Annotated in this window: 57 protein-coding genes and 1 pseudogene (1 of these 58 running past the window's edge); 36 read left to right on the plus strand and 22 right to left on the minus strand. The window is 71.9% G+C overall.

What is annotated here, in order from left to right; all coding sequences use genetic code 11:
- From ABZ808_RS28275 to dapF, 3 genes and pseudogenes are all read left to right on the plus strand, one after another.
- Nucleotides 1-476, plus strand: a pseudogene (locus ABZ808_RS28275) (hypothetical protein); the annotation flags it as partial.
- Complete coding sequence (miaA, locus tag ABZ808_RS28280; protein ID WP_357012255.1) at nt 473-1,396, plus strand: tRNA (adenosine(37)-N6)-dimethylallyltransferase MiaA; 924 nt, start codon at nt 473-475, stop codon at nt 1,394-1,396. The pseudogene ABZ808_RS28275 and the gene miaA, both read left to right, overlap by 4 nt.
- 8 nt (nt 1,397-1,404) lie before the next feature.
- Nucleotides 1,405-2,256 (plus strand): diaminopimelate epimerase, encoded by an 852-nt coding sequence (gene dapF, locus ABZ808_RS28285; RefSeq protein WP_357012258.1) that lies wholly within the window; start codon nt 1,405-1,407, stop codon nt 2,254-2,256.
- A 211-nt stretch (nt 2,257-2,467) separates the two neighbouring features.
- On the opposite strand, the gene ABZ808_RS28290 is transcribed toward dapF, so the two are convergent.
- A complete protein-coding gene (locus ABZ808_RS28290; RefSeq protein ID WP_357012260.1) occupies nt 2,468-3,934 on the minus strand; it encodes an NAD-dependent malic enzyme in 1,467 nt (488 codons plus the stop codon).
- 184 nt (nt 3,935-4,118) lie between these two features.
- On the opposite strand from ABZ808_RS28290, the gene hflX reads away from it, so the two are divergent.
- Both hflX and ABZ808_RS28300 read left to right on the plus strand, forming a co-directional pair.
- Nucleotides 4,119-5,573, plus strand: a complete 1,455-nt coding sequence (gene hflX / locus ABZ808_RS28295; protein WP_357012264.1) for a GTPase HflX — start codon at nt 4,119-4,121, stop codon at nt 5,571-5,573.
- Between the two features lie 50 nt (nt 5,574-5,623).
- Nucleotides 5,624-7,384 carry a hypothetical protein gene (locus tag ABZ808_RS28300; RefSeq protein WP_357012266.1) on the plus strand — a complete coding sequence of 587 codons (1,761 nt, stop codon included), beginning with the start codon at nt 5,624-5,626 and terminating at the stop codon, nt 7,382-7,384.
- A 74-nt stretch (nt 7,385-7,458) separates the two neighbouring features.
- On the opposite strand, the gene lexA is transcribed toward ABZ808_RS28300, so the two are convergent.
- Complete coding sequence (lexA, locus tag ABZ808_RS28305; protein ID WP_357012268.1) at nt 7,459-8,244, minus strand: transcriptional repressor LexA; 786 nt, start codon at nt 8,242-8,244, stop codon at nt 7,459-7,461.
- A gap of 584 nt (nt 8,245-8,828) precedes the next feature.
- Here lexA and nrdR point away from each other — a divergent pair.
- The 3 genes from nrdR to ABZ808_RS28320 all read left to right on the plus strand — a co-directional run bounded on the left by nrdR (nt 8,829) and on the right by ABZ808_RS28320 (nt 13,097).
- On the plus strand, nt 8,829-9,332 hold the full coding sequence (nrdR, locus tag ABZ808_RS28310; RefSeq protein WP_357012270.1) for a transcriptional regulator NrdR: 504 nt from the start codon (nt 8,829-8,831) through the stop codon (nt 9,330-9,332).
- A 62-nt stretch (nt 9,333-9,394) separates the two neighbouring features.
- On the plus strand, nt 9,395-12,286 hold the full coding sequence (locus ABZ808_RS28315) for a vitamin B12-dependent ribonucleotide reductase (protein ID WP_357012272.1): 2,892 nt from the start codon (nt 9,395-9,397) through the stop codon (nt 12,284-12,286).
- Nucleotides 12,287-12,506: 220 nt separating this feature from the next.
- Nucleotides 12,507-13,097 carry a hypothetical protein gene (locus ABZ808_RS28320; protein WP_357012275.1) on the plus strand — a complete coding sequence of 197 codons (591 nt, stop codon included), beginning with the start codon at nt 12,507-12,509 and terminating at the stop codon, nt 13,095-13,097.
- 122 nt (nt 13,098-13,219) lie between these two features.
- Here the strand turns inward: ABZ808_RS28320 and ABZ808_RS28325 are convergent, their stop codons facing one another.
- The 3 genes from ABZ808_RS28325 to ABZ808_RS28335 all read right to left on the minus strand — a co-directional run bounded on the left by ABZ808_RS28325 (nt 13,220) and on the right by ABZ808_RS28335 (nt 15,401).
- A complete protein-coding gene (locus ABZ808_RS28325; protein ID WP_357012277.1) occupies nt 13,220-13,900 on the minus strand; it encodes a hypothetical protein in 681 nt (226 codons plus the stop codon).
- Between the two features lie 447 nt (nt 13,901-14,347).
- Nucleotides 14,348-14,530 carry a DUF397 domain-containing protein gene (locus ABZ808_RS28330; RefSeq protein ID WP_357012424.1) on the minus strand — a complete coding sequence of 61 codons (183 nt, stop codon included), beginning with the start codon at nt 14,528-14,530 and terminating at the stop codon, nt 14,348-14,350.
- 10 nt (nt 14,531-14,540) lie between these two features.
- Entirely contained in the window at nt 14,541-15,401 is an 861-nt protein-coding gene (locus tag ABZ808_RS28335; RefSeq protein WP_357012279.1) for a DUF5753 domain-containing protein, read from the minus strand.
- Nucleotides 15,402-15,707: 306 nt separating this feature from the next.
- Between ABZ808_RS28335 and ABZ808_RS28340 the strand changes: the two genes are divergently transcribed.
- From ABZ808_RS28340 to ABZ808_RS28350, 3 genes are read left to right on the plus strand one after another with little or no spacing between them, the layout of a single operon-like run.
- Nucleotides 15,708-15,887, plus strand: a complete 180-nt coding sequence (locus ABZ808_RS28340) for a hypothetical protein (protein ID WP_357012282.1) — start codon at nt 15,708-15,710, stop codon at nt 15,885-15,887.
- Nucleotides 15,884-16,102, plus strand: coding sequence for a hypothetical protein (locus tag ABZ808_RS28345; protein ID WP_357012284.1), 219 nt, complete (start codon nt 15,884-15,886; stop codon nt 16,100-16,102). Before ABZ808_RS28340 ends, ABZ808_RS28345 begins: the two co-directional genes overlap by 4 nt.
- Nucleotides 16,099-16,281 carry a hypothetical protein gene (locus ABZ808_RS28350; RefSeq protein WP_357012286.1) on the plus strand — a complete coding sequence of 61 codons (183 nt, stop codon included), beginning with the start codon at nt 16,099-16,101 and terminating at the stop codon, nt 16,279-16,281. The genes ABZ808_RS28345 and ABZ808_RS28350 overlap by 4 nt, the downstream gene beginning before the upstream one ends.
- A 33-nt stretch (nt 16,282-16,314) precedes the next feature.
- On the opposite strand, the gene ABZ808_RS28355 is transcribed toward ABZ808_RS28350, so the two are convergent.
- Both ABZ808_RS28355 and ABZ808_RS28360 read right to left on the minus strand, forming a co-directional pair.
- The gene (locus tag ABZ808_RS28355) at nt 16,315-17,106 is read right to left on the minus strand and encodes a hypothetical protein (RefSeq protein WP_357012288.1); all 792 of its coding nucleotides are present in this window, start codon (nt 17,104-17,106) and stop codon (nt 16,315-16,317) included.
- Between the two features lie 28 nt (nt 17,107-17,134).
- Nucleotides 17,135-18,247 carry an FAD-dependent monooxygenase gene (locus ABZ808_RS28360; protein WP_357012290.1) on the minus strand — a complete coding sequence of 371 codons (1,113 nt, stop codon included), beginning with the start codon at nt 18,245-18,247 and terminating at the stop codon, nt 17,135-17,137.
- Nucleotides 18,248-18,478: 231 nt separating this feature from the next.
- Here ABZ808_RS28360 and ABZ808_RS28365 point away from each other — a divergent pair, with 231 nt between their 5' ends.
- The 5 genes from ABZ808_RS28365 to ABZ808_RS28385 all read left to right on the plus strand — a co-directional run bounded on the left by ABZ808_RS28365 (nt 18,479) and on the right by ABZ808_RS28385 (nt 21,949).
- Complete coding sequence (locus ABZ808_RS28365) at nt 18,479-19,234, plus strand: GNAT family N-acetyltransferase (protein ID WP_357012292.1); 756 nt, start codon at nt 18,479-18,481, stop codon at nt 19,232-19,234.
- Between the two features lie 29 nt (nt 19,235-19,263).
- Nucleotides 19,264-19,992 (plus strand): tetratricopeptide repeat protein, encoded by a 729-nt coding sequence (locus ABZ808_RS28370; RefSeq protein WP_357012294.1) that lies wholly within the window; start codon nt 19,264-19,266, stop codon nt 19,990-19,992.
- A 41-nt stretch (nt 19,993-20,033) separates the two neighbouring features.
- A complete protein-coding gene (locus tag ABZ808_RS28375) occupies nt 20,034-20,969 on the plus strand; it encodes a DUF2332 domain-containing protein (protein WP_357012296.1) in 936 nt (311 codons plus the stop codon).
- Between the two features lie 77 nt (nt 20,970-21,046).
- Nucleotides 21,047-21,301, plus strand: coding sequence for a DUF5522 domain-containing protein (locus tag ABZ808_RS28380; protein WP_357012299.1), 255 nt, complete (start codon nt 21,047-21,049; stop codon nt 21,299-21,301).
- A gap of 99 nt (nt 21,302-21,400) precedes the next feature.
- Nucleotides 21,401-21,949, plus strand: coding sequence for a hypothetical protein (locus tag ABZ808_RS28385; RefSeq protein ID WP_357012301.1), 549 nt, complete (start codon nt 21,401-21,403; stop codon nt 21,947-21,949).
- Between the two features lie 21 nt (nt 21,950-21,970).
- On the opposite strand, the gene ABZ808_RS28390 is transcribed toward ABZ808_RS28385, so the two are convergent.
- Nucleotides 21,971-22,660, minus strand: coding sequence for a metal-dependent transcriptional regulator (locus ABZ808_RS28390; RefSeq protein ID WP_357012303.1), 690 nt, complete (start codon nt 22,658-22,660; stop codon nt 21,971-21,973).
- Between the two features lie 102 nt (nt 22,661-22,762).
- On the opposite strand from ABZ808_RS28390, the gene ABZ808_RS28395 reads away from it, so the two are divergent.
- The 3 genes from ABZ808_RS28395 to ABZ808_RS28405 are packed head-to-tail and all read left to right on the plus strand — an operon-like array spanning nt 22,763 to nt 27,422.
- Entirely contained in the window at nt 22,763-23,620 is an 858-nt protein-coding gene (locus tag ABZ808_RS28395; protein WP_357012305.1) for a sulfurtransferase, read from the plus strand.
- Between the two features lie 42 nt (nt 23,621-23,662).
- Nucleotides 23,663-24,844: an acetoin utilization protein AcuC gene (locus ABZ808_RS28400; RefSeq protein WP_357012307.1), complete on the plus strand. Its 1,182-nt coding sequence runs from the start codon at nt 23,663-23,665 to the stop codon at nt 24,842-24,844.
- 25 nt (nt 24,845-24,869) lie between these two features.
- Nucleotides 24,870-27,422: a GNAT family N-acetyltransferase gene (locus tag ABZ808_RS28405; RefSeq protein ID WP_357012310.1), complete on the plus strand. Its 2,553-nt coding sequence runs from the start codon at nt 24,870-24,872 to the stop codon at nt 27,420-27,422.
- 60 nt (nt 27,423-27,482) lie between these two features.
- Here ABZ808_RS28405 and sigB read toward each other — a convergent pair whose 3' ends face one another.
- Nucleotides 27,483-28,487, minus strand: coding sequence for an RNA polymerase sigma factor SigB (gene sigB, locus ABZ808_RS28410; protein WP_357012313.1), 1,005 nt, complete (start codon nt 28,485-28,487; stop codon nt 27,483-27,485).
- 242 nt (nt 28,488-28,729) lie between these two features.
- On the opposite strand from sigB, the gene ABZ808_RS28415 reads away from it, so the two are divergent.
- Nucleotides 28,730-29,518: a sporulation protein gene (locus tag ABZ808_RS28415; RefSeq protein WP_357012425.1), complete on the plus strand. Its 789-nt coding sequence runs from the start codon at nt 28,730-28,732 to the stop codon at nt 29,516-29,518.
- A 141-nt stretch (nt 29,519-29,659) separates the two neighbouring features.
- Here ABZ808_RS28415 and dtd read toward each other — a convergent pair whose 3' ends face one another.
- Both dtd and ABZ808_RS28425 read right to left on the minus strand, forming a co-directional pair.
- Nucleotides 29,660-30,082 carry a D-aminoacyl-tRNA deacylase gene (dtd, locus tag ABZ808_RS28420; protein WP_357012316.1) on the minus strand — a complete coding sequence of 141 codons (423 nt, stop codon included), beginning with the start codon at nt 30,080-30,082 and terminating at the stop codon, nt 29,660-29,662.
- A gap of 40 nt (nt 30,083-30,122) precedes the next feature.
- On the minus strand, nt 30,123-31,607 hold the full coding sequence (locus ABZ808_RS28425) for a methyltransferase (protein ID WP_357012319.1): 1,485 nt from the start codon (nt 31,605-31,607) through the stop codon (nt 30,123-30,125).
- A 96-nt stretch (nt 31,608-31,703) separates the two neighbouring features.
- Here ABZ808_RS28425 and ABZ808_RS28430 point away from each other — a divergent pair, with 96 nt between their 5' ends.
- Nucleotides 31,704-32,294: an HhH-GPD-type base excision DNA repair protein gene (locus tag ABZ808_RS28430; RefSeq protein ID WP_357012426.1), complete on the plus strand. Its 591-nt coding sequence runs from the start codon at nt 31,704-31,706 to the stop codon at nt 32,292-32,294.
- A gap of 9 nt (nt 32,295-32,303) precedes the next feature.
- Here ABZ808_RS28430 and ABZ808_RS28435 read toward each other — a convergent pair whose 3' ends face one another.
- Both ABZ808_RS28435 and ABZ808_RS28440 read right to left on the minus strand, forming a co-directional pair.
- The gene (locus ABZ808_RS28435; protein WP_357012427.1) at nt 32,304-32,615 is read right to left on the minus strand and encodes a hypothetical protein; all 312 of its coding nucleotides are present in this window, start codon (nt 32,613-32,615) and stop codon (nt 32,304-32,306) included.
- Between the two features lie 13 nt (nt 32,616-32,628).
- The gene (locus ABZ808_RS28440) at nt 32,629-32,916 is read right to left on the minus strand and encodes a hypothetical protein (RefSeq protein WP_357012322.1); all 288 of its coding nucleotides are present in this window, start codon (nt 32,914-32,916) and stop codon (nt 32,629-32,631) included.
- 106 nt (nt 32,917-33,022) lie between these two features.
- On the opposite strand from ABZ808_RS28440, the gene ABZ808_RS28445 reads away from it, so the two are divergent.
- Nucleotides 33,023-33,379 carry a DUF3099 domain-containing protein gene (locus ABZ808_RS28445; RefSeq protein ID WP_357012324.1) on the plus strand — a complete coding sequence of 119 codons (357 nt, stop codon included), beginning with the start codon at nt 33,023-33,025 and terminating at the stop codon, nt 33,377-33,379.
- Nucleotides 33,380-33,409: 30 nt separating this feature from the next.
- Here ABZ808_RS28445 and ABZ808_RS28450 read toward each other — a convergent pair whose 3' ends face one another.
- Nucleotides 33,410-34,309 carry a PfkB family carbohydrate kinase gene (locus ABZ808_RS28450; RefSeq protein ID WP_357012326.1) on the minus strand — a complete coding sequence of 300 codons (900 nt, stop codon included), beginning with the start codon at nt 34,307-34,309 and terminating at the stop codon, nt 33,410-33,412.
- Complete coding sequence (locus ABZ808_RS28455) at nt 34,306-35,241, minus strand: pseudouridine-5'-phosphate glycosidase (RefSeq protein ID WP_357012328.1); 936 nt, start codon at nt 35,239-35,241, stop codon at nt 34,306-34,308. Before ABZ808_RS28455 ends, ABZ808_RS28450 begins: the two co-directional genes overlap by 4 nt.
- A gap of 90 nt (nt 35,242-35,331) precedes the next feature.
- On the opposite strand from ABZ808_RS28455, the gene ABZ808_RS28460 reads away from it, so the two are divergent.
- From ABZ808_RS28460 to ABZ808_RS28470, 3 genes are all read left to right on the plus strand, one after another.
- Nucleotides 35,332-35,550 carry a DUF3039 domain-containing protein gene (locus ABZ808_RS28460; protein WP_088946800.1) on the plus strand — a complete coding sequence of 73 codons (219 nt, stop codon included), beginning with the start codon at nt 35,332-35,334 and terminating at the stop codon, nt 35,548-35,550.
- A 40-nt stretch (nt 35,551-35,590) separates the two neighbouring features.
- Nucleotides 35,591-36,253: a trimeric intracellular cation channel family protein gene (locus ABZ808_RS28465; protein ID WP_357012330.1), complete on the plus strand. Its 663-nt coding sequence runs from the start codon at nt 35,591-35,593 to the stop codon at nt 36,251-36,253.
- Between the two features lie 179 nt (nt 36,254-36,432).
- The gene (locus tag ABZ808_RS28470) at nt 36,433-38,166 is read left to right on the plus strand and encodes a DEAD/DEAH box helicase (protein ID WP_357012334.1); all 1,734 of its coding nucleotides are present in this window, start codon (nt 36,433-36,435) and stop codon (nt 38,164-38,166) included.
- A gap of 169 nt (nt 38,167-38,335) precedes the next feature.
- On the opposite strand, the gene ABZ808_RS28475 is transcribed toward ABZ808_RS28470, so the two are convergent.
- Complete coding sequence (locus ABZ808_RS28475; RefSeq protein WP_357012428.1) at nt 38,336-38,569, minus strand: hypothetical protein; 234 nt, start codon at nt 38,567-38,569, stop codon at nt 38,336-38,338.
- Nucleotides 38,570-38,814: 245 nt separating this feature from the next.
- A complete protein-coding gene (locus ABZ808_RS28480) occupies nt 38,815-40,434 on the minus strand; it encodes an RNA polymerase sigma factor (RefSeq protein ID WP_357012336.1) in 1,620 nt (539 codons plus the stop codon).
- A gap of 288 nt (nt 40,435-40,722) precedes the next feature.
- On the opposite strand from ABZ808_RS28480, the gene ABZ808_RS28485 reads away from it, so the two are divergent.
- On the plus strand, nt 40,723-41,544 hold the full coding sequence (locus tag ABZ808_RS28485; protein WP_357012338.1) for an inositol monophosphatase family protein: 822 nt from the start codon (nt 40,723-40,725) through the stop codon (nt 41,542-41,544).
- A gap of 90 nt (nt 41,545-41,634) precedes the next feature.
- Here the strand turns inward: ABZ808_RS28485 and ABZ808_RS28490 are convergent, their stop codons facing one another.
- Nucleotides 41,635-42,150 (minus strand): LytR C-terminal domain-containing protein, encoded by a 516-nt coding sequence (locus tag ABZ808_RS28490; RefSeq protein ID WP_357012429.1) that lies wholly within the window; start codon nt 42,148-42,150, stop codon nt 41,635-41,637.
- A gap of 433 nt (nt 42,151-42,583) precedes the next feature.
- Between ABZ808_RS28490 and ABZ808_RS28495 the strand changes: the two genes are divergently transcribed.
- Entirely contained in the window at nt 42,584-42,880 is a 297-nt protein-coding gene (locus ABZ808_RS28495) for a DUF4193 domain-containing protein (protein WP_007075406.1), read from the plus strand.
- Nucleotides 42,881-43,000: 120 nt separating this feature from the next.
- A complete protein-coding gene (locus ABZ808_RS28500; RefSeq protein WP_357012340.1) occupies nt 43,001-43,798 on the plus strand; it encodes a hypothetical protein in 798 nt (265 codons plus the stop codon).
- Nucleotides 43,799-43,885: 87 nt separating this feature from the next.
- Here ABZ808_RS28500 and ABZ808_RS28505 read toward each other — a convergent pair whose 3' ends face one another.
- A complete protein-coding gene (locus ABZ808_RS28505; protein ID WP_357012343.1) occupies nt 43,886-44,413 on the minus strand; it encodes a DUF3093 domain-containing protein in 528 nt (175 codons plus the stop codon).
- A gap of 89 nt (nt 44,414-44,502) precedes the next feature.
- On the opposite strand from ABZ808_RS28505, the gene dut reads away from it, so the two are divergent.
- From dut to ABZ808_RS28525, 4 genes are all read left to right on the plus strand, one after another.
- Nucleotides 44,503-45,042 carry a dUTP diphosphatase gene (dut, locus tag ABZ808_RS28510; protein WP_357012345.1) on the plus strand — a complete coding sequence of 180 codons (540 nt, stop codon included), beginning with the start codon at nt 44,503-44,505 and terminating at the stop codon, nt 45,040-45,042.
- 25 nt (nt 45,043-45,067) lie between these two features.
- Complete coding sequence (locus ABZ808_RS28515) at nt 45,068-45,742, plus strand: DUF3710 domain-containing protein (protein WP_357012347.1); 675 nt, start codon at nt 45,068-45,070, stop codon at nt 45,740-45,742.
- A gap of 127 nt (nt 45,743-45,869) precedes the next feature.
- Complete coding sequence (locus ABZ808_RS28520; protein WP_357012350.1) at nt 45,870-46,250, plus strand: OB-fold nucleic acid binding domain-containing protein; 381 nt, start codon at nt 45,870-45,872, stop codon at nt 46,248-46,250.
- A 25-nt stretch (nt 46,251-46,275) separates the two neighbouring features.
- Nucleotides 46,276-46,959 (plus strand): DUF3159 domain-containing protein, encoded by a 684-nt coding sequence (locus ABZ808_RS28525; protein WP_357012352.1) that lies wholly within the window; start codon nt 46,276-46,278, stop codon nt 46,957-46,959.
- Between the two features lie 28 nt (nt 46,960-46,987).
- On the opposite strand, the gene ABZ808_RS28530 is transcribed toward ABZ808_RS28525, so the two are convergent.
- Nucleotides 46,988-47,677: a TrkA family potassium uptake protein gene (locus ABZ808_RS28530; protein WP_357012354.1), complete on the minus strand. Its 690-nt coding sequence runs from the start codon at nt 47,675-47,677 to the stop codon at nt 46,988-46,990.
- Nucleotides 47,678-47,680: 3 nt separating this feature from the next.
- Complete coding sequence (locus ABZ808_RS28535) at nt 47,681-48,346, minus strand: TrkA family potassium uptake protein (protein ID WP_357012357.1); 666 nt, start codon at nt 48,344-48,346, stop codon at nt 47,681-47,683.
- A 181-nt stretch (nt 48,347-48,527) separates the two neighbouring features.
- On the opposite strand from ABZ808_RS28535, the gene ABZ808_RS28540 reads away from it, so the two are divergent.
- The 4 genes from ABZ808_RS28540 to dxs all read left to right on the plus strand — a co-directional run bounded on the left by ABZ808_RS28540 (nt 48,528) and on the right by dxs (nt 55,193).
- Nucleotides 48,528-50,597, plus strand: coding sequence for an APC family permease (locus ABZ808_RS28540; protein ID WP_357012359.1), 2,070 nt, complete (start codon nt 48,528-48,530; stop codon nt 50,595-50,597).
- Complete coding sequence (locus ABZ808_RS28545; protein ID WP_357012361.1) at nt 50,590-51,873, plus strand: TRAM domain-containing protein; 1,284 nt, start codon at nt 50,590-50,592, stop codon at nt 51,871-51,873. Before ABZ808_RS28540 ends, ABZ808_RS28545 begins: the two co-directional genes overlap by 8 nt.
- Before the next feature lie 85 nt (nt 51,874-51,958).
- Nucleotides 51,959-53,119 carry an anhydro-N-acetylmuramic acid kinase gene (locus ABZ808_RS28550; protein WP_357012363.1) on the plus strand — a complete coding sequence of 387 codons (1,161 nt, stop codon included), beginning with the start codon at nt 51,959-51,961 and terminating at the stop codon, nt 53,117-53,119.
- 127 nt (nt 53,120-53,246) lie between these two features.
- Nucleotides 53,247-55,193: a 1-deoxy-D-xylulose-5-phosphate synthase gene (gene dxs, locus ABZ808_RS28555; RefSeq protein WP_357012366.1), complete on the plus strand. Its 1,947-nt coding sequence runs from the start codon at nt 53,247-53,249 to the stop codon at nt 55,191-55,193.
- Nucleotides 55,194-55,392: 199 nt separating this feature from the next.
- Here the strand turns inward: dxs and ABZ808_RS28560 are convergent, their stop codons facing one another.
- Nucleotides 55,393-55,835: the end of a hypothetical protein gene (locus ABZ808_RS28560; protein ID WP_357012431.1), read on the minus strand. It continues 712 nt past the right edge of the window; only the last 443 of its 1,155 coding nucleotides appear in the window; its start codon lies off the right edge, out of view; it ends in the stop codon at nt 55,393-55,395.

A 55,835-nucleotide genomic window follows, 5' to 3' on the forward strand; every position in this document is an offset into this window, starting at 1 on the left:
CGGGGCCGGGGTCCCCCGCGCGTGCCCCGGTGACGGCGGTGCCGGGGTCCGCCGCGCCGGCGACCGCAGTGCCGGGGACAGCCGTGCCGGTGACCGCGGTGCAGGTGACCGCCGACGCCGGCCCGGCCGAGCTGACCGCGCTCGCCGAGGAGGTCGCCGCCGCCGGTGACCGGGTCGCGCTGCTGGTGCTCGGCGACGGGTCGGCCTGCCGGGGCGAGAAGTCCCCGGGGTACGACGATCCGCGTGCCCTCGCGTACGACATGCGGGTCTCGGCGGCCCTGGCCGGGGCGGACCTGGACGGTCTGCGCGACCTCGACCCGGGGTTGTCGGCGCAGCTGAAGGCCGCCGGCCGGGCACCGTGGCAGGTGCTCGCGGGTGCGGCCCGGGCGACCGGCGGCGGGTGGCGCGGTGAGCTGCTGCACGACTCGGCCCCCTACGGTGTGGCCTACTTCGTGGCCTCCTGGGATCGGGCGTGAACGGCGGCGTGGCCGGCACGGTCGTGGCGGTGGTCGGCCCGACGGCGGCGGGCAAGTCGGCGCTGAGCATCGCTCTGGCGCATGCCCTGAACGGGGAGGTGGTCAACGCCGACTCGATGCAGCTCTACCGGGGCATGGACATCGGCACCGCCAAGCTGACCCCCGCCGAGCGGGACGGTGTGCCGCATCACCTGCTCGACATCTGGGAGGTCACCGAGCCGGCCAGCGTCGCGGAATATCAGCGGCTGGCCCGCGCGGCAGTGGACGACATCCTGTCCAGGGGGCGGGTGCCGCTGCTGGTCGGCGGGTCAGGGCTGTACGTGCGGGCGGTGCTGGAGCGTTTCGAGTTCCCCGGCACCGACGCGGTGCTGCGCGAGCGGCTGGAACGGGAGTTGGCCGAGGCCGGCCCGGCGCCCCTGTACGCGCGGCTGCGCGCCGCCGACCCGGCTGCCGCCGAGAGCATCCTGCCCGGCAACGGGCGCCGGATCGTCCGGGCGCTGGAGGTCATCGAGTTGACCGGTGCGCCGTTCACGGCGTCGCTGCCGGTGCCGACGCCGTACTACCCGTCGGTGCAGCTCGGGGTCGACCTCGACACCGGCCTGCTGGACGAGCGGATCGCGGTGCGGGTGGACCGGATGTGGGCCGACGGCCTGGTGGCCGAGACCCGCGAGCTGGCGGGTCGGGGGCTGGCCGAGGGGCGGACGGCCAGCCGGGCGCTCGGCTACCAGCAGGTGCTGCGGCTGCTCGCCGGTGAGCTGACCGAGGCGCAGGCGCACGACGAGACGGTCCGCGCCACCCGGCGCTTCGTCCGCCGTCAGCGCTCCTGGTTCCGGCGCGACCCGCGGATCCAGTGGCTGGATTCCTCGGCGCCGGACCTGATCGAGGCCGCCCTGCGTGTGGTGCCCGCCGCTGCGCGATGATTGAGGGCGTGGAGTTCACCAAGGGCCACGGCACCGGCAACGACTTCGTCCTCCTTCCCGACCCGGACGGTCAGCTCGACCTGACCCCGGAGTTGGTCGCGGCGCTCTGCGACCGGCGACGGGGCATCGGCGCGGACGGGGTGCTGCGGGTGGTCCGCGCGGCCAAGCATCCGGATGGCGCCGGGCAGGCCGGCGAGGCCGAGTGGTTCATGGACTACTGGAACGCCGACGGCTCGTTCGCCGAGATGTGCGGCAACGGCTCGCGGGTCTTCGTCCGCTACCTGGTCGACAACGGGCTGGTGACTCCGACGGGCGCGGCGCTGCCGGTGGCCACCCGGGCCGGGGTGGTGCGTGCGCTGATCGAGGGGGACACCGTCGCCGTCGAGATGCGGCGCCCCCGGCTGTACGACGACTCCACCGCCACCCTCGGCGGTCGGGCGCTGCCCGGCACGGCCGTGGATGTCGGCAACCCGCACCTGGTCTGCGTCCTGCCGGCCGACCTGGAGTTGGGCGCGCTGGACCTCACGACCGCGCCCGGGTTCGACCCGGCGGTCTTCCCGTCCGGGGTGAACGTGGAGTTCATCGTGGCCGGCGAGCCGGTCGACGGTGTGGACGAGCACACCCTCATGCGGGTGTACGAGCGCGGCAGCGCCGAGACGATGTCCTGCGGCACCGGTGCCTGCGCGGTGGCCGCCGTGGCCCTGCGCGACGCCGGCCGGGGCACCGGAGTGGTCGCCGTCGACGTCCCGGGGGGCCGGGTCACGGTCACCGTCACCGACGACTCCTGCTGGCTCGCCGGCCCGGCTCTGCTGGTGGCCACGGGCGAGGTCGACCTCGACGCCCTCCCGACCACCGCCTGACCCCGCACGCCGCTGGCGGGTCGTGGTCCGCGCGGCCGGCCGGTCCGCGTTCGGGCGCTGATCCGCCTGGGCGCGGTGGGGCACCGTGCCCCCTTTGCTCTGCTTCAACAGACGCAACGGCCGGTGTCCGATAGTCGGACACCGGCCGTTGCGCTGGTTGAAGCAGAGCAAAGGGCTCGCGACGACCACCCGGGGAGGCCGCCGCGTCGGCTCAGGGAGTCGCGCTGGCGTTGGCGGCGATCTCGGGGAGGTCGGCGGGGCCGGGGTCGGCGGCCGGGAGCGGGCTGGGGTTGTTCGCGGCGGCGCGTACGGCCGCGGCGACCGCCGGGGCGACCCGCGAGTCGAAGACGCTCGGCACGATCACCGTCGGGTTGATCTTCTCCTCACCGACCACGTCGGCGATGGCCTGGGCGGCGGCGAGCGCCATCTCCTCGGTGAACTCCTCGGCGTGCGCGTCCAGCATGCCGCGGAACACCCCCGGGAAGGCGAGCACGTTGTTGATCTGGTTCGGCTGGTCGGAGCGGCCGGTGGCGACCACCGCGGCGTGCTTGCGCGCCTCCCGGGGGTCGACCTCCGGGTCCGGGTTGGCCAGCGCGAAGACGATCGCGTCCTTGGCCATCTGGGCGATGTCGTCGCCGGTGAGCAGGTTCGGCGCGCTGACCCCGATGAACACGTCGGCGCCCCGGATCGCGCCGGGCAGGTCGCCTGAGTAGTTCTCCTTGTTGGTGTTCTCCGCCAGCCACTGCCAGGCCGAGTTGAGCCCGGTCAGCCCGCGGTGCAGGGCGCCCTCGCGGTCGTACGCGATGATGTCGCCGACGCCCTGGCGCAGCAGCAGCTTCATGATCGCGGTGCCGGCTGCGCCGGCTCCGGAGACCACCACCCGGACGTCCGCGAGCTGCTTGCCCACCACCCGCAGGGCGTTGGTCAGCGCGGCCAGCACGCAGATCGCGGTGCCGTGCTGGTCGTCGTGGAAGACCGGAATGTCCAGCGCCTCCCGCAGCCGGGCCTCGATCTCGAAGCAGCGCGGCGCGGCGATGTCCTCCAGGTTGATCCCGCCGTACGCGGGTGCGATCGCCTTGACGATCTGCACGATCTCGTCGGTGTCCTGGGTGTCCAGCACCACCGGCCAGGCGTCCACGCCGCCGAAGCGCTTGAAGAGGGCGGCCTTTCCCTCCATCACCGGCAGCGACGCGGCGGGGCCCAGGTTGCCGAGGCCGAGCACGGCCGAGCCGTCGCTGACGACCGCGACGGTGTTGCGCTTGATCGTCAGCCGGCGCGCGTCCGCCGGGTTCTCGGCGATCGCCATGCAGACCCGGGCCACCCCCGGGGTGTACGCCCGGGACAGCTCATCGCGGTTGCGCAGCGCGACCTTGGAGGTAACTTCGATCTTGCCGCCGAGGTGCAGCAGGAACGTCCGGTCCGACACCTTGCGGACGTCCACGCCGTCCAGCGCGGTGAGCGCCTCGACCACCTGGTCGGCGTGGCTGGCGTCGGCGGTGTCGCAGGTCAGGTCGACGATCACGTGGGTCGGGTCCGAGTCCACCACGTCCAGCGCCGTGACGATCGCCCCGGCCTCGCCGACAGAGGTGGTGAGTCGGCCGATCGAGGAGGCGTCTGCGGTCACTGCGATCCGGATGGTGATCGAAAATCCGGCGCTCGGCAGTCGGGTGATGGCCACGGGGTCCCTCCGTCACGGCTGGGCGGCCGTTCGGCCGCCGCCCCGCATTTCTACCGGGTTGACGAGGCCGACTGGCATTCGCCCCCACTTTTGGCGACCCTCGGCACGGGCATATAGCAGGTGCATCGCGTGTTGTCTCATGTCAGGATTACGTTCTACTTATCAAAACGGACAGGAGAACCGCTTGCGAGACCAGGAGAGCTTCGTCGGGGTCGAGGACGAGCTCGACGACGTCACCACCGGCGAGATGGAGCTGTCGGAGCGGCAGTCCCTCCGACGCGTCCCGGGCCTGTCAACCGAGCTCACCGACGTCACCGAGGTGGAATACCGCCAGCTGCGGCTGGAGCGGGTCGTCCTGGTGGGCGTCTGGACCGAGGGCACGGTCACCGATGCGGAGAATTCCCTGACCGAGCTGGCCGCGCTCGCCGAGACGGCGGGCTCGCAGGTGCTCGAAGGGTTGATCCAGCGCCGCTCGCGTCCCGACCCGGCCACTTACATCGGCCGGGGCAAGGTCGAAGATCTTGGCGCGGTGGTGCTCTCCACCGGCGCCGACACGGTCATCTGCGACGGTGAGTTGTCCCCGTCACAGCTGCGCAACCTGGAGCAGCGCACCAAGGTCAAGGTTGTCGACCGGACGGCGCTGATCCTCGACATCTTCGCCCAGCACGCCAAGAGCAAGGAAGGTAAGGCGCAGGTCGAGCTGGCCCAGCTCCAATACCTGCTGCCCCGGCTGCGTGGTTGGGGTGAGACGCTGTCCCGGCAGACCGGCGGTAGTGGTCGCGGCGGCGGCGCTGGCGGCGGTGTGGGTGTGCGTGGTCCCGGTGAGACCAAGCTGGAGACCGACCGGCGACGCATCCGCCACCGCATCTCCCGGCTACGTCGCGAGATCAAGAGCATGCGGACGGTACGCGTGACCAAGCGCTCCCGCCGTTCCCGCAACGCCATCCCCGCGGTGGCCATCGCCGGCTACACCAACGCCGGCAAGTCCAGCCTGCTCAACCGGCTCACGGGTGCGGGCGTGCTGGTGGAGAACGCGCTCTTCGCCACGCTGGACCCGACCACCCGCAAGGCCACCACCTCCGACGGGCGGCTCTACACCCTCTCCGACACCGTCGGCTTCGTACGGCACCTGCCGCACCAGATCGTCGAGGCGTTCCGCTCGACGCTGGAGGAGGTCGCGGAGGCGGATCTGGTGGTGCACGTCGTCGACGGCACCCACCCGGATCCCGAGGAGCAGGTCCGGGCGGTCCACGAGGTGCTCGCCGAGGTGGGCGCGGACCGGCTCCCCGAGCTGCTGGTGGTCAACAAGACCGACGCGGCCGACGAGGACACGCTGCTGCGGCTCAAGCGGCTCTGGCCGGACGCGATCTTCGTCTCGGCGCACTCCGGGCGGGGCATCGACGGTCTGCGCGAGGCCATCGAGGAGCGGCTGCCGCAGCCTGCGGTGGAGGTCCGGGCGGTCCTGCCGTACGACCGGGGTGACCTGGTGTCCCGGGTGCACCGCAGCGGTGAGGTGCTGAGCACCTCGCACCTGGCGGAGGGCACGCTGCTGCATGTCCGGGTCAGTGCGGCGCTCGCCGCAGAGCTGGCGCCGTTCGACGTCGAGCGACAGGGGCAGGCGGCCGTCAAGCTGTCCTGATTGGTCCCGGCGTCATCCACCCGAAACGTGCGGCATGCGACACTGGCCGAATGCGCCGCGTCGTTTCCTCGGTCACGGTTGCCCTCGGCCTGCTTGGGGCAACCGTGGCGCTTGCCGGAGTGGCTGTTGCCGCTCCCGCTCCCGGGCCGTCCGAGCCGCCCGCTATCACCCCCGGCAAGAAGCGGTGCACGGTCACCGACGAGCGGCTGCGGGAGTTGTCGGGTCTGGTGGCGACCAAGACCGGCTACATCGTCATCAACGACAGCACCGAGATCGCGGCGCGCAAACGGGTCTTCTTCCTGGACAGCAAGTGCAAGATCGCGAGGGAGCCGGTCCAGTATTCGGGAGCCGGCCCCTTCGACACCGAAGACCTGGCGCTCTCCCCAAACGGCGCGACCCTCTGGATCGCTGACACCGGTGACAACGTTACCGCCAAGGAACGCCGCAAGCGCGTGGCGCTCTGGTCGATGCCGGTAACCGGCGCCAAGCAGCCCGTGTTGCACCGGCTCTCGTACCCCGAGGGGAAGCCGCACGACGCCGAGGCGCTCCTCATCGGCGACGACGGCAAGCCGTTGATCATCACCAAGGTGACCAGCGGCAAGGCCGAGATCTACACCCCGGCGGCGGCCCTGAAGACCGGTGACACCGACCCGGTGCCGATGCGCAAGGTCGGCGACATCGCACTGCCCGCGACGGAGACCGACAACCCGCTCAACACGTTCGGTCGGGTCGCGATCACCGGTGCGGCCCGCTCCCCGGACGGCGCGCGGGTCGTCCTGCGTACCTATGCGGATGCCTTCGAGTACGACGTGGCCAGCGGTGACATCGTCGGCGCGCTCACGACCGGAAAGCCCCGGGTGACGCCGCTGGCCGACCCGTTCGGCGAGGCGATCAGCTACACCCCGGACGGCAAGAGCTTCGTCACCGTCTCCGACGGCGGCCAGTTCAGCGAGGACGACCCGGTCGACATCCTCAGCTACACGCCGTCCACCTCGACGGCTGTGCCGTTGGCGGCCGATGCCGCCGTCAAGCCGGCCGCCTCGCGGTCCTGGTTCGACGGGCTGAGCTTCGACGAGATCACCTACCTGGTCGGCGCCGTCGGCCTGGTCGGCCTGCTGCTGGTCGGCGCCGGCATCATCGGCATCGTGCGGGCCCGCCGCCGGCCGCCGGGCGAGGGGTCCGAACGGTCGGATCCGGACGGCGATCCCCTCGACCCGGCCCCAGGGCGGGGCGACGATGGTCGCGCAGCCGACGACCGTCGTGGCGGCGTCTACGGCGGTGGCGCACCGGCGGGCGGCGCGGTCTACGGGGCCGGCGCGGGCCGTGGTGGCCCGGCGCCGGCGGCCGGAGCGGTGTACGGCGGTGGCCGTCCGGCGGCGGCCGACGCCGGCGGCGGCTACGGTGCTCCCCTGCCGGGCGGTGCCGCCGGTGCCGGTGGCGGCGGTGTCTACGGTGGCGGTCGTGCGCCGGGCGCTGGCGGCGGTGGCCGACCGGCAGGCGGGGGCGGTCGCCCTCCGGGTGGTGGCGGTGGTCGGCCCGGCGGCGGTGTCTACGGCGGCGGCGGTGGCCAGCCCAGCGGAGGTCGGGGCGGCGGTCAGCCCGGAGGCGGTCGGGCCGGCGGTCAGCCTGGAGGCGGTCGCGCAGGTGGCCAGCCCGGCGGGGGTCGGGCGGAGCCTCCCCGGCGCGGCGGGCAGGACCCGGACTACCGGGGTCAGCGGTCCCCTCGCAGACGTGACGAAGACGCGCCTGTCGACCCGTACGGGCCGTATCCGGGAGGCGGTCGAGGCCCGCACCGGGGCGACCGCTACTGACGCTTCAAGAGCCGGGAGCAACGCGCGATCGGTCGCGCGGGTGAGCGCCGTGGTGGCACTCACCCGCGGGCCGGTCAGATCCGGCGCAGCACCGCCACGACCCGGCCCATGATGGTGGCGTCGTCACCGGGGATCGGGTCGAAGGCCGGGTTCTGCGGCATCAGCCAGACATGGCCGTCGCGTCGCCGGTAGGTCTTGACGGTCGCCTCGCCGTCGAGCATGGCGGCCACGATCTCGCCGGAGTCGGCGGTCGGCTGCTGCCGGACCACCACCCAGTCGCCGTCGCAGATCGCCGCGTCGAGCATCGAGTCACCCTTGACCTGGAGCATGAAGACCTCGCCCTCGCCCACCAACTCGCGGGGGAGAGGGAAGATGTCCTCCACGGCCTGCTCGGCGAGGATCGGCCCACCGGCGGCGATCCGCCCGAGCATCGGCACGTAGGCCGGAGTCGGTCGCTGGGCGCGGGACAGCTCGTCGTCGATGGCCTCGCTGGGGGCGCGGACGTCCACGGCGCGCGGCCGGTTGGGGTCGCGGCGCAGGAAGCCCTTCTTCTCCAGCTCTTTGAGCTGGTAGGCGACGCTGGACGGCGACACCAAGCCGACCGCCTCGCCGATCTCTCGGACGCTCGGCGGGTAGCCGTGGCGCTCCACCCAGTTGCGGATGAATTCCAGGATGCGGCGCTGGCGGGCGGTCAGGTCGACCGTCGCCGGGTCGGGAAAGGTGCTGACCACCGGGGTGACCGGGCGCACGGCGGGCTGGCCCGTCCGGCTGCGCGCGGCACTGCGGCGTCGGGTGGCCGGCGGACCCGCGTCGGTGATCTGTTGCGGGCTCTTCGGCCGGCTGGCCCGGTCCTCGGTCACGTCCGTCCTCCCTGGTCGGCGCTGGGGTGCCTCGTCGGCTCGTGGTGCGTGCGGTGGTGCGCTGACGGTGCTGCGGAGCCGGGTGTGCTGAAGATCCAACGCGCCCGGCTGTTCCTGACCGTATAGGTGAGATCGGTCATTTTCAAACATCTGTACGACCTCTCACCGGCGTGTCGGGGTGAAAAACCACTCCGGTCGTACGGATGTTCTGATAAATGGTACGTCGGATAGCACTGATGTTCGATTGGTGACCCGTTTGCGGGCGACGCCACACTGTTGACCGGTAACCCGGCAGCGGCCTCGGCGTTGGGTCTTCCGGCGGGAGTGGTGGGCGCGGATGACCGGATGGTCCGTGACGCGCCGGACACGCCGGCCAACTTGACCCGGGTTCGTCAGCGACATACGGTCAACCCCTAGATGTAGTAGTGACATGGGCGTAAGTTGCCCACAGGTTGGGTCCGACTACCGACCGCACTCCCGCAGCGCCGACCACGGCGGGCGTCAGCTCAGCTGGCACCGTCGTGTCGAGTCGTGCCCGGAGGTGCCCGGTACGCCCGTGGTTGATCATGATTAGGAGGTTGGCGATGCGGTGTCCGTACTGCCGATACGCCGACTCCCGCGTGGTCGACTCGCGGGAGGCCGACGACGGCCAGTTGATCCGACGGCGACGCTCCTGCCCGGAGTGCGGCAAGCGGTTCACCACCGTCGAGGAGGCGGTCCTCGCGGTCGTCAAGCGCAGCGGGGTGACCGAGCCGTTCAGCCGGACGAAGATCATCGGCGGGGTGCGCAAGGCGTGCCAGGGCCGGCCGGTCGACGAGGACTCGATCGCGCTGCTGGCCCAGAAGGTCGAGGAGACCGTGCGGGCCAAGGGCGCGGCCGAGATCCCCAGCCACGACGTGGGGCTGGCGATCCTGGGCCCGTTGCGGGACCTGGACGAGGTGGCGTACCTGCGGTTCGCCAGCGTCTACCGGTCCTTCGACTCGCTGGCCGACTTCGAGCAGGAAATCGAGACATTGCGTGCCGCCGCCCGTGCGCGTGCGGGCGCGGCGGAGGCCGGGGCGACGGGGGCCACCGGCCGTACCAACTGAGGTTTGTGTTTTTGCAGGTAGACGTGCGGCGGGATGACCGCGCGGACGAGGGGGCGGATGAGATGTCGGGGGATGGTGTGACGACAAGCAGGTCACGAAGCAAGGCCGGCGCGAGCGCGGGGCTGAAGATCGAGCGGGTGTGGACGACCGAGGGGGTCCACCCGTACGACGAGGTCGCCTGGGAGCGCCGCGACGTCGTGATGACCAACTGGCGGGACGGCTCGATCAACTTCGAGCAGCGTGGCGTGGAGTTCCCGGAGTCGTGGAGCGTCAACGCGGCGAACATCGTGACCACCAAGTACTTCCGGGGCGCGGTGGGGACCCCGGAGCGCGAGTGGTCGCTCAAGCAGTTGATCGACCGGGTGGTCACCACCTACCGCACCGCTGGTGAGGAGTACGGCTACTTCGCCAACCCGGCGGACGCCGAGATCTTCGCGCACGAGCTGACCTGGATGCTGCTGAACCAGGTGTTCAGCTTCAACTCGCCGGTCTGGTTCAACGTCGGCACGCCGTCGCCGCAGCAGGTCAGCGCCTGCTTCATCCTCGCCGTGGACGACTCGATGGACTCGATCCTCGACTGGTACAAGGAGGAGGGGCTGATCTTCAAGGGCGGCTCCGGCTCCGGCGTCAACCTGTCGCGGATCCGCTCGTCGCGTGAGCTGCTCTCCTCCGGTGGCACCGCCTCCGGCCCGGTCAGCTTCATGCGCGGCGCTGACGCGTCCGCCGGCACCATCAAGTCCGGCGGCGCGACCCGGCGGGCGGCCAAGATGGTCATCCTCGACGTGGACCACCCGGACATCGAGGAGTTCGTGGTCACGAAGGCGCGCGAGGAGGACAAGATCCGCGCGCTGCGGGACGCCGGCTTCGACATGGACCTTGGCGGCTCCGACATCGTCAGCGTGCAGTACCAGAACGCCAACAACTCGGTGCGGGTCTCCGACGAGTTCATGACGGCGGTGCAGAACGGCGGCGGCTTCGACCTGCGCGGCCGACTGGACGGCTCGGTGATCGACACCATCGACGCCAAGAAGCTGTTCCGCACCATCTCTCAGGCCGCGTGGGAGTGCGCCGACCCGGGCCTGCAGTACGACGACACGATCAACGACTGGCACACCTGCCCGGAGACCGGCCGGATCACCGCGTCGAACCCGTGCTCGGAGTACCTGCACCTGGACAACTCCTCGTGCAACCTGGCCTCGCTCAACCTGATGAAGTTCCTCCGCGCCGACGGTGGCTTCGACGTGGAGAAGTTCGTCAAGTCCGTCGAGTTCGTCATCACCGCGATGGACATCTCGATCTGCTTCGCCGACTTCCCGACCGAGAAGATCGGTGAGACGTCCCGCGCCTACCGGCAGCTCGGCATCGGCTACGCCAACCTGGGCGCCCTGCTGATGGCCTCCGGCCTGCCGTACGACTCGGAGCAGGGCCGCTCGGTCGCCGCGTCGATCACGTCGCTGATGACCGGCACCGCCTACCGCCGCTCGGCCGAGCTGGCCGGCGTCGTCGGCGCGTACGACGGCTATGCCCGCAACGCGGAGCCGCACAAGCGGGTCATGCGTAAGCACGCCGCGGCCAACGACGAGATCAAGCCGACCAGCCCGGTGGCCACCGCGATCGTCCGCGAGGCGACCAAGCAGTGGACCCAGGGCAACAAGATCGGTGACAAGTTCGGCTGGCGTAACGCGCAGGCGAGCGTCCTCGCGCCGACCGGCACGATCGGCTTCATGATGGACTGCGACACGACCGGCGTGGAGCCGGACCTGGCGCTGGTCAAGTTCAAGAAGCTGGTCGGCGGCGGCTCGATGCAGATCGTCAACCAGACGGTTCCGCGCGCCCTGCGCAGCCTCGGCTACCCCGAGGAGCAGGTCGAGGCGATCGTCGAGCACATCGCCGACAACGGCCACGTGGTGGACGCCCCCGGCCTCAAGCCGGAGCACTACGCGGTCTTCGACTGCGCCATGGGCGAGCGGACGATCGCCCCGATGGGCCACGTGCGGATGATGGCGGCCATCCAGCCGTTCGTCTCCGGCGCCATCTCCAAGACGGTCAACATGCCGGAGGCGGCCACCGTCGAGGACGTCGAGAAGATCTACTTCGAGGGCTGGAAGCTCGGCCTCAAGGCGCTGGCGATCTACCGGGACAACTGCAAGGTCGGCCAGCCGCTCTCGGTGGCGAAGTCCAACAAGGCCACCGAGCTGGCCGCCGTCGAGACCGCCACGGCCGCGCCGGTGGTCGAGAAGGTCGTCGAGTACCGGCCGGTGCGTAAGCGCCTGCCGAAGAAGCGCCCGTCCGAGACGGTCAGCTTCTCCGTCGGTGGCGCCGAGGGCTACCTCACCGCGTCGTCCTACCCGGACGACGGCCTCGGTGAGGTCTTCCTCAAGATGTCCAAGCAGGGCTCGACCCTGGCCGGCGTGATGGACGCCTTCTCGGTGGCCATCAGCATCGGCCTTCAGTACGGCGTGCCACTGGAGACGTTCGTCAGCAAGTTCACCAACATGCGCTTCGAGCCGGCCGGCATGACCGACGACCCGGACGTGCGGATGGCAGCCTCGGTGATGGACTACATCTTCCGTCGCCTGGCGCTGGACTTCCTGCCCTACGAGCGCCGCGCCGAGCTGGGCATCTTCACCGCCAGCGAGCGGGCCGCCCAGCTGCGGGCCGAGGCCGACGCGGAAGCCGCCGGGGTCACCGGCGCCGAGCTCACCGCGATGGCGTCGTCCGCGCCGGTGGCGGCTCCGGCCAAGCCGGAGGCCGTCGCTCAGCCGGCCCAGGAGATGGCCGAGGTTGCCGCCGCCAAGCCGGCTCCGAGCGTGGGTTCCAGCACCGAACTGCTGGAGGCCGTCATCGGCAAGGCCGCCGACGCACCGCTCTGCTTCACCTGCGGTACGAAGATGCGCCCCGCCGGTAGCTGCTACGTCTGCGAGGGCTGCGGCTCCACCAGCGGCTGCAGCTGACGTACGCGATAAGCGCTGCCCCGGCCTCCTTCATCGTCGGTCGGGGCAGCGCCGTTTATAAGCTCCCTGGCTCGCGAGGAACGGCAGAGGCGGATGTCGCCCAGCAGATCCTCGGTCCCCGGTGGGTCACAGGTGTGGGTGTGGACCTCGCCATGGCAATATCAGGGTGATGACACGAACGTCGAGCCGGTGGCATTGGCCATGGGTGGCAGGTCTTGGAGTGGCTGCCGGGGTCGCGACGGCGGTGTTCCTCCGGCACCGCTTTCCGAAGCTCATCACCAGCGAAGATATCGCCATCACCGCAGCCGGCATCACGCTCATGACCGCGCTGCTGGCGTTTGCGTCAGCTAAGGCATCACAAAAGGCCGCGTCAGAGTCGCGCAGAGCGCTGCAGCTCCACTACCAGCCTGGAAGGATTCGTGTCGAGTTCACAACGCGCGATCCAAAAAACCCGGCGGTTCCTGCCTCCTCCCCGGCACCTTTGCGCGTCTCACTGGTCTTCTGGCCCGGGATCCAGTCAGCATACGAACTGATATGGGTGGACGACGACGGTCAGGCGCACGCCCCTACCCACGTGACGCCTCCAGTCCAAGGTGAGGTTAACTGGGACGCGGGCTGGTTCCTCCTCGCCGGTGTATCCGCCGAGGAGGGATCGGGACAGAACAACCCGCGCCTCCCTCTCGGCCTGCAGAGGCTTCAGATCGAGTGCCGTGACGACCGGCTGGGCACAAAGTGGCGCGCAGTCAAGAGTTGGCCTGCGGGTTCGGAACCCGGCACGTGTGTGCTCAGCTTCGAGCCTGTGGACGACTGAGGTTTTCCGGGGCTGGCCCGCAGCGACCCGACAGGGCCGAGCGGGCGCTGTCAGAGGCAGAAGAGCATGCCGGTGTGCTTTTCTACCGCAACGTCGCCGGCTGAACAGGCGAGGCGCTCTGCCTACCGGCTGGCCAGACGGATTGTCGAGGAGAACACCTTCGCTTGCTCCCCGACTACGCCGGTAGTCCACACCGACCGATAGAAGTCCCACCAGCGCGTTAACGAGCCCACAATCACATGGTTGATGCCGGCCCGCGCCTGCCGGAACTCCTCCTCCGTGTTGATCTTTTCGACCAGGCCCGGCTCTGCGGTCATGATCTCGCTGACCATATCCAGCCACAGAAAATGCGGTGCACGCTCGATCTGCGGCTGTTCGCCCAAAGAGTCGAGGAAGTAGAATCGGCCGGCGTCACCAAAGCGCTCAAGTGTAGCTAGCGCGACTGCAAGAATCTTGTCGCCGTCAACCCGAGCAGCTTTCTCTTGTACATCGCCTGGCGCAGTTCCGCTGTTCAGGTCGAGCAGGTCGCGAGCCGTTTTGTCGGCGGTCGCCACGCGGTGGCCGATGTCTCGCCTCATGTATCCCTGCCTTGGCCACGGATTTCCGCGATCGAGATGGGCGAGCCCGACCGTTAGCTTTAGCAGCTTCTCGGCGCCCAAGGCGAGCAGCGACATAGCGGCGACGGCGGCGGTGTAGTCACGGGTGATGTTCTCGGTGATCGCTAGGCCATGGGAAAAGAGCACGGCCGCATCGTTGGCCTCGTTGTCGAGGTTGATATTCCACCTGCTGTCCCCTGAGTTCACGATCCGAGGGTAGAGGTACGGTCCAGTGACTTTGGCCCCGCACGCAGTCTCGCTACGCGTTGCCGTCATGCTGGTGATTCCGCTGGCAGCCAAAAAGGAGCCTCGGACCCGCCGGCGGCGGCCTTGCCTCCTACGCTACGTCGATCTAGCTCGGTATTGACGCTCGATTCTGCGTGCGAACTGATTCGATCATCGCTCAAAGGCAGGCGCGGCCGGAGTAGCCACCTGGAGCGCGCACCGGATCCTACGGGCCCTTTCCTCTGGAGAGGTCCGGTGCGAAGCTGCTCTTCCGAGATGGCTATTGCCGCCGCAGCCGGTCGAGGAGGTTCGTGACGATGGTGAACGGACACGGACCGGAGCAGGCAAACGATCGGCGCGGGGAATTGGTCGTGCGGGCTCTTGCGTCACCGCCAGACCACGGCAAACCTCTGAGCTTCGGGTCTTGGGCTACCGGATGCTACGTACGAACCCCGTCCATGCGCCTCTCGTGAAGCGAAGGGTCGACCCGTTGGGGTCCTTGCTGTCGCGCACCGCGATGCTCGTATCTAGTTCGGCAACCTCGACACAAGCGCCGCCGTTGTTGTCGCTGTAGCTCGACTTACGCCAGACCAGGCGATTCGAGGTCTCCATGATCACTCTCTCAGGTCTGTTGCCGCTCCACGTCGTCCGCCATCCTCAGGATGAGCTTGCGCGACTCTACCGGCCCGAGAGCGGCTGCCCGGAGTCGGTCCCACAGTCGAGTGTAGGCCCGTACGGCGTCGGGCCGGTCAAGGTAATCAGCGTCGGTGAAGGTCTCGACGTAGATCACGTCCGATGCGGCGTCGTCACCGAAACGCAGGATGATGAAGCTGAACGAGGCCGTCTCGTAGGTCTGCGCGTCGAACGGGAAGACCTGGAGCGTGACGTTGGGCTGTTTGCCGACCTCAGCCAGGTGTAGAAGTTGGCTGCGCATCGTTGCCCCGTCGCCGATGCTTCGCCGCAGCGCCGACTCGCTGAGAATGAAGCTCAGGTCAGGTCCGTCGTCCTGCCGCAGGATCGACTGTCGTTCCATGCGGATGGCAACCTGCCGGTCGACCTCATCGGCGGGCGGCCGTGGATAGGCGATCGCATTCATGGCACGGATGTACGGCTCGATCTGAAGGACGCCCGGGATGACCTCCGGCTGGTACCAACGAATCTCCGACGCGTCACCTTCGAGGTCCAGGTACTGGCGGAACCAGTCCGGCACAGCGTTGCGGTAGGTGCTCCAGCGACCGCGCTGCCGCCCTGCGCGTGCGAGGTCGCGTAGCGGCTCGGCTTCATCACCCCGGATCCCGTAGAGATTGAGCAGCAGGTTCAGGTCGGTGAGCTTGATCCCGGACTGTCCAAGCTCGACCCTGCTGATTTTGCTTGCTGCCGCGTCGATGACAGCAGCCGCCTCGTCCTGCGTCTTGCCTGCACCTTCACGAGCCCGTTTGAGAGCAAGGCCGAGGCGCCGTCGCTGGATCGTCGGGTTCACCACCGGCTGATTATGGCCCGGTCGTAGCCGGACATCGCGACACGCCGCGAAGAGGTTCCCAAATTAGGAGTCCAACTTCTAGCCTGGTTGTACTTCCAAAATAGGAGTCCAACTTTGGAGCCTTATGGGATCGCGTGTGCCGTACGACGACTACCTGCTGGCGGTGGCGATGACTCTGGCTCGGCGGCATCGGCCGGTCTGGTCGTGGCGGCGGTGGCGTTGGATCTGTCGCTGCGGCGCGGACCTGCCCTGTCGTGCCCGGCACCGCATCCCGATCCGTCGAGGCCACTGGCCAGGGGAGGAGCAGGAGTGACCGAGGACCAGGTCGGGCAGATCTTGTCCCTTCACCTGCCCGGCGTCGACGGGCTCTGTGCCGGTTGTCGCTGGTGGTGGGCGCGGCTGTCCCCGTACCCCTGTTATCAGGCGGAATGGGCGACCCGCTGGCACGCCCGGGTCGCCACCCGGCGTTTCCTGGACGGCCTGCGGTGACCACCCACGGCCCGGTTCTTCCGGTGTGGACGTGCGGGGGCTGCGCAGCGCCCTGGCCGTGCCGGACCCGGCGCACCGAGTTGCGCGCCGAGTTCGACGGCGCTCCGGTGTCGCTGGGCCTCTACATGGGGTCCTACCTGGTCTGGGCGGCCGAGGACCTGACGTGGGTGCCCGCCGGGCTGCTGCATCGCCGCTTCCTGGGTTGGGTCCGGTGAGCCTGATCCGGCGGGGTGACGAGCGGTTCCACTACAGCGACAACTCGCACCGGTGGATTCCGCCGGACCCCGACTATGACCAGGAGGCCTGGGACGAGATGGTCCGGCAGCACCAGCGTCAGCACCTGGAGGAGATATCCCGGCGACGAAAGTCAACAAGATCAATTGATGAGAAGTAGGTGTCCGGGCCGCCGTTGACCTACTTTCGCAAGCTAAACGGTGCGCGACGACCCCAGGCAGACGATCGTCGCGTCGTCGGTGGCGACGCCGTCGCGGACCTCGGCCTCCCTGACCCGGCGGATGACCTCGCCGGGTCCGTCGGTGTCCAGCAGGTGCAGCAGCCCCGCCCAGTCGGTGAGCCCGAAGGTGTCCACCAGTCGGCTCGCGCCGTTGCTGAGCAGCGCCGCCACGGTCACCTCGTCCGCCGGGCAACTGCCGGTGATCGCCTCGTCCACCACCCGCGGGTCGTCCTTGGCCACCCAGAAGCCGCCCGGGCTGTTCCGGTGCGCCCGCAACTCCAGCAGCAGCCGCCGGTACTCGTCGCTGCCCTCGGGAATGCCCTTGAGCCGGGCCTCGAAGGACCGGGCGATCACCACCTCGCGCGGATCGTGGGCGACGAACGGCTCGCCCCCAGCCCGGCCGAGGACCACCACCGCGTCACCGAGGACCAGGTGCTCGACGAGCCCGCCGGAAAATCGGAGCATCGCCACGGCGGCGTACGGGCTGATCGAGTGGGCGACGTCGCACGTGTCGCGATGCTCGTCGGTGATCCGCTCGATGCTCTCGGCCAACACGTCGCGCAGGCTCCGATCCACCGACAGCGCGCCCAGGAGGGCACCGCCGAGGCGGGTGGCGTACCAGGCCACACCGTGATGGCAGACTTTCTCGGCGCTGGCGATGCCACCCGCGCCGTCGACCAGGACCATGCCGCACGGGACGGCGCCGGCGAAATCCTCATTGGTACGCCCAGGGTGTCCCGCATCGGTCGCCATCGCTACCCGCATCACCTGATCATCACACGGCACGGCCGGCTCAGGGTTGGGCGAACAGGGGGCCGTAGTTCGACCGGAACATCTGCTCGCCGAGGCGGCGCATCACCAGGTCGCGCAGCGCGGGCGGGAGCCCGGTGGCCTTGTCCCGGCGGTGGGTCTGGGACAGCACCCATCCGGTACGCGGGCGGCGCCGCACCTCGTATCCGCGCACCGCCTCGGCGACGGAATCGGCGGTGGCCAACGACGAAGCGAGCACGACGGCGTCCTCCAGGGCCATCGCCGCGCCCTGGGCCATGTTCGGTGAGGTGGCGTGGGCGGCGTCACCGATCAGCAGCACCGGCCCTCGGGACCACGAATCGAGCACGACCTCCTGGTTCGGCCCGGCGTGCAGGGTGCTGTCGTCGTGGTCGAGTGCCTTGAGCATGGTGGCGGCCGGCTCGGGGAACGACTCGGCCACCTCGTCGCGCCAGCCGGGGCGGTCGGCCACCGGGCCGTCGTTGTAGTAGCAGTACGTCTGCTCGGCGCTGATCGGGATCGTGAGGAACTGCCTGCCGCGCCCCAACTGCACCGACCAGACCGGCTCGTCGTCGATCCGGGGCGCGACCCACCGGTACGCGTACTGGCCGAGGTTGCGGGCCGTCTGGCCGTCGAAGGCGAGCCGCCGGACGGTCGAGTTCACGCCGTCGGCGCCGATCACCAGGTCGTACCGTTCGGTGCTGTTGTCGTCGAACTCGACGGCGACCCGCTCGCCCTCCTCGACGAGCGTGACCGGCTGGCGGCCCCAGCGGATCGGGGTGTCGCCGACGCCGTCGAGCAGCACCCGGTGCAACTGCGCCCGGGGCAGCGACACGCAGGGTCCGACGCCCTGCCACAGGGCGGCCACGTCGATGTCGAAGAGGCCGCGCCCGCGCTGGTTGGCGCTGCGCTGCCGGGTGATCTCCACGGCGATGTCGGCGACCGGCTCCCGCAGACCGAGTACGCCGAGCATGCGGGTCGCGTTGCCGGTGAGATAGATGCCGGTGCCGGAGTCGGTCGGCCCAGCGGCCCGCTCCACCACGTCGACCGTCGCGCCCCACTCGCGCAACGCCGCGACGGTCGCCAGCCCCGCGATTCCACCGCCGACGATCAGTACCCGTAAACCGTGACCCCGCACGACACATTCCTCCCCGTTGCCCCTGCCGCTCACCGTCCGGAGCGCCGCAGCACTCTACGAGGCGGGCACGGCGGCGCACGGGCACGGGGGCCGAAGTGTGAGGAACGGGGTTCATTGTCGGATCGCTGGTCGCCGCCCATCGTGTCGTAGCCGCTCTCGCTCTGCTTCCTTGACCGTCCGTGGGGGTAGTCTCGGTCGCTGCTGATCACGAGAAACATGAGAGATGCAGACGTGAACACGATTGCTGACCGGGTGGCTGCGGCGCAGTTCGAGGTCCTCGAAGTCCTCTGCAAGGCCACCCCGAAGGGCTGGTACGCCGAGCGGGGGACAGCTCGCGCCGCCCTGGCATACGCCGACATCGCGACGCTGAACACGATCTACGACACGACGTTGGAGCCGGACCTCGCGGCGTTCGACGAGCTGGCGGCGGAGGTCAGCGGGCGGGTCCCGCGCTGGTCGATCGTGGTGCGTGGCGAGGCGGGGGACGATGTCGTCGAGCTGGCGGCCCGGCACGGCCTGGTGCAACGCAGTGAGCTGCCGATGCTGACGTGCGCCGCGGGCGACATCGTGTTCCGGGCCGACGAGGCGCAGCGAAAGCTGGTACGCCGGGTCGGTGCGGCCGAGAGCGACCTCTACACGGCGACTCTCGCCGAGGGGTTCGAAGCTCCCGCAAGCGCCTTCGGCTCACTGATGGGCGGTGGGGTGCTCGACGTCGACGCCATCGCCGGTTACCTGGCGGACGAGTCGGGTCACCCCGCTGGCACCGGTCTCGGGGTGCGGACCGCCGGGGTGGTTGGCGTGTTCAACGTTGCCGTCGCTCCGGCCGCCCGGGGCCGTGGCCTTGGTCGGGCCATCACCGAGGCCGTGTTGCGCGACGCGATCGCCGCCGGCGCGGACGCCGCGTACCTGCAACCCAGCGAGATGGGTCGGTCCCTGTACGAGTCGATGGGCTTCCGCCTCGTCGAGACCTGGACCGTGTTCGAGTAACGGTGACCGAACACGCGGGGGGAGAACCGGTGGATTTCAGTACGAACGTGCGCTCGGCCTTCCGGCGCGGTGAGACCGACGCCGTGGTGCGGATGAGCGAGGCCGAGATCGCGCGGGCGCAGGCGGCCGGCGACCTGGCGGGCGAGGTGGAGGCGCGGTACAGCCTGGCCCGGGTCGCCATCCGTGGCGGCGACCTGCCGGGCGGGGAGGCTCGTGCCCGCGAGGCTCTTGAGGTCGCGCTGCGCTCGGGCGACCGGAGCCTTGAGGAACGGCCGAGGCACGTCCTGGCCGGCGTGGCGCGCATGTCCGGTGACCTGGCCCGGGCCCGGGACCTGTACCGGGAGAGCATCGCCCTCAACGAGGCGCTCGACCAGCCCATGACGGTCAACTCCGAGTATCACAACCTGGCGTTCTGCGAGCTGGGCCTGGGCAACATCGACGTGGCGCGGCACCTGTTCGCCGAGAGCCGCGAGCGGGTGTTCCGAAACGGCTGGGCCGACTTCGTGCCGTACGTCTGCGTGGCGGAGACCGCGCTCGCCACCGCCGAAGGTGATCACGCTCGTGCCGCGCGGATGATCGGTGTCGCGGATGCCGCGTTCGCGTCGCTCGGCCAGGTGCCGGATCCGGACGACGCGGCCGACCTCGCCAAGGCGCGCGCCGCCGCCATCGAGGCGCTCGGCACCGCCACCTTCGACGAGGAGTACGCACGAGGTCAGGCCCTCGACCCCCGTGCGGCCTTCGCCGACGAGCGACGCTGACAGGGGCACCGATTGCCGGCGGAGGCTGCGACGATCAGGGCATGACGACCGCTGAGGCGTACGCCCGGTTCGCCAACCGGGAGGTACGCGGAGTTTCGCCCGCGTACGAGCGGCTGTCCCAGGCGGTGTCCCGCGACCGCGAGGTGCTTGCGCTGCTCGACCGGCTGCCTCCGGCCAAGCGGCAGCCGAACCTGCTGTTCGGTGTCGTCCGGTGGCTCGGCGGCCCGGTCGAGGACCCGGCGGCGTTCCACGACTACACGGTGGCGAACTGGCCGGTCATCGAGGCGCAGATGCGCGTCCGGGCCACCCAGACGAACGAGGCCGGCCGCTGCGCGGTGCTGCTGCCGGTGCTCGCCGCGCTGCCGCAGCCCCTTGCCCTGCTGGAGGTCGGCGCGTCCGCCGGGCTCTGCCTCTACCCCGACCGGTACGCGTACCGCTACGGCGACCATCAGGTCGGCTCCGGCGAGCCGGTCCTGGAGTGCGCGGCCAGCGGGTTGGCGCTGCCGACACGCGTACCCCAGGTGGTGTGGCGGGCCGGCCTGGACCTCAACCCGCTCGACGTGACCAACCCGGCGGACATGTCCTGGTTGGACGCCCTGATCTGGCCAGAGCACGAGCACCGACGGGCGCGGCTACGGGCCGCCGCAGCGGTCGCCGCGGCCGACCCGCCGCTGCTGGTCCGTGGTGACCTGGTGGACGACCTGCCGGCGCTGGCCGCGCGGGCGCCGGCCGACGCGACGCTGGTGGTCTTCCACACCTCCGTGCTCTACCAGGTGCCCGTGCCGCGCCGGGAGGCGTTCGTCCGGCTGGTCCGCGAGCTGTCCGGGCACTGGGTCTCCATCGAGGCGCCGGAGGTGCTGCCGTACGACGGACTGCCGACGCCGCCGGGGGAGGGGCTGCACAACGTCCTCGCGCTGGACGGCACGCCGCTGGCCTGGACGAGAGGTCACGGCCAGGCGATGACCTGGTTCGGCTGACGCCGCAGGTAGACCCGTCGAGGCGCGCCGCAGCCCGCACCAGCATCGCGCTCCTCGACGCTCCCTAGACTGCTGCGGTGACCGGAGAGCGACGACCCCTGGCCGATCGGCCGCTCACCGAGCCGCACCCGTCCCGGCTGCCGCCCGAGCACCCCGACCGGGCCCGGATCCTCGCCGCGCACGCCGCCGCGCTGGCCGCCGGGGAGGCCGGCTACCTGGACCCGGCGACCGGGTTGTTCGTGCTCAGCGCCGCCTTCCTGGCCCGGCGCGGCACCTGCTGTGGACGCGGCTGCCGGCACTGCCCGTACGTGGATGATCCACCCTGCGGATAACGGCGAAACGAGGACTTCCGCCGCGCCCGCGCACCCCGTACGGTTTCCGACGGACATCCGGCGGGCGCCTACCGCCGTCGGTCGGCGAGAGGGTGGAGCGTGCGCGGGCGGATCGTGGTCGCGGGGCTGACCGGGCTGCTGGTGAGCGGCTGTGCCGCCGACGCCGAGCCGGTGGCGGTGCCGCCGCCGGTGCCGATCGCGGTGGACGTGCCGGCGGCCTCCTCGGGCGGCGCCTGCCGACTGCTGGATTTCGCGCTCATCGAGCAACTGGTCAAGGCGCGCTTCGACGTGGCGGCGGCCAGCGAACGAGGCGACACCCACACCTGTGTGGTCCGGGCCGGGGACGCGGCGCTGCCGGAGCTGACGCTGAGCGTGTCCGAGACGTCGATCGACAAGACCACCTTCGGCGCGGACGTGGTGCCCGCCAAGGCCACGAAGGTCACCGGCCTGGGCCAGCAGGCGTACCGGCGTACCGCCGCTGCCGCGAGCGGCCACGGGCCGGTCGCCGAGGTCGGTTGGCTGGCCACCGACGGCCGGTTGGCGACGCTGACCTGGACCGGCGCCCGAGGCACCGAGCGCTCTGCGGCCGAGAAGTTGACCGCAGAGCTGATCTCGCTGGCCAAGAAGGTGGACACCCGGGCGCTGTGACGCCCGGCGGCGGGCGGCTGGTCAGTTGGCGGCGACGAAGACCCGCGAGGCGACCTCGCGCGGCAGCCGGACGCGGTCGCCGGAGCGGTCGATCGACACCCCGTCGCGCTCCTGCGCCACGGTCACCGTGGCACCCGGGTCGACACCGGCGGCGTGCAACTGGCGCAGCACGTCGGAGTCGGTCTGCACGCTCTCACAGATCCGGCGAACCACCACCGGCCCGGTGAGCCCGGGGAAGGCCAGGTTGCGCTCACTGTCGCCGGCCTCGGTGGCCTGCGTCTCGGGCGAGCCCAACGCCTCCAGACCCGGGATCGGGTTGCCGTACGGGGAGCGGGTCGGCCGGTTGAGCAGGTCGTACACCCGCTTCTCCACCGCGTCGCTCATCACGTGCTCCCAGCGGCAGGCCTCCTCGTGGGCCTCCTCGTAGGGCATCCCGATCACATTGACGAGCAGCAACTCGGCGAGGCGGTGCTTGCGCATCACGGAGACAGCCATGCCGCGGCCCAGCGCGGTGAGGGTCAGTTGCCGATCGCCCTCGACGGTGAGCATGCCGTCGCGCTCCATCCGGGCGACGGTCTGGCTCACGGTGGGGCCGCTCTGCCGTAGCCGCTCGGCGATCCGAGCGCGCAGCGGCGGCACGCCCTCCTCCTCCAACTCGAGGATGGTGCGCAGGTACATTTCGGTCGTGTCGACCAGGTCGTGAGACTTCATAAGGTCAGCGGCCCTCCGATGCACGATGCTACCTTGCGGTTTGGCGCGCGACCGCCGCCGAACCGCCTGGGGTGTCGAGCCGGATGGTGTTGGATGGTCGCCATGTCCGGAATTGAGGAGCCTCTGGTCGAGATCGGTCGTCTCGCCGCCGAGCTCGACGACGCCGATCCGCCCACCCTGCTCGACGTCCGCTGGCGGCTCACCGGCCCGCCCGGCCACGACGACTACCTGACCGGCCACCTGCCCGGCGCGGTCTTCGTCGACCTGGACACCGCGCTCTGCGGCCCGCCCGGCGTCGGCGGCCGGCATCCACTGCCCGATCCGGCCGCGTTGCAGGCGGCGCTGCGGGCCGCCGGCGTCCGCGCCGGTCACCCCGTGGTGGTGTACGACGGTGGCGACGGCATGGCCGCGGCACGGGCCTGGTGGACCCTGCGCTGGGCCGGGCACCGCCCGGTGCGCGTGTTGCACGGCGGCTACCCGGCCTGGGTCGCCGCCGGTCGGCCCGTCTCCACCGAGGTGCCCGCACCGGCCCCCGGTGACGTCGAGGTGCGCCCCGGCGATCTTCCGGTGCTCGACGCGGGGCAGGCCGCCGCGCTGGCCGCCGCCGACGACGCCGTGCTGCTCGACGTACGGGCGGCGCCCCGCTACCGGGGCGAGGTGGAGCCGATCGACCCGGTGGCCGGCCACGTGCCGGGCGCGGCGAACCTGCCGGCCGGCGAGTACGTCGGCGCGGACGGACGCTTCCTGGCCGCCGACGTGCTGCGGGAGCGGTTCGCCGCCGTTGGGGTGGCCGGGGAGCGGGCCGTCGGCGCGTACTGCGGCTCCGGGGTGACCGCCGCGCAGGCCGTGCTGGCGCTGCACCTGGCGGGCCGGCCGGACGCGGCGCTCTACGTCGGATCGTGGAGCAACTGGGTCGCCGATCCGGCCCGGCCGGTCGCCACCGGGCCCGACACCCGGTAGCTGACCAGCGCGTGCGGACGGTCCCCGTGCGACGATGGGCTCATGTCCGACGACACGGTGGTGGTGTGGGACGAGTCGCTGCTCGCCTACGACATGGGTGACCATCCGCTCGATCCGGTGCGGGTGGAGCTGACCTTCGCGCTCGCCCGGGAGTTGGGCATCCTGGACCGTCCGGGCGTACGCATGGTGAAACCGGAGCCGGCCGACGACGCTCTGCTCACCCGCGTGCACGACCCTGCCTACCTGGCGGCGGTGCGGGCCGCGCCGAGTGACCCGCTGTTCGCCGGGTACGGGATGGGCACCTCCGACAACCCGGTCTTCGACGGGATGCACGAGTCCAGCGCGCTGATCGCCGGAGCCACTGTGGCCGCCGCCGAGGCGGTCTGGCGCGGCGACGCGCGGCGGGCGGTGAACGTGGCCGGTGGCCTGCACCACGCGATGCCCGCCCGTGCCTCCGGCTTCTGCGTCTACAACGACCCTGCCGTGGCCATCGCCCGCCTGCTCGACCTGGGTGCCGAGCGCATCGCGTACGTGGATGTGGACGTGCACCACGGCGACGGCGTGCAGCAGATCTTCTGGGACGACCCCCGGGTGCTCACGGTCAGCCTGCACGAGACCCCGCTCGCGCTCTTTCCGGGCACCGGTTTCCCCGACGAGACCGGCGGGCCCGGTGCGCAGGGCACCGCGGTGAACATGCCGCTGCCGCCCGGCGTCGACGACACCGGCTGGCAGCGGGCGTTCCACGCGATCGTGCCGTCGGTGCTGCGCGCGTTCCGGCCACAGGTGCTGGTCAGCCAGTGCGGTGCCGACGGGCACCGGCTGGACCCGCTGGCCGACCTGAGCCTGACCGTGGACGGGCAGCGCGCCACCTACCTGGCGTTGCGAGCCCTCGCCGACGAGTTGTGCGACGGCCGCTGGGTGGCCACCGGCGGCGGTGGGTACGCGCTGGTCGAGGTGGTGCCCCGGGCCTGGAGCCACCTGCTGGCCGTGGCCACCGGCGACCCGATCGACCCGGCGACGCTCACCCCGCCGGCCTGGCGGGAGCTTGCCGCCGCCCGCCGTCCGGGCCGGGAGATTCCGCTGCGGATGACCGACGATGCCGACCCGTCGTACGAGCCGTGGCAGCCGACCGGCGAGCCGAACGCGGTGGACCGGGCGATCGCGGCGACCCGCAAGACCGTCTTCCCGCTCCTGGGGCTCGACCCGCACGATCCGCGAGACTGAGCCGGGCCGGGGGAGGACGGCGCCGGTGACAACCGTGGCCCAGCCGGTGGACGTGCTGCTCAGTGACGGCACCACCGTCCAGTTGCGACCAATCAGCCCGGACGACGCGCCGGCCATCGTGGCGATGCACAGCCGGTTCTCCGAGCGCACCCGCTACCTGCGGTACTTCTCGCCGTACCCGCGCATTCCCGAACGGGATCTGATCCGATTCGTCACGGTCGACCACCACGACCGGGAGGCGTTCGTGGTGCTCGCCGGCGACCAGATCGTCGCGGTCGGCCGGTACGAGCGGCTCGGCCCGCAGGCGCCGGAGGCGGAGGTGGCCTTCGTGGTGGAGGACGCCTACCAGGGCCGGGGCATCGGCTCGGTGCTGATGGAGCACCTCGCCGACGCCGCCCGGCGCAACGGCATCCTGAGCTTCGTCGCCGAGGTGCTGCCAGCCAACGGGACGATGCTGCGGGTCTTCTCCGACTTCGGCTACCAGGTCCAGCGCGAGTACGCCGACGGCGTGGTGCACCTGAGCTTCCCGATCGCGCCCACCGAGGCCACGCTGGAGGTGCAGTTCGGCCGGGAACACCGCACCGAGGCCCGCTCGATCGCCCGGCTGCTCGCGCCGCGCGGCATCGCCGTGTACGGCGCCAGCGCCACCGGCCAGGGCGTCGGCGCGGCCGTGCTGGGGCATCTGCGCGACGGCGGCTTCACCGGTGCGGTGGTGCCGGTGCATCCGAGCGCGTCGACCGTGGCGGGGCTGCCCGCGTACCCGTCGGCCGTCGACGCCGGGGTCCCGGTGGACCTGGCGGTGGTGGCGGTCCCGCCGTCTGCGGCGACCGCGGTGGTCGCGGACGCGGCCGCCGCGGGAGTGCACGGCCTGGTGGTCATCTCGGCCGGCTTCGCCGAGGCCGGCGCGCAGGGCGCGGCCGCGCAGCGGGCGCTGGTCCGCGCGGCGCACGCCGCCGGCATGCGCGTGGTCGGCCCGAACTGCCTCGGCGTGGCCAACACCGACCCGGCGGTACGCCTCAACGCCACCCTCGCCCCGGCGCTGCCGCCGGCCGGCCGGGTCGGCATCTTCAGCCAGTCCGGCGCGTTCGGGGTGGCGCTGCTCGCCGAGGCCGACCGGCGCGGCCTCGGGTTGTCCAGCTTCGTCTCGGCCGGCAACCGGGCCGACGTCTCCGGCAACGACCTGTTGCAGTACTGGCAGGACGACCCCGGCACCGACGTGATCATGTTGTACCTGGAGACGTTCGGTAACCCGCGCAAGTTCGCCCGGCTGGCCCGGCGGATCGGCAGGGCCAAGCCGGTCGTCGCGCTCGCCTCGCGGGCCCGCCCGGCCGGGGTGGGCGACACCGCCGGGCCGGACGAGGTGGCGGTGGCCGCGCTGTTCGCCCAGTCCGGGGTGATCCGGGTGGACACCGTTCCGGAGCTGCTCGACGTGGGGGTGCTGCTGGCCAACCAGCCGCTGCCCGCCGGCGGTCGGGTCGGCGTGGTCGGCAACTCCTCGGCGCTGACCGGCCTGGCAGCGACCGCGTGCGTCGGGCAGGGCCTCACCGTGGTCGACGGCTATCCCCGCGACGTCGGGCCGAGCGCGGGCGCCGCCGAGTTCGCCGCCGCCCTCGCTGAGACGGCCGGCGACGACCGGGTGGACGCCCTGGTGGTGGTCTTCGCCCCGCCGCTGCCCGGCCAACGCACCGATGTGGACGCCGACGTCACCGCCGCGCTGCCGGCCGCGCTCGCGCTGGGCAAGCCGGCCGTGGCGACGTTCCTGGTGGGTCGGCTGCCGGCCGGGGTGCCCGCGTACGGCGGTGTGGAGGAGGCGGTCCGGGCCCTGGCCCGGGTGCACCGGTACGCCGAGTGGCTGCGCCGTCCGCCCGGAGTGGCACCCGAGCTGCCCCGGGTCGATCGGGCCGCCGCCCAGGCCGCGCTCCGCGATCCGCCCGATCCGAACGCGCTGCTGGCCGCGTACGGCATCGAAACGGTGGCGTCGGTGACCGCTGACTCGGCCGACGCGGCGGTCGACGCGGCGGGGCGGCTGGGCTTTCCGGTGGCACTCAAGGCCGCCGCCGCCGGGCTGCGGCACCGGCTCGACCTCGGCGCGGTCCGGCTCGACCTGCCCGACGAGGCGACCGTCCGCCGGGCGTACGCCGAGCTGGCCGCCAGCTTCGGCGCGGAGGTGCTGGTGCAGCCGATGGTCGCGCCGGGGGTGGCCTGCGTGGTGGAGCTGATGGAAGATCCGGCGTTCGGGCCGGTGGTCGGTTTCGGTCTCGGAGGGGTCGCCACCGAGTTGCTCGGCGACCGGGCCTGGCGGGCGGTGCCGCTGACCGACCGCGACGCCGCCGAACTCGTCGACGAACCCCGGGCCGCGCCGCTGCTGCGGGGGCACCGAGGGGCCGCACCGGTCGACCGGGCTGCCCTGGCCGACCTGCTGCTGCGGGTGGGTCAGCTCGCCGACGAGCAGCCCCGGGTGCGTTCGCTGACCCTCAACCCGGTGCTCGCCCGGCCGGACGGCATCTCGGTCCTGCACGCCCAGGTGCGGGTGGGTGGCGCGGCGGCCCGCCCGGACACCGGGCCCCGCCGCCTCTGACTCCCGTGGACGGCCGGAAGGCCCCGGCGAACCGCCGAGGCCTTCCGTGGAGGTGGTGCGTCAGCAGGCGTACGCCTCCAGGCGCTGCGCCCGCTCCGGGGCGCGGAGCTTCAGCAGCGTCACCTTCTCGATCTGCCGGATCCGCTCCCGGGACAGGCCGAACTCGCGGCCGACCTCGTCCAGGGTGCGCTGCCGGCCGTCGTCCAGGCCGAACCGGAGCCGGATGACCGCCTGCTCCCGCTGGGACAGCGTGGACAACACGATGCTCACCTCGTTGCGCAGCTCGCCCTGTGCGGCGGTGTCACCGGGCTCGTTGCGCGGGTCCACCGAGGCCACGAAGTCGCCGAGCGCGCTCTCGCCGTCGTCGCCGACGGCCTGGTCCAGGCTGACCGGCTCGCGGTCGTACGAGATCAGCTCGATGACCTGGATCTCGGGGATCTCCAGTGCGTGGGCGACCTCGGCGACCGTCGGTTCGCGGCCCAGCGTCACCGCCAACTCGCGGCGGGCCCGCACCATCCGGTTGACCTGCTCGACCATGTGCACCGGGATGCGGATGGTGCGGGCCTGGTCGGCCATCGCGCGGGTGATCGCCTGCCGGATCCACCAGGTGGCGTACGTGGAGAACTTGTAGCCCTTGGCGTAGTCGAACTTCTCCACCGCCCGGATGAGGCCGAGGTTGCCCTCCTGGATCAGGTCGAGGAAGGCCATGCCGCGTCCCGTGTAGCGCTTGGCGATGCTGACCACCAGCCGCAGGTTCGCCTCCAGCAGATGGTCCTTGGCCGCCCGGCCCTCGGCGACGATCAGCTCCAGGTCGGCCCGCAGCTCCGGCGAGACCGGGGTGCAGGTTGCCAGCTTCTCGTCGGCGAACAGACCGGCCTCGACGCGCCGCGCCAGGTCGACCTCCTGCGCCGCGGTCAGCAGCTTCGTCCGGCCGATCCCGTTGAGGTACGCCCGGACCAGGTCTGTGGAAATGCCGCGCTCGTCGGTGGCGTCCAGGTCGACGAGGGCCTCGGTGGCCGCGTCGGTGTCGGTGCTGGCTGCCGGGCGCATCCGGTGTTCCGTCATCTGCAGGACCATCTCTGTCTCTCCCCGTGTCCACGTCTGTGCCGTTTTCCGGCTCAGTGGTGCCGGTGTGACACACAGCTTGGCGGGAGGGGCGTGAAACGGGAGTGAGGCGATCGGGCACCCGACAGGAATCCGGTCGGGTCGCTGGCGCGGTGTGTCGTCCCGGCGGGTTTTTGTCGTTGCCCGTTACGTTGCGGACGGTCGGCCACCTCGGGTCGGCGACGACGAGGTTGGAGGACGGTGTGGTCTTCAAGCGGCTCATGAAGGCGATGGGGGTCGGTGGCCCGTCGGTCGAAACGGTGCTGGTCAACCCGAACTGCCGCCCGGGCGGCCAGTTGGAGGGCCGCATCCAGGTCGTCGGTGGCGACCACCAGGTCGACATCGACCACGTGACACTCGGCCTGGTCACCCGGGTCGAGGTGGAGAGCGGCGACAACGAGTACGACGCCAACCAGGAGTTCCACCGCCAACGGGTCACCGGCGCGTTCCGGCTGGAGCCGGGGCAGCGCCACGACATCCCGTTCCGCTTCGACGTGCCCTGGGAGACGCCGGTCACCGAGCTGTACGGGCAGCACCTGCACGGCATGACGATGGGGCTGCGGACCGAGTTGGAGGTTGCCCGCGCGGTCGACAAGGGTGACCTGGACGCCGTGTCGGTGCACCCGCTGCCCGCGCAGGAGCGGCTGCTGGAGGCTCTGCTGCGACTGGGTTTCCGGTTCGCTCGCGCCGATGTGGAGCGTGGCCACCTCTACGGCGTACGGCAGAGCCTGCCCTTCTACCAGGAGATCGAGTTCAGCCCGGCGCCGCAGTACGCCCGCTCGATCAACCAGTTGGAGGTCACCTTCATCGCCGACGCGCGGCAGATGCAGGTCGTGCTGGAGGTCGACAAACGCGGCGGGATCTTCACCGAGGGCCGGGACGCGTTCGGCCGGTTCACGGTCGACCACGCCACCGCCGACCGCACCGACTGGACCGCCGAACTCGACAACTGGCTCCGCCAGTCCCTAACCCGCCGAGGCCTCTTCTCCTAACCCCCGCCCCGCCCCCTCCCCCCTCTCCGCCCGTTGATCATGAAGTTATTGCCCGCCGCAGCGGCGCGTCGGGGCAATAACTTCATGATCAACGGGGGTGGTGTCGGGCGGGAGGTGGGTGAGGTGGGTGGGTGGGGTGGGTTAGAGGTCTAGGAGGAGGGTTTGGGGGCCTATGTTGAGGCTCTCGACGAGCATGTGGGCGCGGAAGCGACCCGTCTCGACCTTCGCGCCGCGCTCGCGCAGGGCCTCGACGACCGCCGTCACCAGTGGTTCGGCCACCTCGGCGGGGGCGGCGGCGGTCCAGGTTGGACGGCGTCCCTTGCGGGCGTCGCCGTAGAGGGTGAACTGGCTAACCACCAGGATCGGCGCGCCGGTGTCGGCGGCGGACCGCTCGCCGTCCAGGATGCGCAGCTCGTGCACCTTTCGGGCCATCGTCTGAGCGGTCTGCGGGGTGTCGGTGTGGGTCACCCCGAGCAGCACCAGCAGACCGTTCTCGATCGCGCCGACCACCTCGCCGTCCACGGTCACGCTGGCCCGCCCGACCGTCTGCACCACCGCGCGCATCAGCGGACCACCGGCGTGCCGGTCGCCGTCCGCGCCCGCATCAGGCGGTCACCGGCTCGATGAAGCCCCGCTCCACCAGGTGCGCGACGATCGGACCGGCGGCCTCGGCCATCTCGTCGGGCTCGACGTCGTGCGCCGCGGCGAGCAGGGCGAGCTGGTCGCGCAGCGGCAGCCGGCCGTCCGCGCCACCGACCAGCGCCAGCACCAGCGGGTCGATCTCCTCGGTCCAACGCAGGCCGTGCGGCATCGCGAGGACCTGCCGGTCCACCGCCCAGCCCTCGTCACCCATGGTCGCCTCCTGCCGCAGCTGGAGGCCCTCGGCAGCCCGGTAGCGCTCGGCGAGCAGCGCGTCGGTGTCGCGTACCCGGAGGAAGTCCTGGCGGTCGAACCAGGCGCCCACCTGGTCGCCCAGCGGCGGCTCGACCCGCTGGCGCAGGTCCTCCACCCGGATCATCGGGTCGGCGTGCCCACCCCGGCGCAGCGACACGATGCCGAAGCCGATCCCCTCGACCTTGTGCGCGTCGAACCAGTCCAGCCAGGCGGCCATCCGCTGCGGGTCGGTGCTCTCGCCGACGTCGGTGAGCCACAGGTCGACGTACGCCATCGGGTCGGCCACCTCGCGCTGGATCACCCAGGCGTCCAGGCCGGTGCCGGCGAACCAGCCGGCCACCCGCTCGTCCCACTCCTCGCCGGCGACGTGCACCCAGTTCGCCAGGTACTGCATGGTGCCGCCCTCGGTGAGCAGGCCGGGGGCGGCGGCGGCCAGCTCGGCGCCGATCGCGTCACCGACCCGGCCGGAGTCGCGGTAGACGTGCGTGGTGGTGCCGGGGCCGACCACGAACGGCGGGTTGCTCACCACCAGGTCGAACCGTCGGCCGGCCACCGGCGCGACCAGGTCGCCGCGCAGCAGCTCCCAGTCCTGGCCGTTGAGGGCGGCGGTCGTCGCGGCGAAGCGCAGGGCCCGCTCCGACAGGTCGGTGGCGGTCACCGAACGGGCGTGGGTGGCCAGGTGCAGGGCCTGGACGCCGGAGCCGGTGCCCAGGTCCAGGGCCGTGTCGACGGGCCGGCGCAGGGTCGCGCCGAGCAGCGTCTGGGTGGCCCCGCCGATGCCGAGCACGTGCTCGGCGTGCAGTGGTTGCCCCGGCCGGGCGCTGGCCGGTACGTCGGCGAGCACCCACCAGTCGTCGCCGTACGGCTCCAGGTCGACGCTGGCGCGCAGGCCGTCACCGTGCCGCTCCACCAGGCCACCGGCGAGCGCCTCAGCCACGCTCAGTGGTGCCAGCGCGGCGGCAACTGCCGCCTCCGGCTCGGTCTGGTCGCAGATGAACACCCGGATCAGGGTGGCGAGCGGGTCGCGGTCCTCGGTGGCGCGCAGCGCGGCGCGGTAGTCGTTGCGCGCGACCGCGCCGGTGGTGTGCGCGCCGAGCCGTTCGGCGATGCCGTTGCTGGTGAAACCGGCCCCGGTCAGCGCGGTCCGCAGCGCGTCGATGCCGGCGGGGGAGAGCAGCATGTCGTGTTCGTCCACGCCGTCATCCTGCCCCTCGTCGTGTCACCGGTCGGCACCACCCGCCGGATCCCCACCCGGAGCGTCGGTGCCCGCCGGGCTGAGCGGCCGGGCAGGATGGGGTGCATGACGCTCGTGCTACCCATCGATCCCGAGGCCAACCGGCTGCTGGAGCAGAGTCCGCTGGCCAGACTCCTGGGCATGGTCCTTGATCAACAAGTGCCGATGGAGAAGGCGTTCTCCTCGCCGTACGTGCTGGCGCAACGGCTCGGCCACGACCTGGACGCGGCGGAGCTGGCCGGGTACGACCCGGAGGCGTTGATCGCGATCTTCGCCCAGCCACCCGCCCTGCACCGGTTCCCGAAGGCGATGGCGGCCCGGGTGCAGGAGGTGTGCCAGGTCCTGGTGGACCGCTACGACGGAGACGCCGCCCTGCTCTGGTCGGACGTCGCCGACGGGCCGGAGCTGTTCCGCCGCGTCGCCGAGCTGCCCGGCTTCGGCAAGCAGAAGGCGCAGATCTTCGTGGCACTGCTCGGCAAGCGGTTCGGGGTGACCCCGCAGGACTGGCGGGAGGCGGCCGGCGGGTACGGCGACCCGGGCGCGTACCGGTCGGTGGCCGACGTCACCGACGCCGACTCGCTGCGCAGGGTGCGGGAGTACAAGCAGCAGATGAAGGCGGCGGCGAAGGCGAAGACCGCCGGCGGCTGACCCGGTCGCTCAGGCGGCGGTCGGGTGGGCCAGCGAGGCCAGCGCGCGTCGGACGTCGGCGAGCGAGACGGTGGCCGAGTCGTCCAGGTCGGCCAGGCCGGTCTCGATCCACTGCCGCATCAGCGTGGTGACCCCGATGCCGCGGGCGTCGGCGACGGCGCGCACCCGCTCGTAGGTCTCCAGCGGCAGCCGGACCGATCGGCTCACCATCGGCACGTCGGTGTCGGGGGTGGGCAGGTCCACCTCCGGGCTCTGGTCGATCAACTCGGCGATCCGGTCGTCGCCGCTGTGGAACTGCTTGGTCGCGTCGTCACGGTGCATCGTCACGGCCTCCTCATCGGCGCGATCTCCGCACGGCCTCGTCGTAGCGCTTGGCCTCGACGTCGCTCAGCTCGCGGGCGGAGAGGATGTCCCAGTCGTTGTCGGTGCCATCGGCCTCGGCGAGCAGCACCGCCAGTCGGCGACCCCGTCGGGCGGCGGCGTAGACCACCATCACGTCGTCGCCCAGGTGGCGGATGACCCGTCGAGCGCTGTGCAGCGCCTCCCAGACTTCCCCGGGTGTGACGTCGTAGACCCTCAGGTTGGCCAACGCCTCGTCGGTGAAGCTGAACTTGCTGCCCACGACGCGCAGCGTACCACGCACGTAACACGTTCTGTATGCGGCAAATTTCGCTGATCACGGGCCTGCGGTGACAGGATGAGGCGTAACCCCCTCGAGGAGGTCCAAGGTGAAGCGTCAGGCGTACCAGCCGATTCTGATCACCGACGCCTCGCGCAGCCAGAACGATCAGCTCACCACCCGACAACGCCGCTATGTCCTGATGATGGGCATCCGAGTGGCTTGCATCGTGGCCGGCGCGATCCTGGTTGGCGTGAAGGCCCCGCTGCTGTGGCTCTGGCTGCCCCTGTGCGCCCTCGGCATGGTGATCATCCCGTGGCTGGCGGTGCTGCTGGCCAACGACCGGCCGCCCAAGGAGCAGCACCGGCTGGCCAACCGGTTCCGCCCCCGCCTGCAGGACGACACCCCGCCGATGAGCCTCACCGCCGAGGAGCGCCCGCACAAGATCATCGACGCCGAACCCTGACCCGCGCCGCGCGGGCCAGGGTTCGGGAGATCACGGTCGAGGCCGGGCGCCGACGGTGGAGACGGCCAGCGCGCCCAGTTCGGTGGCGCGGTCCAGGGCCGCGGTCGAGGTGGCACCGCCGAGCCACGCGGTGAGCAGGCCGGCCGCGAAGGCGTCACCGGCCCCGGTCACGTCAACCACCGTCACCCGCCGGGCCGTCGCCACGCTGACCGTTCCCGTCCGGTCGACCCAGACCGCGCCCGCTGCGCCACCCTTGACCACCACCCGCCGCGCCGTCGCCGACAGCGCCCGCCCCTGCGCCGCCGGGTCCAGCCCGCCGGCCAGCACCGTGGCCTCGTCCGCGTTGACCAGGAGCAGGTCGACATCGCGTACCCAACTCAGAAAGGCCCGCGCGCCCACCCGCCGCAGCGGCGCCGCGGAGGCCGCGTCGACGCTGGTGGTGAGCCCGCGCTCGCGGGCGACGGCCAGCGCCCGCAGCCCCGCGCCGCGCGACCCGGCGTCCAACAGGGTGTACGCGGACAGGTGCAGATGCCCAGCCTCGGGCACCGCCGCGAGGGCCTGCTCGACGTGCGCGGCGCTCAGCCGCAGGTTCGCGCCCCGCTGACTGACCATGGTCCGCTCGCCGTCGACGGCCAACACGATCACCGTGCCGGTCGGTACGTCCTCGACCCGCTCGACCGCGCAGTCGACACCCGCCCGTTCGAGCTCGGCCACCCGGACCCGCCCCGCGTCGTCGTCACCGACGGCGCTGACGAGCGTGACGTCCACCCGTTGCGCGGCGACCCAGGCGGCGGTGTTGGCCGCCTGACCGCCGCCGCCGAGGCTGATCTCAGCCCCGGTGTCCGAACCGATCGCGAGCGGTCCGGACAGCACGGCGACCACATCGGTGATCACATCACCGACGACGACCACCCGGGCCGGTCGGGTCATGCCGGGGCTGCGGCGGTGCGGGCCGCCGCGGCGACCGCGATCCGCGCGGCCAGATCGGCGTTGCGCAGGATGATCCGGACGTTCACCGCCAGGCTCGCGCCCTCGGTGGCCGAGTGGAAGTGCGCCAGCAGGTACGGGGTGACGGCCTTGCCGGTGATCCCGTCGCGCTCCAGCAGGGCCAGACCGTCGGCGAGCGTGCGGTCGTGCAGCTCCGGGTCGAGCTGCTCGTCGACCGGCAGCGGGTTGGCCACCAGCAGCCCGCCGGTGTGCACGGCGTGCTCGTCGCGGGCGGCGAGCACGGCGGCGACCTGCTCCGGCGAGTCCACCGACCAGTCCAGGTCGAAGCCGGCGTCGGTGAGGTAGAAGCCGGGGAACCGGCGGGTGCGGTAACCGAGCACGGCGACCCCGAGGGTCTCCAGCCGCTCCAGGGTCGCGCCCACGTCGAGGACCGACTTGACCCCGGCGCAGACCACCGCGATCGGGGTCTGGGCCAGGGTGACCAGGTCCGCCGACTCGTCGAAGGTGTGCGCGGCCTCCCGGTGCACCCCGCCCAGCCCGCCCGTGGCGAACACGCCGATCCCGGCGGCGGCGGCCACCGCACTGGTCGCGGCCACGGTGGTCGCGCCGTCCGCGCCGGTCGCCGCCGCCAGCGCGAGGTCACGGACGGAGAGCTTGGTCACCCCGTCGACGGTGGCGAGCCGGGTCAGTTGTGCGTCGTCCAGGCCGACCACCAGCTCGCCGGCGATCATGCCGATCGTCGCCGGGACGGCCCCGGCGTCCCGGACCGCCTGCTCGATCTCCCGAGCCACCCGCAGGTTGTCCGGCCGAGGCAGGCCGTGCGAGACGATGGTGCTCTCCAGGGCGACGACGGGCCGGCCGTCGCGCTGGGCTTCGGCCACCTCGGGGCCCAAGCTGATGCGAAAGTCAGTCACGTTGGGCCACGGTACGGGGTCGGGCTTCGACAGGCCTCAGGTGGACCCGGCCGCGACGACCTGCCAAACTTGGCGGTTGGAGGTGCAGACGTGAGCACAGAGGTTCTCGAGCGTCCGGAGCTGAAGGACGCCGACACCGGTCCCGAGATGTTCCATTATGTCCGTAAGGAGAAGATCGCCGAAAGTGCCGTCATGGGCACCTACGTGGTCGCGCTCTGCGGAGAGACCTTCCCGGTCACCAAGGCGGCAAAGCCCGGTTCGCCGGTCTGCCCCAAGTGCAAGGAGATCTACGACTCGTACCGCGAGTGAACCCGGGCCGGTGCCCTGGCCGGCGACGTAGCCTGCGGCGGTGACCACCTCCACCGCCCTGCTTCTTGCCGACCTGACCGGGGTCGCCGTGTTCGCGGCCTCCGGGGCGTCGGCGGCGGTCGCCAAGCGACTCGACCTGTTCGGTGTCGCTTTCGTCGGCTTCGTAGCCGCCCTCGGCGGTGGGATCTTCCGGGACCTGGTCATCGACGAGGTCCCGCCGCTGGCCTTCGCCGACTGGCGGTACGCGGCCACCGCCGCCGTCACCGCCCTCGCCGTCTTCTGGCTGCACCCCCAACTCGCCCGACTACGCACCACCGTGCTGGTGCTGGACGCGGCGGGCCTCGCACTGTTCACCGTGACCGGGACGCTCAAGGCGCTCGACGCCCAGGTGCCGGCGGTCGGAGCCTGCCTGATCGGCATGCTCACCGCGATCGGCGGCGGGCTCGCCCGTGACCTGCTCACCGCCGAGATCCCCGTGGTGCTGCGCCGGGAGATCTACGCGCTCGCCGCCCTGGCCGGATCGGTGGTGGTGGTGCTGCTGTACGTCACCGGGCAGACCGGGCCCGCGCCGCTCACCGCCGCCGCCGTGCTCGTCTTCGGGCTGCGCCTGATCGCGCTGCGTCGACGCTGGTCCGCCCCGGTGGCGACACTGCGGTCACCCCGCAGCGATGGGGCCGATCCGCGTACCGACCGGGAGTGGTGAGGCCGCCCGGGTCGGGGTGGCCGATGTGACGGGCGTGGCGTCGCCTGGGCCCTGGGGCCCGCGCTGGTTATGCTGAGTCAGCCTTCGCGGCAGCTTCTGCGCGGAGGCGTTTTCATGGGCGGCGGAACTCGTGGCCCTCGCCCGGGGTCCGCCGTCGTGCGGTCGGAGAGGAGCTTCGCGTGGCAGCCCGGACGCCGGTGCTCGAGACGTTCCCGGCACTACGCGCCTGGCAGCGCAAGGCCCTGGTGGAGTACCTGCGCCGGCGGACCGAGGACTTCACCGCGGTCGCCACGCCCGGCGCCGGGAAGACCACCTTCGCCCTGCGGATCGCGGCCGAACTGCTCGGTGACGGCACCATCGAGGCGGTCACCGTGGTGGCGCCGACCGAGCACCTGAAGAACCAGTGGGCGGACGCCGCAGCCCGGGTGGGCATCCAGCTCGACGCCGCGTTCCGCAACGCCGACGTGCACTCCGCGGCCGACTTCCACGGCGCGGTGGTCACCTACGCCCAGGTGGGGATGGCCCCGCAGGTGCACCGGCGGCGCACCATGACCCGGCGCACCCTGGTCATCCTCGACGAGATCCACCACGCTGGCGACTCCCGATCCTGGGGCGACGGGGTGAAAAACGCCTTCGAGCCCGCCGTACGCCGGCTGATGCTCACCGGCACGCCGTTCCGCTCCGACGACAACCCCATCCCGTTTGTCAGCTACGAGCGGGGCGGCGACGGGCTGCTGCGCTCCCGCGCCGACTCGGTGTACGGCTACTCCGACGCGCTACGCGACGGGGTGGTCCGGCCGGTGCTCTTCCTGGCGTACTCCGGGGAGACCCGTTGGCGCACCAACGCGGGGGAGGAGTTGGCCGCCCGCCTCGGTGAGCCGATGACGCAGGACCTGGTGGCGCAGGCGTGGCGTACCGCGCTGGACCCGGCGGGAGACTGGATGCCGCAGGTGCTGCGCGCCGCCGACGCCCGACTCACCGTGCTCCGCAACGCCGGCATGGCCGACGCCGGCGGCCTGATCATCGCCACCGACCAGCAGACCGCCCGCTCGTACGCGAAGCTCATCGAGCAGGTGACCGGCGAGAAGGCCACCGTGGTGCTCTCCGACGACCAGGGCGCGTCCGCCCGGATCGCGACGTTCGCGGCGTCCGAGCAGCGGTGGCTGGTCGCGGTGCGGATGGTGTCCGAGGGGGTCGACATCCCGCGCCTCGCGGTCGGTGTGTACGCCACCAGCGCCAGCACCCCGCTCTACTTCGCCCAGGCGATCGGCCGGTTCGTCCGGGCCCGCCGCCCCGGGGAGACCGCCTCGGTCTTCCTGCCCAGCGTGCCGCACCTGCTCGGGCTGGCCAGCGAGATGGAGACCGAGCGGGACCACGTGCTCGGCAAACCCAAGGAAGCCGACGGCTTCGACGACGACCTGCTGGAACGCGCGCAGCGCGACGACCAGGCCAGCGGTGAGCTGGAGAAGCGGTTCGCCGCGCTCTCGGCCACCGCCGAGCTGGATCAGGTGATCTTTGACGGGGCGTCGTTCGGCACCGCGGCCCAGGCCGGCACCCCCGAGGAAGAGGAGTACCTCGGCCTGCCCGGTCTGCTCACGGCCGACCAGGTCTCCCTGCTGCTGACCAAGCGGCAGGCATCACAACTCGCCGCCCAGCGTCGCCGTACCGCCGAGCGGGCCGCTCAGCCGGCCGCTGCGCCCACCGCGGCCCCGCCGGCACCGATGAGCGCCGCCCAGCGTCGCGTGGCGCTCAGGCGCCAACTGAACGCTCTGGTGGCCGCCCGGCACCACCGCACCGGCCAGCCGCACGGCAAGATCCACGCCGAACTGCGCCGGCTCTGCGGCGGCCCGCCGAGCGCCCAGGCCACCATCGAGCAGCTTGAGGAACGCATCGCCACCGTGCAGACCCTCTGACCCCACACCACATCGGCACCACCGGCCACATCGAGCCGCGAAGCCGGGCCGGCCCCGCCTGCCCCAGTCCGCAGGCCCGCCCGCCCCGGGGCGCGGGGCGCCTGGGTAACGAAAAGCCGGCCGGAGGCACCCTCGGGGTGCCTCCGGCCGGCTATGTCGGTTTACGTACTCAGTTCGCCATCAGATCGGCACCACGCCAGCTGAACTCGGGGTCCGTTACGAACCGCTCGGTGATCTTCACGAGATCCTCCGCGTACTTGTTCGCGTGGTGCCCGCAGAACACCAGCTCACTCCCACCCGCCAGAGTGATCCGGAGCTTCCCGGCAGCATTGCAGCGGTCGCACCGTTCATCGGCGGCTGGGGGAGCCGCCGTCACGGGCGGCGGCGTGAGGGTCGGGGTCATCGCCTTCCTCCTCTGGTCGTCACCGATGAACAATCTCTTCGGTCGTTGCTCACCTATCGTGCAACACCCGTGCCGGGCCTTGCCTTCCCTGTGTGCCCGCGGGGGACCGAGGTCACACCTGGCAGGGACAGTGTGCCGTGCACCCAGGGTGCCACGTCAACGATCACATTCGTGCATCCGGACGATCACCATCTGGCGTTGCACACCAGGTGGCCAAAACGACACGTTCGGTTGACGAAGCCGGCTCAGTCCAGGTAATCCCGAAGGACCTGCGACCGGGACGGGTGACGCAGCTTGGACATCGTCTTGGACTCGATCTGCCGGATTCGTTCCCGGGTCACCCCGTAGACCTGGCCGATCTCGTCCAGCGTCCGTGGCTGACCGTCGGTCAGGCCGAACCGCAGACGCACCACGCCCGCCTCACGCTCGGAGAGCGTCTGCAGCACCTGCTGGAGCTGGTCCTGCAGGAGCGAGAACGACACCGCGTCGACCGCGACCACAGCCTCGGAATCCTCGATGAAGTCACCGAGCTGGCTGTCGCCCTCGTCGCCGATGGTCTGGTCCAGCGAGATGGGCTCCCGAGCGTACTGCTGGATCTCCAGCACCTTCTCGGGTGTGATGTCCATCTCCTTGGCCAGCTCCTCCGGCGTGGGCTCACGGCCCAGGTCCTGGAGCAGCTCGCGCTGTATGCGGCCGAGCTTGTTGATGACCTCGACCATGTGCACCGGGATGCGGATGGTGCGGGCCTGGTCGGCCATCGCGCGGGTGATCGCCTGCCGGATCCACCAGGTGGCGTACGTGGAGAACTTGTAGCCCTTGGTGTAGTCGAACTTCTCCACCGCGCGGATGAGGCCGAGGTTGCCCTCCTGGATCAGGTCGAGGAAGGCCATGCCGCGTCCCGTGTAGCGCTTGGCCAGCGACACCACCAGACGGAGGTTCGCCTCCAGCAGGTGGTTCTTGGCCCGCTCGCCGTCACGGGAGATCCAGCCCAGGTCGCGGACCATTTCCCGCGGGAGCTTCTCTTCGCTCTCGTCGGCCGCGCGCAGCTGCTCGGCGGCGTAGAGCCCCGCCTCGATCCGCTTGGCCAGCTCGACCTCCTGCTCGGCGTTGAGCAGCGGGACCTTGCCGATCTGCTTCAGGTACGCCCGGACGGAGTCGGCGGAGGCGGTCAGCTCGGCGTCACGCCGGGCCTGCTTGAGCGCCTCGGACTCCTCGTCGTCCCACTCGAAGTCGTTGTCGGTGGCCGACGCGGCGGCGTCGGTCTCGGCGGCCTGGGCCAGCTCGGCCGGCTCCTCCACCACGACGTCCTCGATGGCGGCGGCGAGCTCCTCGGGGTCGATCTCACCCTCGCCGCCCTCGCCCTTGGCCTTGCCGCCGGCCTTGACCGGCTTGGCGCCGGCGGCCGCGGCCACCGTCGCCTTGGTGGCCCGGGTCGACTTGGTGGCCTTCGCCGGAGTGGCCGCGGCGGCGCCGACCTCGGCGGTGCTGCCGGTGGCCTTGCGCGCGGCCACCTTCCGGGGGGCCGGCGCCGACGGCGTCGACTCGTCGGAGGCGGGGGCCTGCTTCGGGGCGGGGGCCGCGGCCTTCTTGGTGGTCTTGGCGGTGGTGGCCCGAGACGCCGGCGTGGTCGAGCGGGCGGCGGCGACGCGGCGGCGGGTGCTCGCCGAGCCGTCCACCACCACAGTCACTCCCGCCTCGGAGAGTGCCCGCAGGATCTTCTTGGCCTGGGCCGGAGTCACCTCGGCGGACTCGACGGTGCGCGCGAGCTGAGCCGACGTGAGCTGACCACCGGCGCTCTGCGCGTGCGCGATCAGCGTGTCGGTGAGCGAGCGAACGTCTGCGCCGGGTTGGCGGGGTTCTGTCACGAATGACCTTCCGGAGGCGAAGAGCGGGCACGGCCGGGTCGTCCGACACAGCATGGGGCAACCGAGCCAGACGATGTGGTTGAGGGGCCCCCGTGTCCCGGGCCGGCCGGTGGTCGGCGGTCCGCGGCGCGTGGGCAGGGTGAATTGTAACGCCGTCTGCGGCGATCATCCTGCGCCGCACGGTGTAACGGCGGCGGGACCGCCGATTCGGCGCAGATGTGGACTTTGTAAAGATGATACTCGCGGACGGCCCGGAACACCCCGGTCGTACGGGAAGGGGACCTTGGGATGCACGATTCGGCGCCGTCAGCGCGGGAACTGCTCGCGATCGCGCTCGACGTGGCACGGGACGCCGCGGCCACCGCACATCGGATGCGGGTCGAGGGTGTCTCGGTCGCGGCGACCAAGAGCACGGTCACCGACGTGGTCACGGCCGCGGACCGGGCCGTCGAGCGGCAGGTGCTCGACGCGCTGCGCCGGCTGCGGCCGGGCGACGCCGTCCTGGGCGAGGAGTACGGCACGAAGGACACCGGGCCGGCCGAGCCGGGCGGCGTGCGGTGGATCATCGACCCGATCGACGGCACCGTGAACTACCTCTACGGGTTGCCGTACAGCGCGGTGTCGCTGGCCGCCGAGGTGGACGGGGTGGTGGTCGCCGGCGTGGTGCGCAACGTGAGCACCGGCGAGGAGTGGACCGCCACGGCCGGCGGTGGCGCCTGGCGCGACGGTGTCCGGTTGCGCTGTTCCGGCGAGACGGACCTGGGGCAGGCGCTGGTCGGCACCGGCTTCGGCTACGACGCCGGGCGGCGGGCGCACCAGGCGTCGGTGGTGGCCGGGCTGATCGCGCACGTGCGGGACATCCGCCGCCTGGGCGCCGCCGCGCTGGACCTCTGCCTGGTGGCGGAGGGGCGGCTGGACGCGTACTTCGAGAAGGGTCTGGAGGCCTGGGATCTGGCCGCCGGCGGGCTCGTGGCCGCGGAGGCCGGCGTGCGGGTCACCGGCCTGGCCGGTCGCCCGCCCGGCCCCGACCTGGTGATCGCGGCCCCGCCCGCGCTCCTGCAGCCGCTACACGACCGGCTGGCCGCCCTGGACGCCTCCGGCGGCCCCTGACCGGCAGCCGAGGCTGGCCGGGCGCGTCCGACGACACCGGCCGCCACGCAGGGGCGCCCGCGACGTCCGGTGGCCCGGCCGATTACCGGGTCACTTGTCGGCGGCGGGGGACGGGCAGGAGCCCCGGGGCGCCTGCGGGGCGCCCAGGTCACCGAGAGACTGGTTCACCTCGGTGGTCGTGGCGAGCTGCTGGAAGCCGTTGCCCAGCACGACGTCGACGACGTCGTCCGTGCGCTTCTCGTCGTACTGGTAGTCGGCGTTGTTCAGGAAGTACGCCCGCAGCAGGTGCGCCGAGCCGACGCCCTTGGGGCCGTACCGCAGCACGGCCACCTCGTCGATGCCCTTCGGCGCGTTGCCGACCTTCTGGACCTGGAACTTGCGGTTGCGGAAGTCGTCCGCGACGGCGCCGGCCCGGCCCGGCTCGTCGGTCGCGTTCAACACATTGATCTTGACGTCTTTGGTCTCGTGCAGCGTGACGTCGGCCAGCGGCCACCCGTCCGGGCAGCCCTTGGCGCCCGCACCACTCTGGCTGTCGCGGAGGACCGCGGTGATCACGAAGGCCAGGGCCAGGACCCCCAGCAGGCCGACCACGACGAGTGCTCGCACTCGCGCAAAACTCATCTGGGCGCTCCCGGGAGCTCAGGTGGGCGGCGGCGGCCGTCATCGATCGCACTGACCGCCGGCCGTCGAATACGCCGCTGAGGTTAACGGTTGTCCGGCCGTCGCGTGGAAACAGCCCGACATGCCGGCGCGCCGACCGCGAACCGGGTACTACTACCCCTATCTTCGTGTCGCCTGAGTCACATCGGGAACATCTTGGCGTGCGGTGGCGTACATCTCAACCGCAAGGGCGGTATACATGCCTCGCCCTAGGGGGGGTAAGGTTCCGCGCTCGCAGGGGAGTTGCCCCGGCGATCTCGATCCGTGCGGTCCACGGGTCGGGAGCCCGACACAAGTGGTGGCCGGCCAGCGGAACCGAAACAGCGTCGTCCGGCGTTACAACCGGAAGCGACAACATCGATATGGGAGAGTGAAACCGATGGCCACCGACTACGACGCCCCGCGTCGCGACGAGGTCGACCTCGGCGAGGACAGCCTGGAAGAGCTCAAGGCCCGGCGCGTCGACTCACAGTCGGGCGCAGTGGACGTCGACGAGGCCGAGGTCGCCGAGAGTTTTGAGCTGCCCGGTGCCGATCTGGCCGACGAGGAGCTCACGGTCAAGGTGCTACCGATGCAGCAGGACGAGTTCCGGTGCGCCCGCTGCTTCCTGGTGCATCACCGCAGCCAGCTGGCGGTCGAGCGGAACGGCGAGCTGATCTGCCGCGAGTGCGTCTGACACTCACAACACCGGCGGCGGCCTCCTGATCGGGGCCGCCGCTACCGGTGTAGGCATGCGACTCCCGTGGGTACCTGCTTGACTCGTAGCGGGATGCCACAGCAGCGGGAGGTCCGACCCATGAGCGATCGAGCCGACACCACCGGCGGCGGCGCGGACGAGCTCGGCGCCACCGTCGCGGCGTTGACCGCTGACGACATCGAGCCGGCCCGGCGGCGTCAACTTCTCGCCCGGATGGTCGGGCAGGCCCGTAGCCGGGGCATCTCCGACCTCTTCAAGCCCCGTGCGGCCGTGCGCTGGATGGTCGACACGGTGGCCGAGATCGCCCCACACATCCCGATACGGGACCTGGCCACCCTGCGCCAACACTTCCCCGGCCTGGACGACGCCGCCCTGGCCGATCGCCTGATCCGCAACGCGGCCCGGACGACCGCCGGGGTCGGCGCGGCCGGCGGGGGAGTCGCCGCCGTCGAGTGGACTGTCGCACCGACCCTGCTCTCCGCGCCGGTGCTGCTCGCCGCCGAGACGGTCGCGGTGGTGGCGGTGGAGCTGAAGCTGGTCGGTGAGCTGCACGAGGTCTACGGCGTGCCGCTGGCCGACAGCGGCAGCCAACGGACGGTCGCCCTGGTGCACTCGTGGGCCACCCAGCGCGGAGTCAACCCGATGGTGCCCGGCGTCGGGGTGGGCGCGGTGCTCGGCACCGCCGCCCGCAAGGAGCTGCGGGACACGCTGCTGCGGCGCTTCGGGCGCAACCTCACCACGCTCGGGCCGTTCCTCACCGGTGCGGCGGTAGCCAGCTTCCTCAACCGCCGGGCCACTCGACAGATGGCCGAGCAGCTCCAGGTGGACCTGCGCCGTCGCGGTATCGCCCGGCCGGCGCCACCATCGGCCCTGCCCGGCCCGCCGACAGGCACCTGAGCGGGCCGCGCGGGCCTCAGCAGGCCCTGCGCCTCCGTCGGTCGCGTGGGCCCCAGTCGGGCCGCGCGCCGTGTGCGCCGGCGGGGGTCAGCCCGGCTCGGCGGCCCTCCGGTCGGCGGGCGTCCGAGCGTCCCGGGCGGCCAGCAGCGCCTCGGCCAGCTCGACCGGACGTCTGCTGCTCACCACCCAAAACGGCGTCGGGTCGGCCGGATCGTTGAGCACCACCTGCACGGCACCGCTGATCCACGGCCGCTGCACCACGAAGGCGAGCGGGTCCGCGCCGACCCCGAGCACCTCACGGCGGCCGGCCGCGTCCAACGGGACCACGTCGGCGACGAAGCGCACCGGCAGCCGGGCGTCGTCCACCAGCAGCTCCGAGTCGGTGACCGCGACGCGGATCCGGCCCAGCCACCACAGCCCGGCCGCGGTGATCGGCAGCAGCACCGCGAACGGCACCCAGGCACGCGCGCCGGTGCCGCCCATCCAGATCTCGACGGCCAGCAGAGCGGCGGCCAGTAACCCGACCAGCCACAGCCACCAGGGCAGATCCAGCCGTTCGGCGTACGTCGGACGGGCCGCGACCGGTGGCCGACCGGCGGACGGGGAGGGCGACATGCTCACTCCTGCGAGGGTACGGCGCACGACGGCCCGGGTAACCGGCAGGATGGCATGGTCAGCCCGACAACCGGACGGAAGAGGGTCTCGTGACCGACGTCGTACCCGTGCCCGTGCGGCTGCTCGATGCCGAGCTGCCGCTGCCCGCGTACGCCCATCCGGGCGACGCCGGGGCCGACCTGGTGGCCGCCACGGACGTGGAGCTGCCGCCCGGCGGCCGTGCCCTGGTGCCCACCGGGGTGGCCATCGCCCTGCCGCAGGGGTACGTGGGCCTGGTCCATCCGCGATCCGGCCTGGCGGCCAGGCTCGGCGTGACGGTGCTCAACGCGCCCGGTACGGTCGACGCCGGCTACCGGGGTGAGATCCTGGTCAACCTGATCAACCATGATCGGGACACGCCAGCGAAGATCTCCCGCGGTGACCGGATCGCGCAGCTCGTGATCCAGCGGGTCGCACGGGCGCGGTTCGAGCCGGTGGCCGAGCTGCCCGAGTCCCAGCGTGGGACCGGCGGGCACGGCTCGACCGGCGGGCACGCCGGACTGGTGCCGTCGCCGGCCGGGCAGGATCGGGTCGCGCGGGATCGGGTCGACGAGCCGGGCCGTGGCCGGACGGAAGAGGTGGCAGGGTGAGTGCGAACAGCGGAGGGCGGGCGCAGTGATCTTCTCCCGAAAGCGGGCCGGTGCCGGGCGGCACACCCGTGACGAGCGGACCACCGAGGTCCTCGACGAGGGCACCGGCGAGTCGACGCCCGCGCTGGTGCGCGGGCCGTACGACATCTCCGAGGTCAACGACGAGGTGCAGCGCCTCGACCTGGGCAGCCTGCAAATCCCGGCGGTCGCCGAGGTGGAGGTGCGGGTGCAGGCCGACCCGCAGGGCGTGATCCAGCAGGTGGTGCTGGTCCACGGTGACAACGCCCTGCAGCTCGGTGTCTTCGCCGCGCCCCGCTCGGAGGGGATCTGGGACGAGGTGCGCGAGGAGATCCGTCAGTCGCTGCTGCGCGACGGTGCCACCGCCCAGGAGGTCGACGGCGAGTACGGCCCGGAGCTGCACGCCCAGGTGCGTACCGAGGACGGCCCCACGCACCTGCGGTTCGTCGGTGTCGACGGGCCGCGCTGGATGGTCCGCGGCGTCTTCCAGGGCCGGGTGGCAGTCGACCCGGCCAGCGCCGGGCCGCTCGCCGAGTGCCTGGACGGCCTGGTGGTCGACCGGGGGCAGGAGGCCAAGCCGGTCCGCGAGCCGCTGCCGCTGCGCCTGCCTCGGGAGATGGCCGACCAGGCCGACGCCGAGGCGGGCGACGCGGCCGCCGCCTCCGAGTCGCGCCAGGTCTGACCGCCGAGCACCGGAGCGCCGGAACCGGCCCCGTCGGCGTACGCTGGCGGAACGGTTCCGGCGTTGCCGGTGCCGGGGCAGTGCCCCACGGCGGGCCGGTGAGCGTGGAGAGGGTGACGCGGAGGTCATGATGACCGACGAGAGCAGGGTGTCGCTGCGGCGCATCCTGCAACGGTTCACCGCCAGCGAGGCCGAGATCGACGCGCAGGAGCTGCGCCAGGAGAGCGCCGAGTGTGGCGGCGTCCTGGCCCAGCAGTGCTCCCGGGGTCAGGTGGTCTCGATCGCCGGGCGGCTGCGCACGGTGGTCTACACGCCGCGCACCAATCTGCCCACCCTCGAGGCCGACCTGTACGACGGCAGCGACGTGGTCACCCTGGTCTGGCTGGGCCGACGGCACATCTCCGGGATCGAGCCGGGGCGACACCTGACCGCGCGTGGCCGGGTGGCGATGCGCGACGACCGCAAGGTCATCTACAACCCGTACTACGAGCTGGACTCGCCGAAGTGACGGCGCTGCGGACGGAAGGCCGGCCATGACGACGGGACAGCACCGGGCGGCACAGCCGGAGACCGGTCCTCAGGACGACGAGCGACTGCCGACGGTCGCCGAGCAGATGGCCGATCAGCTTGGCGGCTGGCGAGGGCTGGTGGAATCCAGCATCCCGGTGGTGGTCTTCGTCGTCGCCAACATCATCGGTGAGTTGCGGCCGGCGGTGATCGCCTCGGTGGCCGTCGCGCTGCTGATCGCCGGGCTGCGACTGGCCCAGCGCCGGCCGATCCGACACGCGGTCAACGGGCTGTTCGGCGTCGGCATCGGCGCCGCCATCGCCTGGCGCACCGGCGACGAGCGGGATTTCTACCTCCCCGGCATCCTCTACGGCATCGGCTACGGCATCGCGCTGCTGATCTCGGCGGCCATCCGGCAGCCCCTCGTCGGCTGGATCTGGTCGGTGCTGGTGGCCAAGGGTCGCTCCGAGTGGCGGGACGACCCGAAGCTGGTGCGCACCTTCACCCAGCTGACCGTGCTCTGGGGCGTGGTCTGGCTGGCCAAGGTGGGTGTGCAGGCCGGGCTCTACCTGGCCCACCAGGACACCGCGCTGGGCGTGGCCCGGCTGGCGCTGGGCTACCCGCCGTACGCGCTGCTGCTGCTCATCACGGTCTGGACGGTGCGCCGGGTCACCCGGGAACCGCAACCGTCCCCGCTGCCCGGCGCCTGACCGCGCGGGGCAGCCCCGCGCGGGCGGCTCAGCGCGAGTTGCGGGTCCGCTCGACGCTGTCCGGGCCGAGGATCACCGCGCGGACGTCGTCCTCCACCTCGGCGGTGCAGACGAACACCAACTCGTCGCCGGCCTCGATGGGGTCGTCCGGGCTGGGCACCAGGACCCGCTTGCCGCGCAGGATCGCCACCAGCGCGGCGTCGCGGGGCAGCGGCACGGCGTGGATCGGCTGACCGACGTACGGCGCGGTCGGCGGCAGGGTGATCTCGACGAGGTTCGCCTCGCCCTGCCGGAACGTCATCAGCCGGACCAGGTCGCCGACGGTGACCGCCTCCTCGACCAGCGCGGCCATGACCCGAGGCTTGCTCACCGCGACGTCCACGCCCCACTGCTCGGTGAAGAGCCACTCGTTCTCGGCCCGGTTGACCCGGGCCACCACGCGGGGCACCGCGAACTCGGTCTTGGCCAGCAGCGACACCACCAGGTTGACCTTGTCGTCGCCGGTGGCGGCGACCACCACGTCACAGCCGGCGAGGTTGGCCTCCTCCAGGCTGGCCAGCTCGCAGGCGTCGGCGAGCACCCACTCGGCGGCCGACACCCGGTCCGGGCGCAGCATCTTGGGCTGACGCTCGATCAGCATCACCTGGTGGCCGTTGTCGATCAACTCCTGGGCGATCGAACGGCCCACGTTTCCGGCCCCCGCGATGGCGATCCGCATGGCTCAGTGCCCCCCTTCCGGCGGCGCCGCCGCCACCGACGTGGCCGTCCCCACGATGTCGTCGCTGACCAGCATGAAGGCCTGGTCGCCCTCCTGTAGGACGGTGGAGGCGGTGGGCAGCGTGCCGATGCCGAAGCGGATCAGGTAGGCCACCCGCGCCCCGGACGCCTCCTCCAACTTGCGCACCGGACGGCCGATCCAGTCCTTGTGCACCGGGACCTCGACGATCGATACGGTGCTCGTGGGGTCGCGGAAGATCTCCACGTTGCCCTCCGGCACCAGGTGCCGCAGCATCCGGTCGGCCGTCCAGCGCACGGTCGCCACGGTGGGGATGCCCAGCCGCTCGTAGACCTGCGCCCGGCGCTGGTCGTAGATCCGTGCCGCGACCCGGGACACCCCGAACGTCTCCCGGGCCAGACGGGCCGAGATGATGTTGGAGTTGTCGCCGCTGGAGACGGCCGCGAAGGCGTCCGCCCGCTCGATGCCGGCCTGGCGCAGCACGTCACCGTCGAAGCCCTCCCCGGTCACCGTGATCCCGGCGAAGTCGGGGCCGAGCCGGCGGAAGGCGTCGGCATCGTGGTCGATCACCGCCACCGAGTGCCCCCGGGACTCCAGGCTGTGGGCGAGCGTCGACCCGACCCGACCACATCCCATGATCACGACGTGCACGCTGTCCCTCCCAAGGTGCGTACCGCTGCCGCTTGCCCTTGCGCAGGCGCGGCCGGTGGCCTTCGACTGCGAGCCTGCCACGTGCCGGTCGGCAGCGGGGACCGACCGTACCCCGTCGCGCCGGGCAGCCGTGATCGCCCACCCCCGCGTTCTCGCCGTGGTGGTCGTACCCTTGGCGTTCGTGGCCAGTCCCACCTCGCTGCTGAAGCGGCTGCTCCTCGGTCGACCGTTCCGGTCCGACCGTCTGCAGCACACCCTCCTGCCGAAGCGCATCGCGCTGCCCGTGTTCGCCTCCGACGCGCTGTCCAGCGTCGCGTACGCGCCCGACGAGATCCTGCTGACCCTGTCGATCGCCGGCGCGTCGGCGTACCTGTTCTCCCCGTGGATCGCGCTGGCCGTTGTCGTCGTGATGCTCACGGTGGTGGCCAGCTACCGGCAGAACGTGCACGCGTACCCCTCCGGGGGTGGTGACTACGAGGTGGCCACGGTCAACCTGGGCCCGAAGTTCGGGGTCGGGGTGGCCAGCGCGCTGCTGGTCGACTACGTGCTCACGGTGGCCGTGTCGGTCTCCTCCGGCGTGGCCAACCTCGGCTCGGTGGTGCCGTTCGTGGCCACCCACAAGGTCATGATCGCGGTGATCGCGGTGACCCTGTTGACCGCGGTCAACCTGCGCGGACTGCGCGAGTCGGGCACCGCCTTCGCCATCCCCACCTACGGCTTCGTGATCGTCATCGGTGGGATGCTGCTCACCGGGCTGGTCCGGGTCTTCGTTCTCGGCGACGACCTCCGCGCGCCGAGCGCCGACCTGGTCATCCAGGCCGAGCACAGCGTGACTGGTTTCGCGCTGATCTTCCTGCTGCTACGGACGTTCAGCTCGGGCGCCGCCGCGCTCACCGGGGTCGAGGCGATCTCCAACGGGGTGCCGGCGTTCAAGGCGCCGAAGAGCCGGAACGCCGCCACGACGCTGCTGTTGCTCGGCGGCATCTCGGTGAGCATGCTGGTCGGGATCATCTGGCTGGCCCGGCTGACCCACCTGCAGTTCGTCGAGGACCCGGCCCTGCAGATCGTCTCCGGCCCCGAGGGGTACGTGCAGAAGACCGTCACCACCCAGCTCGGCGAGACGGTCTTCGGCTCCGGGTCGATCCTGCTCTACGTGGTGGCCGGGATGACCGCCCTGATCCTCTTCCTGGCCGCGAACACCGCGTTCAACGGCTTCCCGGTGCTCGGGTCGATCCTCGCCCAGGACCGCTATCTGCCCCGCCAGTTCCACACCCGGGGCGACCGGCTCGCGTTCTCCAACGGCATCGTCTTCCTCGCCCTCTTCGCGATCGTGTTGATCGTCGGCTTCCAGGCCGAGGTGACCCGCCTCATCCAGCTCTACATCGTCGGGGTCTTCGTCTCGTTCACCGTCTCCCAGGCCGGCATGATCCGGCACTGGAACCGGCGGCTGCGGACCGAGCGGGACCCGGAGGCGCGCCGCCGGATGCACCGATCTCGGGCCATCAACACGTTCGGCGCGGGCCTGACCGGCACCGTGCTGGTGATCGTCCTGATCACGAAGTTCCTGCTCGGCGCGTGGATCGCGATCGCCGCGATGGCGGTGATCTACGTGTTGATGCTGGCCATCCGCCGGCACTACGACCGGGTCGCCGCCGAGCTGACCCCGCCGGACGAGGGCCGGGCCGTGCTGCCCGCCCGCAACCACGCGATCGTGCTGGTCAGCAAACTGCACCAGCCGACGCTGCGGGCCATCGCGTACGCCCGGGCCACCCGGCCGGACACGCTGACCGCCGTGACGGTCAACGTGGACGAGCAGGACACCCGCGATCTTCAGGCCGACTGGGAGCGGCGGGAGATGGCGATCCCGCTCACCGTGGTCGACTCGCCGTACCGAGAGATCACCCGGCCGATCCTGGACTTCGTGGCCTCCGCGCGCCGCAAGTCACCGCGCGACGTGGTCACCGTCTTCATCCCCGAGTACGTGGTGGGGCACTGGTGGGAGAACCTGTTGCACAACCAGAGCGCGTTGCGCCTCAAGGGCCGGCTGCTCTTCGAACCGGGGGTGATGGTGGTGAGCGTTCCCTGGCAGCTCGCCTCGAGCGCGAGCAAGAACCTGGACCGGCTGGACGCCACCCTGTCCCGGACCCCGGCGCGCGGGCCCCGGGGCACGGTGCCCCCGGAGGTGGTGCCCGCGCAGCCCGGCGAGAGCGGCCCGGTGGGCAGCGGAACAGTCGGAGGCGGCCGTGACTGAGCGGACCGCGGCACCCGCGGAGTTTGAGCCTGGCCTGGCCGAGGCGGAGCGCGTCGAGCTGACCGTCGACGCGGTCGCACCCGGCGGGCACTGCGTGGCCCGGGTGGACGGGCAGGTGGTCTTCGTCCGGCACGCGCTGCCCGGCGAGCGGGTGATCGCCGAGGTCACCGAGGTGCACAAGGGGTTCGTCCGGGCCGACGCGGTGACCGTGCTGGACGCCTCGCCGGACCGGGTCGAGCCGCCCTGCCCGTACGCGAAACCGGGCGCCTGCGGCGGTTGCGACCTGCAACACGTCGCCCCCGAGGCGCAGCTGGCCTGGAAGGCCGCCGTGGTGCGCGAGCAGTTGACCCGCCTCGGCGGGCTGACCGACGCCGAGTTGGACCGCCTCGGCGTCCGGGTCGAGGCGCTGCCCGGCGGGCTGCTGGGCTGGCGCTCCCGGGTCCGCTACGCGGTGGACGCCGCCGACCGGGCCGGCCTGCTCAAGCACCGCTCGCACGAGGTCGTGCCGATCGACCGCTGCCGGATCGCCCACCCGGCCATCCAGCAGTTGCCGGTGCTGACCCCGACCGGCGCGTCCTGGCCGGCCGCCGACGCGGTGGAGACCGTCGCCAGCACCGGCGGGGACGTGACAGTCGCGGAGGTCCGCGACGGGATCTCCACGCCGGTGAGCGGGCCGGCCGTGGTCCGCGAGGTGGCGGCCGGGCGGGACTGGACGCTGCCCGCGTCCGCCTTCTGGCAGGTGCACCCGGCGGCGGCCGACACGTTGTCCACGGCCGTGCTGGAGCTGCTCGACCCGCGACCGGGCGAGGTGGCCTGGGACCTCTACGGCGGCGCTGGGCTGTTCGCCGCCGGGCTGGCCACCCGGGTCGGCGCGACCGGCCGGGTGACCGTGGTGGAGGCGGCTCCGCAGGGCGTCGCCGCCGCCCGACAGAACCTGGCCGACCTGCCCCGCGTCGAGGTCGTGTCGGCCCGGGTGGAGACCGCGCTGGCCCGCCGGCGGATCACCGGCCCGGTCGACGTGGTGGTGCTCGACCCGCCGCGCGCCGGGGCCGGCGCCGCGGTGGTCCGCGCGCTGGCCGCCGCCGGCCCTCGGGCCATCGCGTACGTGGCCTGCGACCCGGCGGCCTTCGCCCGGGACGTACGCACCTTCGCCGGGCTGGGCTGGCGGTTGGCGGCGCTGCGCGGGTTCGACCTGTTCCCGATGACGCAGCATGTGGAGTTGGTGGCGTTGCTGGTGCCGGGCGTGCCCGAGCCCGCGACCAGCGACACCGCGTAGGGCTGTCTGCCCGCTCGTGCCAGGCGCGGGCTGACCGCCGCCGGGGCTGCCACCAGGTGACTCGGGCCGCCGCTAACCTGACGCCGTGAAGATCGTCGGGTTGATGTCGGGCACGTCGTACGACGGGGTGGACGTCGTCGCGGCGGAGTTCACCGCCGAGGAGGACACCCTCTGGCTGCGGCCGCTGGGGCACCGCGAGTTGGAGTACGACGAGGCCCTGCGTGCCGAGATCGCCGCGCTGCTGCCGCCGGAGGCCACCACCATCGAGGCGGTCTGCCGGCTCGACAACCGCCTGGGTGAGGTGTTCGCCGAGGCGGCGGCCGTCGGCCTGGAGCTGGCCGGTGGGCAGGTCGACGCGGTGGTCTCGCCCGGTCAGACGGTCTTCCACTGGGTCGCCGACGGGGTGGCCCGGGGCACCCTGCAACTGGGCGCGGTGGCCCGGGTGGCGGCCCGGGTCGGCGTACCGGTGCTCAGTGACCTGCGCTCGGCGGACATCGCCGCCGGTGGTCAGGGCGCGCCGCTGGTGCCGGCCTTCGACGCGCTGCTGCTCGACGGCGCCGCCGGGCCGCGTGCGGCGCTGAACCTGGGCGGCATCGCCAACCTCACCGTGGTCGCGCCCGGGGCGCCGGTCCTCGGGTACGACGTGGGCCCGGCCAACGCCCTGCTGGACGCGGCGGCCCGGCGCTTCCTGGGCCGGCCGTGCGACCTCGACGGCGCGCGGGCGGCGGCCGGCCGGGTACACCCGGGGCTGCTCGCCGAACTGCTGGCCGAGCCGTACTACGCGGCGTCGCCGCCCAAGTCCACCGGCAAGGAGCTGTTCCACGCCGGCTACCTGGACCGCCACCTCGCCGCGCTCGACGCGCCCGTGCCGGTGGACGACCTGCTGGCCACGCTGACCGAGTTGACCGCGCGGGTGGTGGCCGTCGAGTGCGACAGGCGCGGCGTCGTCGAGGTGGTCGCCGCCGGGGGCGGTGTGCGCAACCCCACCCTGCTGGGCCGGCTCGCTGCCCTCAGTGCCGGTCGGTGGCGGCTGCGCGGCACCGACGAGCTGGGCGTGCCGGCGCAGGCCAAGGAGGCGTACGCCTTCGCGTTGCTCGGCTGGCTGTCCTGGCACGGCCTGCCCGGGTCGATCCCGTCAGTGACCGGCGCCACCCGGGGCGCGGTCCTGGGTTCCTGGACCCCGGCCGGCCCGGCGTACCCCGGCGTACCGGCCGCCCCACCGCGCCGGCTGCGGATCCGGTCCTGACCAGGCCCGCCGTCGGTCGTCGTGGGCCGGGCCTGCCGGGCTCTGAGCAGGCGCTCAGTCGGCGGGTGCGGGTGCGGCGGGCTCGGCCGGGCTGCGGAGTACGGCAGGGCCGATAGACTCTGCGGTCATGAGTGTTGAAGAGGACACGGCTAACCACGGCCGACTGCTGGGGACGGTTCGCGGTCCGCAGGACGTCAAGCGGATGTCGGGCGAGGAACTGGGCGTGCTCGCCGCGGAGATCCGCGACTTCCTGATCGCCAAGGTCTCCCGCACCGGCGGGCACGTCGGGCCCAACCTCGGTGTGGTCGAGCTGACGCTGGCCATGCACCGCGTCTTCGACTCCCCCCGTGACCGGCTCCTGTTCGACACCGGCCACCAGGCGTACGTACACAAGATCCTCACCGGCCGTCAGGCCGGCTTCGACAAGCTCCGCCAGCGCGGTGGCCTCTCCGGCTACCCCAGCCAGGCCGAGAGCGAGCACGACCTGATCGAGAACTCGCACGCCTCCACCGCGCTCTCCTACGCCGATGGCCTGGCCAAGGCGTACGCCCTGCGGGGCGAGGCGCGCAGCGTCGTGGCCGTGGTCGGCGACGGCGCGCTCACCGGCGGCATGTGCTGGGAGGCGCTGAACAACATCGCCACCGCCGGCAACTCCCTGGTCATCGTCGTCAACGACAACGGCCGGTCCTACTCGCCGACCATCGGCGGCCTCGCCGACCACCTCTCCTCGCTGCGGCTCAACCCGGGCTACGAGAAGGTCCTCGACACGGTCAAGGACGCACTCGGCTCCACCCCGCTGGTCGGCAAGCCGATGTACGAGGTGCTGCACGCGGTCAAGAAGGGCATCAAGGACGCGGTCGCGCCGCAGGCCATGTTCGAGGACCTCGGCATCAAGTACGTCGGCCCGGTCGACGGGCACGACGTGGCGGCGGTCGAGTCCGCGCTGCGGGCGGCGAAGAACTTCGGCGGCCCGGTGATCGTGCACGCGGTCACCCGCAAGGGCTACGGCTACCGCCCGGCCGAGGAGGACGAGGCGGACTGCCTGCACGGCCCCGGCGGCGCCTTCGACGTGGAGACCGGAGCGCTGCTGGCCGCGCCAGCGGTGAAGTGGACGCACGTCTTCGCCGACGAGCTGCTGGCCATCGCCGACGAGCGGCCGGACGTGGTGGGCATCACCGCCGCGATGGCCGAGCCGACCGGCATCGCGAAGCTGGCCCGTAAGTACCCCGAGCGGGTGTACGACGTGGGCATCGCCGAGCAGCACGCCGCCACGTCGGCGGCCGGGCTGGCGCTCGGCGGCCTGCACCCGGTGGTCGCCGTCTACGCCACCTTCCTCAACCGAGCCTTCGACCAGGTCCTGCTGGACGTGGCGATGCACAAGCTGCCGGTGACCTTCGTGCTGGACCGCGCCGGCATCACCGGCCCGGACGGCCCCAGCCACTACGGCATCTGGGACATGTCGGTCTTCGGGGTGGTGCCAGGGCTGCGGATCGCCGCTCCCCGCGACGCCGCCACGCTGCGCGAGGAACTGCGCGAGGCGCTGGCCGTCGACGACGGCCCGACCGTCGTGCGCTTCCCGACCGGCGCCGTCGCCGCCGACCTGCCGGCGCTGCGTCGGGTCGGCCCGGTCGACGTGCTGGCCGAGTCGGCGCGTACCGACGTGCTGCTGGTCGCCGTGGGCTCGTTCGGCCAGCTGGGCATGGAGGTCGCCGCCCGGGTCGCCGAGCAGGGCTACGGGGTCACCGTCGTCGACCCCCGCTGGGTCCGCCCGGTGCCGGCTGAGCTGGTCGAGCTGGCCGCCCGCCACCGGCTCGTGGTCAGCGTCGAGGACGGCGTCCGGGTCGGCGGGGTGGGCGACGCGCTCGGCCAGGCGATGCGCGACGCCGACGTCCGGGTGCCGCTCAAGGACCTGGGCGTACCGGCCGACTGGCACCCGCACGGCACCCGCGCGCAGATCCTCGCCGACCTTGGTCTGACCGCCCAGGACGTGGCCCGCAACGTCACCGGCTGGATCTCCGGCCTCGACAACTCCCCGGTCCGGTTGACGCCAACCGACGCCCCAGCCCAGAACTAGAACCCCCGACGGCGGGCGCCCCCCACGGGGGACGCCCGCCGCGCTCGTTGCACGTCCACCCACCCTGCGCGCGATCTTGCACTTTCGGTCGCCGTTACGCGTGCCTTGCCCCATATGGCCGGGCAGAAAGTGCAAGATCGCGTGGGGGTGGGGGTGGGGGTGGGGGGGTGGGGGTCGTGGGGAGGGGAGGCGCGGGGGATTAGCGGGGGGTTATTGAGCGGTAGTGGGTTTTGTCGGCGTTTGCGAGGCTGTAGGTCTGGGTGCGGGGCGGCTCGGGGATGACCACCAGGCCGGGGCGTTCCGCCAGCAGGGGAGTTCCGGGCGGCACCGAGAGGCTGCTGTCCCGGGTGGGCCGCCAACTGAGCACCACCAGAGGCTGGCCGGGCAGCGGCAGGTGGTACGTCTGCAACGGGGTGGCCCGGTCGGCCGGTGAGACCACCGGCGCGCTCCCGTCCGCCGGGCGGTAGACGACCGAGGTCATCGCGCCGGCGTCGGTGTCCCAACTGAGCTGCTGCAACTCGGCCGGCTCGCCACCGCCGAGGGCGACCTCACCGAGTGAGCGGACGGTGAGCTTCGCCATCGGCCAGGACGTCGGCACCGACCGCGGCGCGTCCCGGTCGCCGATCCGACGCGGGATGCTGC

The organism is Micromonospora sp. NPDC047527, from assembly GCF_040643015.1.
In the GTDB taxonomy this organism is placed as follows: Bacteria; Actinomycetota; Actinomycetes; order Mycobacteriales; family Micromonosporaceae; genus Micromonospora.

What these genes read in the sequence shown, in the direction of transcription:
- ABZ808_RS28300 (WP_357012266.1), top strand. Translation starts at nt 5,624, where the DNA reads ATGCGCCGCGTCGTTTCCTCGGTCACGGTTGCCCTCGGCCTGCTTGGG.
- nrdR (WP_357012270.1), top strand. Translation starts at nt 8,829, where the DNA reads ATGCGGTGTCCGTACTGCCGATACGCCGACTCCCGCGTGGTCGACTCG.
- ABZ808_RS28315 (WP_357012272.1), top strand. Translation starts at nt 9,395, where the DNA reads ATGTCGGGGGATGGTGTGACGACAAGCAGGTCACGAAGCAAGGCCGGC.
- ABZ808_RS28330 (WP_357012424.1), bottom strand. Translation starts at nt 14,530, where the DNA reads ATGGAGACCTCGAATCGCCTGGTCTGGCGTAAGTCGAGCTACAGCGAC.
- ABZ808_RS28355 (WP_357012288.1), bottom strand. Translation starts at nt 17,106, where the DNA reads ATGCGGGTAGCGATGGCGACCGATGCGGGACACCCTGGGCGTACCAAT.
- ABZ808_RS28375 (WP_357012296.1), top strand. Translation starts at nt 20,034, where the DNA reads ATGACGACCGCTGAGGCGTACGCCCGGTTCGCCAACCGGGAGGTACGC.
- ABZ808_RS28390 (WP_357012303.1), bottom strand. Translation starts at nt 22,660, where the DNA reads ATGAAGTCTCACGACCTGGTCGACACGACCGAAATGTACCTGCGCACC.
- ABZ808_RS28395 (WP_357012305.1), top strand. Translation starts at nt 22,763, where the DNA reads ATGTCCGGAATTGAGGAGCCTCTGGTCGAGATCGGTCGTCTCGCCGCC.
- ABZ808_RS28400 (WP_357012307.1), top strand. Translation starts at nt 23,663, where the DNA reads ATGTCCGACGACACGGTGGTGGTGTGGGACGAGTCGCTGCTCGCCTAC.
- sigB (WP_357012313.1), bottom strand. Translation starts at nt 28,487, where the DNA reads ATGACGGAACACCGGATGCGCCCGGCAGCCAGCACCGACACCGACGCG.
- dtd (WP_357012316.1), bottom strand. Translation starts at nt 30,082, where the DNA reads ATGCGCGCGGTGGTGCAGACGGTCGGGCGGGCCAGCGTGACCGTGGAC.
- ABZ808_RS28430 (WP_357012426.1), top strand. Translation starts at nt 31,704, where the DNA reads ATGGGGTGCATGACGCTCGTGCTACCCATCGATCCCGAGGCCAACCGG.
- ABZ808_RS28435 (WP_357012427.1), bottom strand. Translation starts at nt 32,615, where the DNA reads ATGCACCGTGACGACGCGACCAAGCAGTTCCACAGCGGCGACGACCGG.
- ABZ808_RS28450 (WP_357012326.1), bottom strand. Translation starts at nt 34,309, where the DNA reads ATGACCCGACCGGCCCGGGTGGTCGTCGTCGGTGATGTGATCACCGAT.
- ABZ808_RS28475 (WP_357012428.1), bottom strand. Translation starts at nt 38,569, where the DNA reads ATGACCCCGACCCTCACGCCGCCGCCCGTGACGGCGGCTCCCCCAGCC.
- ABZ808_RS28485 (WP_357012338.1), top strand. Translation starts at nt 40,723, where the DNA reads ATGCACGATTCGGCGCCGTCAGCGCGGGAACTGCTCGCGATCGCGCTC.
- ABZ808_RS28495 (WP_007075406.1), top strand. Translation starts at nt 42,584, where the DNA reads ATGGCCACCGACTACGACGCCCCGCGTCGCGACGAGGTCGACCTCGGC.
- ABZ808_RS28500 (WP_357012340.1), top strand. Translation starts at nt 43,001, where the DNA reads ATGAGCGATCGAGCCGACACCACCGGCGGCGGCGCGGACGAGCTCGGC.
- ABZ808_RS28505 (WP_357012343.1), bottom strand. Translation starts at nt 44,413, where the DNA reads ATGTCGCCCTCCCCGTCCGCCGGTCGGCCACCGGTCGCGGCCCGTCCG.
- ABZ808_RS28520 (WP_357012350.1), top strand. Translation starts at nt 45,870, where the DNA reads ATGATGACCGACGAGAGCAGGGTGTCGCTGCGGCGCATCCTGCAACGG.
- ABZ808_RS28525 (WP_357012352.1), top strand. Translation starts at nt 46,276, where the DNA reads ATGACGACGGGACAGCACCGGGCGGCACAGCCGGAGACCGGTCCTCAG.
- ABZ808_RS28530 (WP_357012354.1), bottom strand. Translation starts at nt 47,677, where the DNA reads ATGCGGATCGCCATCGCGGGGGCCGGAAACGTGGGCCGTTCGATCGCC.
- dxs (WP_357012366.1), top strand. Translation starts at nt 53,247, where the DNA reads ATGAGTGTTGAAGAGGACACGGCTAACCACGGCCGACTGCTGGGGACG.